The 57,671-nt window shown below is 63.3% G+C and carries 49 protein-coding genes, 1 tRNA gene and 1 riboswitch (2 of these 51 only partly in view); of the genes, 23 read left to right on the forward strand and 27 right to left on the reverse strand.

The window, feature by feature from the left end:
* Positions 1-932, forward strand: partial view of a DNA topoisomerase (ATP-hydrolyzing) subunit B gene (gyrB, locus tag B9A11_RS09285; RefSeq protein ID WP_058248115.1) — the 3' end only. 1,504 nt of this gene lie to the left of the window's left edge; the window shows 932 of its 2,436 coding nt (coding positions 1,505-2,436); its start codon lies beyond the left edge, outside the window; it ends in the stop codon at positions 930-932.
* Positions 933-970: 38 nt separating this feature from the next.
* Here gyrB and fsa read toward each other — a convergent pair whose 3' ends face one another.
* Positions 971-1,624, reverse strand: a complete 654-nt coding sequence (gene fsa, locus B9A11_RS09290; protein ID WP_058248116.1) for a fructose-6-phosphate aldolase — start codon at positions 1,622-1,624, stop codon at positions 971-973.
* Positions 1,625-1,781: 157 nt separating this feature from the next.
* Between fsa and B9A11_RS09295 the strand changes: the two genes are divergently transcribed.
* The 3 genes from B9A11_RS09295 to derI are packed head-to-tail and all read left to right on the forward strand — an operon-like array spanning position 1,782 to position 3,787.
* Positions 1,782-2,540 carry a DeoR/GlpR family DNA-binding transcription regulator gene (locus tag B9A11_RS09295; protein ID WP_058248117.1) on the forward strand — a complete coding sequence of 253 codons (759 nt, stop codon included), beginning with the start codon at positions 1,782-1,784 and terminating at the stop codon, positions 2,538-2,540.
* 9 nt (positions 2,541-2,549) lie between these two features.
* A complete protein-coding gene (locus B9A11_RS09300; RefSeq protein ID WP_058248118.1) occupies positions 2,550-3,317 on the forward strand; it encodes a triose-phosphate isomerase in 768 nt (255 codons plus the stop codon).
* Positions 3,318-3,328: 11 nt separating this feature from the next.
* On the forward strand, positions 3,329-3,787 hold the full coding sequence (derI, locus tag B9A11_RS09305; protein ID WP_058248119.1) for a D-erythrulose-4-phosphate isomerase: 459 nt from the start codon (positions 3,329-3,331) through the stop codon (positions 3,785-3,787).
* A 33-nt stretch (positions 3,788-3,820) separates the two neighbouring features.
* Here the strand turns inward: derI and B9A11_RS09310 are convergent, their stop codons facing one another.
* The 6 genes from B9A11_RS09310 to B9A11_RS09335 form a co-directional block, all read right to left on the reverse strand.
* On the reverse strand, positions 3,821-4,765 hold the full coding sequence (locus B9A11_RS09310) for a sugar-binding transcriptional regulator (protein WP_058248120.1): 945 nt from the start codon (positions 4,763-4,765) through the stop codon (positions 3,821-3,823).
* A 43-nt stretch (positions 4,766-4,808) separates the two neighbouring features.
* Positions 4,809-5,936, reverse strand: a complete 1,128-nt coding sequence (locus B9A11_RS09315) for an iron-containing alcohol dehydrogenase (protein ID WP_370736538.1) — start codon at positions 5,934-5,936, stop codon at positions 4,809-4,811.
* A gap of 4 nt (positions 5,937-5,940) precedes the next feature.
* Positions 5,941-6,378, reverse strand: a complete 438-nt coding sequence (locus B9A11_RS09320) for a 6,7-dimethyl-8-ribityllumazine synthase (protein WP_058248122.1) — start codon at positions 6,376-6,378, stop codon at positions 5,941-5,943.
* Positions 6,379-6,451: 73 nt separating this feature from the next.
* Positions 6,452-6,584, reverse strand: a riboswitch (FMN riboswitch).
* Between the two features lie 89 nt (positions 6,585-6,673).
* Positions 6,674-7,606 (reverse strand): TIM barrel protein, encoded by a 933-nt coding sequence (locus B9A11_RS09325; protein ID WP_058248123.1) that lies wholly within the window; start codon positions 7,604-7,606, stop codon positions 6,674-6,676.
* A complete protein-coding gene (locus B9A11_RS09330; protein WP_058248124.1) occupies positions 7,607-9,115 on the reverse strand; it encodes a glycerol-3-phosphate dehydrogenase in 1,509 nt (502 codons plus the stop codon).
* Between the two features lie 43 nt (positions 9,116-9,158).
* Positions 9,159-10,736, reverse strand: a complete 1,578-nt coding sequence (locus B9A11_RS09335) for an FGGY-family carbohydrate kinase (protein WP_058248125.1) — start codon at positions 10,734-10,736, stop codon at positions 9,159-9,161.
* A gap of 390 nt (positions 10,737-11,126) precedes the next feature.
* Between B9A11_RS09335 and B9A11_RS09340 the strand changes: the two genes are divergently transcribed.
* The 9 genes from B9A11_RS09340 to cynS all read left to right on the forward strand — a co-directional run bounded on the left by B9A11_RS09340 (position 11,127) and on the right by cynS (position 21,776).
* Complete coding sequence (locus tag B9A11_RS09340) at positions 11,127-11,768, forward strand: DUF2291 family protein (RefSeq protein ID WP_058248225.1); 642 nt, start codon at positions 11,127-11,129, stop codon at positions 11,766-11,768.
* Positions 11,769-13,313: a sugar ABC transporter ATP-binding protein gene (locus B9A11_RS09345; protein ID WP_058248126.1), complete on the forward strand. Its 1,545-nt coding sequence runs from the start codon at positions 11,769-11,771 to the stop codon at positions 13,311-13,313.
* Between the two features lie 16 nt (positions 13,314-13,329).
* Positions 13,330-14,367: an ABC transporter permease gene (locus B9A11_RS09350; RefSeq protein WP_058248127.1), complete on the forward strand. Its 1,038-nt coding sequence runs from the start codon at positions 13,330-13,332 to the stop codon at positions 14,365-14,367.
* Between the two features lie 89 nt (positions 14,368-14,456).
* On the forward strand, positions 14,457-15,404 hold the full coding sequence (locus B9A11_RS09355; protein ID WP_058248128.1) for a D-ribose ABC transporter substrate-binding protein: 948 nt from the start codon (positions 14,457-14,459) through the stop codon (positions 15,402-15,404).
* Positions 15,405-15,849: 445 nt separating this feature from the next.
* Complete coding sequence (nirB, locus tag B9A11_RS09360; protein ID WP_058248129.1) at positions 15,850-18,300, forward strand: nitrite reductase large subunit NirB; 2,451 nt, start codon at positions 15,850-15,852, stop codon at positions 18,298-18,300.
* Complete coding sequence (gene nirD, locus B9A11_RS09365) at positions 18,297-18,635, forward strand: nitrite reductase small subunit NirD (protein ID WP_143595844.1); 339 nt, start codon at positions 18,297-18,299, stop codon at positions 18,633-18,635. Before nirB ends, nirD begins: the two co-directional genes overlap by 4 nt.
* 36 nt (positions 18,636-18,671) lie before the next feature.
* Positions 18,672-19,517: a formate/nitrite transporter family protein gene (locus tag B9A11_RS09370; RefSeq protein WP_058248130.1), complete on the forward strand. Its 846-nt coding sequence runs from the start codon at positions 18,672-18,674 to the stop codon at positions 19,515-19,517.
* Positions 19,518-19,581: 64 nt separating this feature from the next.
* Entirely contained in the window at positions 19,582-21,294 is a 1,713-nt protein-coding gene (locus tag B9A11_RS09375; RefSeq protein ID WP_058248131.1) for a bifunctional protein-serine/threonine kinase/phosphatase, read from the forward strand.
* 14 nt (positions 21,295-21,308) lie between these two features.
* Positions 21,309-21,776 (forward strand): cyanase, encoded by a 468-nt coding sequence (gene cynS, locus B9A11_RS09380; RefSeq protein ID WP_058248132.1) that lies wholly within the window; start codon positions 21,309-21,311, stop codon positions 21,774-21,776.
* A 47-nt stretch (positions 21,777-21,823) separates the two neighbouring features.
* Here the strand turns inward: cynS and B9A11_RS22445 are convergent, their stop codons facing one another.
* The 5 genes from B9A11_RS22445 to B9A11_RS09400 all read right to left on the reverse strand — a co-directional run bounded on the left by B9A11_RS22445 (position 21,824) and on the right by B9A11_RS09400 (position 25,356).
* Entirely contained in the window at positions 21,824-21,946 is a 123-nt protein-coding gene (locus B9A11_RS22445) for a hypothetical protein (RefSeq protein ID WP_268811239.1), read from the reverse strand.
* A gap of 154 nt (positions 21,947-22,100) precedes the next feature.
* Positions 22,101-22,177 (reverse strand) — tRNA-Pro (locus tag B9A11_RS09385).
* Positions 22,178-22,221: 44 nt separating this feature from the next.
* Complete coding sequence (locus B9A11_RS09390; protein ID WP_058248133.1) at positions 22,222-23,169, reverse strand: DMT family transporter; 948 nt, start codon at positions 23,167-23,169, stop codon at positions 22,222-22,224.
* A 126-nt stretch (positions 23,170-23,295) separates the two neighbouring features.
* Positions 23,296-24,399 (reverse strand): 3-isopropylmalate dehydrogenase, encoded by a 1,104-nt coding sequence (leuB, locus tag B9A11_RS09395; RefSeq protein WP_058248134.1) that lies wholly within the window; start codon positions 24,397-24,399, stop codon positions 23,296-23,298.
* A 60-nt stretch (positions 24,400-24,459) separates the two neighbouring features.
* Positions 24,460-25,356 carry a LysR family transcriptional regulator gene (locus B9A11_RS09400; protein WP_058248135.1) on the reverse strand — a complete coding sequence of 299 codons (897 nt, stop codon included), beginning with the start codon at positions 25,354-25,356 and terminating at the stop codon, positions 24,460-24,462.
* Between the two features lie 92 nt (positions 25,357-25,448).
* Between B9A11_RS09400 and B9A11_RS09405 the strand changes: the two genes are divergently transcribed.
* The gene (locus B9A11_RS09405; protein WP_058248136.1) at positions 25,449-26,372 is read left to right on the forward strand and encodes a Rossmann-fold NAD(P)-binding domain-containing protein; all 924 of its coding nucleotides are present in this window, start codon (positions 25,449-25,451) and stop codon (positions 26,370-26,372) included.
* On the opposite strand, the gene B9A11_RS09410 is transcribed toward B9A11_RS09405, so the two are convergent.
* From B9A11_RS09410 to leuC, 5 genes are all read right to left on the reverse strand, one after another.
* Positions 26,257-27,189 (reverse strand): endonuclease/exonuclease/phosphatase family protein, encoded by a 933-nt coding sequence (locus B9A11_RS09410; protein ID WP_234988786.1) that lies wholly within the window; start codon positions 27,187-27,189, stop codon positions 26,257-26,259. The two genes, B9A11_RS09405 and B9A11_RS09410, sit on opposite strands and share 116 nt — an antisense overlap.
* 44 nt (positions 27,190-27,233) lie before the next feature.
* Positions 27,234-28,064, reverse strand: coding sequence for a hypothetical protein (locus B9A11_RS09415; protein WP_058248138.1), 831 nt, complete (start codon positions 28,062-28,064; stop codon positions 27,234-27,236).
* A gap of 366 nt (positions 28,065-28,430) precedes the next feature.
* Positions 28,431-29,036, reverse strand: a complete 606-nt coding sequence (leuD, locus tag B9A11_RS09420; RefSeq protein ID WP_058248139.1) for a 3-isopropylmalate dehydratase small subunit — start codon at positions 29,034-29,036, stop codon at positions 28,431-28,433.
* 26 nt (positions 29,037-29,062) lie between these two features.
* Positions 29,063-29,884, reverse strand: a complete 822-nt coding sequence (locus tag B9A11_RS09425; protein WP_058248140.1) for a glycosyltransferase family 32 protein — start codon at positions 29,882-29,884, stop codon at positions 29,063-29,065.
* Positions 29,884-31,287 (reverse strand): 3-isopropylmalate dehydratase large subunit, encoded by a 1,404-nt coding sequence (gene leuC / locus B9A11_RS09430; RefSeq protein ID WP_058248141.1) that lies wholly within the window; start codon positions 31,285-31,287, stop codon positions 29,884-29,886. Before leuC ends, B9A11_RS09425 begins: the two co-directional genes overlap by 1 nt.
* Positions 31,288-31,545: 258 nt before the next feature.
* On the opposite strand from leuC, the gene B9A11_RS09435 reads away from it, so the two are divergent.
* The gene (locus tag B9A11_RS09435; RefSeq protein ID WP_058248142.1) at positions 31,546-32,886 is read left to right on the forward strand and encodes a mechanosensitive ion channel family protein; all 1,341 of its coding nucleotides are present in this window, start codon (positions 31,546-31,548) and stop codon (positions 32,884-32,886) included.
* A 352-nt stretch (positions 32,887-33,238) separates the two neighbouring features.
* Entirely contained in the window at positions 33,239-34,408 is a 1,170-nt protein-coding gene (locus B9A11_RS09440; protein ID WP_058248227.1) for an acetyl-CoA C-acyltransferase family protein, read from the forward strand.
* A gap of 101 nt (positions 34,409-34,509) precedes the next feature.
* On the opposite strand, the gene pbpC is transcribed toward B9A11_RS09440, so the two are convergent.
* The gene (pbpC, locus tag B9A11_RS09445) at positions 34,510-36,519 is read right to left on the reverse strand and encodes a penicillin-binding protein 1C (RefSeq protein WP_058248143.1); all 2,010 of its coding nucleotides are present in this window, start codon (positions 36,517-36,519) and stop codon (positions 34,510-34,512) included.
* Complete coding sequence (locus tag B9A11_RS09450) at positions 36,516-41,933, reverse strand: alpha-2-macroglobulin family protein (protein ID WP_058248144.1); 5,418 nt, start codon at positions 41,931-41,933, stop codon at positions 36,516-36,518. The genes pbpC and B9A11_RS09450 overlap by 4 nt, the downstream gene beginning before the upstream one ends.
* 169 nt (positions 41,934-42,102) lie before the next feature.
* On the opposite strand from B9A11_RS09450, the gene B9A11_RS09455 reads away from it, so the two are divergent.
* On the forward strand, positions 42,103-44,631 hold the full coding sequence (locus B9A11_RS09455; RefSeq protein WP_058248145.1) for a response regulator: 2,529 nt from the start codon (positions 42,103-42,105) through the stop codon (positions 44,629-44,631).
* On the opposite strand, the gene yaaA is transcribed toward B9A11_RS09455, so the two are convergent.
* From yaaA to B9A11_RS09470, 3 genes are all read right to left on the reverse strand, one after another.
* Positions 44,628-45,395 carry a peroxide stress protein YaaA gene (gene yaaA / locus B9A11_RS09460; protein WP_058248146.1) on the reverse strand — a complete coding sequence of 256 codons (768 nt, stop codon included), beginning with the start codon at positions 45,393-45,395 and terminating at the stop codon, positions 44,628-44,630. The genes B9A11_RS09455 and yaaA overlap by 4 nt on opposite strands.
* A gap of 27 nt (positions 45,396-45,422) precedes the next feature.
* Positions 45,423-47,480 carry a DNA helicase RecQ gene (gene recQ, locus B9A11_RS09465; protein ID WP_058248147.1) on the reverse strand — a complete coding sequence of 686 codons (2,058 nt, stop codon included), beginning with the start codon at positions 47,478-47,480 and terminating at the stop codon, positions 45,423-45,425.
* A 92-nt stretch (positions 47,481-47,572) separates the two neighbouring features.
* Complete coding sequence (locus B9A11_RS09470; RefSeq protein WP_058248148.1) at positions 47,573-47,866, reverse strand: YggT family protein; 294 nt, start codon at positions 47,864-47,866, stop codon at positions 47,573-47,575.
* A 128-nt stretch (positions 47,867-47,994) separates the two neighbouring features.
* On the opposite strand from B9A11_RS09470, the gene B9A11_RS09475 reads away from it, so the two are divergent.
* The 6 genes from B9A11_RS09475 (at position 47,995) to arfB (ending at position 53,210) form a co-directional block, all read left to right on the forward strand.
* Positions 47,995-48,534 (forward strand): acyl-CoA thioesterase, encoded by a 540-nt coding sequence (locus B9A11_RS09475; RefSeq protein ID WP_058248149.1) that lies wholly within the window; start codon positions 47,995-47,997, stop codon positions 48,532-48,534.
* 70 nt (positions 48,535-48,604) lie between these two features.
* Positions 48,605-49,969 (forward strand): MFS transporter, encoded by a 1,365-nt coding sequence (locus tag B9A11_RS09480; RefSeq protein WP_058248150.1) that lies wholly within the window; start codon positions 48,605-48,607, stop codon positions 49,967-49,969.
* Positions 49,966-50,892: a penicillin-insensitive murein endopeptidase gene (mepA, locus tag B9A11_RS09485; protein ID WP_058248151.1), complete on the forward strand. Its 927-nt coding sequence runs from the start codon at positions 49,966-49,968 to the stop codon at positions 50,890-50,892. Before B9A11_RS09480 ends, mepA begins: the two co-directional genes overlap by 4 nt.
* A 9-nt stretch (positions 50,893-50,901) precedes the next feature.
* Positions 50,902-51,774, forward strand: a complete 873-nt coding sequence (locus B9A11_RS09490) for an esterase-like activity of phytase family protein (protein WP_083499877.1) — start codon at positions 50,902-50,904, stop codon at positions 51,772-51,774.
* 101 nt (positions 51,775-51,875) lie between these two features.
* Positions 51,876-52,526 (forward strand): queuosine precursor transporter, encoded by a 651-nt coding sequence (locus B9A11_RS09495; protein WP_058248152.1) that lies wholly within the window; start codon positions 51,876-51,878, stop codon positions 52,524-52,526.
* A gap of 264 nt (positions 52,527-52,790) precedes the next feature.
* Positions 52,791-53,210, forward strand: a complete 420-nt coding sequence (gene arfB, locus B9A11_RS09500) for an alternative ribosome rescue aminoacyl-tRNA hydrolase ArfB (RefSeq protein ID WP_058248153.1) — start codon at positions 52,791-52,793, stop codon at positions 53,208-53,210.
* Here arfB and B9A11_RS09505 read toward each other — a convergent pair.
* The 5 genes from B9A11_RS09505 to argH form a co-directional block, all read right to left on the reverse strand.
* On the reverse strand, positions 53,207-55,780 hold the full coding sequence (locus B9A11_RS09505) for a DUF4175 domain-containing protein (RefSeq protein ID WP_058248154.1): 2,574 nt from the start codon (positions 55,778-55,780) through the stop codon (positions 53,207-53,209). The genes arfB and B9A11_RS09505 overlap by 4 nt on opposite strands.
* Positions 55,781-55,816: 36 nt before the next feature.
* Positions 55,817-57,082: a diaminopimelate decarboxylase gene (gene lysA / locus B9A11_RS09510; RefSeq protein WP_058248155.1), complete on the reverse strand. Its 1,266-nt coding sequence runs from the start codon at positions 57,080-57,082 to the stop codon at positions 55,817-55,819.
* A gap of 66 nt (positions 57,083-57,148) precedes the next feature.
* A complete protein-coding gene (locus B9A11_RS09515; protein WP_058248156.1) occupies positions 57,149-57,457 on the reverse strand; it encodes a DUF2834 domain-containing protein in 309 nt (102 codons plus the stop codon).
* Complete coding sequence (locus tag B9A11_RS22450; RefSeq protein ID WP_268811240.1) at positions 57,457-57,588, reverse strand: hypothetical protein; 132 nt, start codon at positions 57,586-57,588, stop codon at positions 57,457-57,459. Before B9A11_RS22450 ends, B9A11_RS09515 begins: the two co-directional genes overlap by 1 nt.
* A protein-coding gene (argH, locus tag B9A11_RS09520) for an argininosuccinate lyase (protein WP_058248157.1) crosses the window boundary here: on the reverse strand, positions 57,585-57,671 show its final stretch. It continues 1,305 nt past the right edge of the window; the window shows 87 of its 1,392 coding nt (coding positions 1,306-1,392); the start codon falls outside the window, past its right edge; its stop codon occupies positions 57,585-57,587. Before argH ends, B9A11_RS22450 begins: the two co-directional genes overlap by 4 nt.

Genomic DNA, 57,671 nt, shown 5'->3' on the forward strand with positions numbered 1-57,671 from the left:
TGCGCTATCACAAGATCATTTTGATGACCGATGCGGACGTCGACGGCGCGCACATTCGCACGCTGCTTTTGACGTTCTTCTACCGTCAGATGCCCGAGTTGATCGAAGGGGGGTATCTCTACATCGCGCAGCCGCCGCTGTACAAAGTGGCGCGTGGGAAATCCGAAGTGTATCTCAAGGATCAGACCGCGCTCGAGGATTACTTGATCGAGCAAGGCACTGATAATGCTCAGCTAAAATTGGGTCATGGCGAGGTCATCGCGGGCCAGGATTTGATCCGCGTGATCGAGGAAGCGCGCCAGCTCAAGCGCGTGCTTGAGGCATTCCCGACCCACTATCCGCGCCACATTCTGGAACAAGCCGCCATCGCTGGCGCCTTTGTGCCCGGCGCAGTGGACAGCGATTTGCAGGGGGTTGCGGACAAGGTCGCGGCGCGGTTGGACCTGATCGCCTTGGAATATGAGCGTGGCTGGCAAGGGCGCATCACGCAGGATAAGGGCATTCGGCTGGCTCGGATTCTGCGCGGCGTCGAAGAAGTTCGCACGCTGGATGGCCCGATGCTGCGGTCCGGTGAAGCCCGCAAAAGCGGCAGCTTTACCGAAAGTTTGCAAAACGTTTACAACACGCCGGCCGTGCTAGAGCGCAAGGATCGCCGCCAGATCATTCACGGGCCGCTGGAATTGCTGCGCGCGATCCTGGACGAAGGTGAAAAAGGTCTTAGCCTTCAACGTTATAAGGGCTTGGGCGAGATGAACCCCGGCCAGTTGTGGGAAACGACGTTGGATCCCGATGCGCGGACGCTGTTGCAGGTCACCGTGGACGACATGGCCGAAGCGGACGATCTGTTTACCAAGTTGATGGGTGATGTGGTGGAGCCGCGCCGAGAGTTTATTCAGCAAAATGCGCTGAGCGTCGAAAATCTCGACTTTTAACGAAAACGCCCGGGGCATGACCTCGGGCGTTTCTCTTTTTAAAGGATGCTTTGACCGGTCTCCGCCCAGTCTTTTGCGAATTGTTCCAAGCCCTTGTCAGTCAACACGTGGTTTGCCAGCCCTTTGATGACTGCGGCGGGTACGGTCGCCACATCAGCGCCCGCGATGGCCACATCCTTAACGTGGTTCGCGGTCCGGACTGAGGCCGCAAGGATCTGAGTTTCAAATCCGAAATTATCGTAAATGGTCCGGATGTCTTGGATAAGATCCAGTCCATCAAGGTTAAGATCGTCCAAACGCCCAACGAACGGCGAGATGTAGGTCGCCCCAGCTTTTGCGGCGAGCAACGCTTGGTTCGCGGAAAAGCACAGCGTCACGTTGGTCTTGATGTTGTTTTGGTTAAAGTGGCGGCAGGCTTTGAGCCCTTCTAGCGTCAATGGCAGCTTGATCACCACGTTGTCCGCGATTTCCGCCAAATGCTCACCTTCGGCAATCATGCCTGGAAAATCCATCGCGGCCACTTCGGCGGAGACGGGTCCATCCACGACCGAGCAAATTTCCGCGATGACTTCTTTGAAGTCTCTGCCCGACTTGGCAATCAGGGTCGGATTGGTGGTCACCCCGTCTAACAGACCGTAATCATTAAGGTCTTTGATGTCTTCGATCACAGCAGTGTCAGCGAAAAACTTCATTCTTGGTCCTTTCTGTAAAGTGGTAGCGCAATGTGATGCACCGGAGAAGCTACGGGTCCAATACGCCGATGTTTGATTCGTCACAATATAAATAACAAAATAACATTATTTACGTGTGTTTTGTGTGATGATATGTTCTGAATCAGAGGAGAACAGAGTGAAACGAGACGAACGCCAGCAGGCTATCATGGACCGTTTGGTCGAGAGCGGTGCCGTTAATTTGGATGACTTGGCGCAGCGATTTTCCGTGTCCAAAATGACCATCCACCGTGATCTCGACGAACTTGAAAGCGACGGACTTTTGCGGAAAATCCGCGGGGGCGCCACGATCGAAGCCGGTACACGTTTTGAATCCGATTTCCGATTTCGAGAAATGCAGGGCGGGGAAGCCAAGCGCTGCATCGCGCAGGCGGCCCTTGATTTGGTCGAGCCGGGCATGACGGTCATGATTAACGACGGCTCCACGGCAGCGATCCTTGGCCGGGGATTGCTTGAAAAACGCCCTTTGACGGTCATCACGAACAACGCCGCGATCATTGACGCGTTACGGGACGAAACGGGTTTGACCCTCATCGCTTTGGGTGGCGTTTTTTCTCCAAAATTCAATGCCTTCTTTGGCAAAGTGACCGAAGATGCTCTGGCTGGATTGCGCGCGGATATCGCGTTTATTTCGACGCCCGCCATGGCCGGAACCGAGGTTTTTCACCAAGAGGAAACCGTCATGCGCAGCAAACGCGCAATGATGAAATCCGGGGCGCAGACCTGTCTCTTGGTCAACCATGCACGCTTTGGCCACACCGCTTTGCACAAGCTGGCCGACTTAACCGAATTTAACAGTTTGATAACGGATCAAGCGCCTCCTCCCGAGGTGCAGGCTCAATTGCAAGAGATCAAACTGCCCGTCATCTACAGATAGGACCATATCATGACGACGCCGAAATTCTGGATTGGCACCAGTTGGAAAATGAACAAGACCTTGGTCGAGGCGCAGGTTTTCGCCAAAGAGCTGGCCAAAGCAGATGCGGATCGCGATCCGGCGATTCAACGTTTTGTGATCCCTTCCTTTACCAATGTTCGCGAAGTCAAAGCGCTTTTGGCCGACACTTCGGTCAAAGTTGGCGCGCAAAACATGCACTGGGCGGATCAAGGCGCTTGGACGGGAGAGGTCTCTCCTTTGATGCTGAACGATTGCAATCTCGACATCGTCGAACTGGGCCATTCGGAGCGACGGGAACACTTTGGCGAAACCGATGAAACCGTGGGGCTCAAGACCGAAGCCGCCGTGCGGCACGGCCTTATCCCGCTGATTTGCATTGGCGAAACGCTGGAAGAGCGAGAGTCTGGCCGCGCCAAAGAGGTGCTGGAAACGCAGGTGCGCGGCGCCTTGGAAAAACTGAGCGAGACTCAAAAGCAAGCCCCGATCCTGTTGGCCTACGAACCCGTCTGGGCTATTGGCGTCAACGGGATCCCGGCGACCTCTGACTATGCCGACGCGCGTCAGGCCGAGATTATCGCCGTCGCCGAGGCTGTCACCGGACGCCGCATTCCCTGCCTCTACGGCGGATCGGTTAACCCCGAAAATTGCCAAGAACTTATCCGATGCCCGCATATCGACGGGCTGTTTATCGGGCGCAGCGCTTGGAACGTCGAAGGGTATCTCGACATTCTGGCCAAGTGCTCTGCCGTAATTTGAAAGGACCACACATGAAAATTGCAGTTGCAGGCGACAGCGCGGGCGAAGGTCTGGCCAAGGTCATCGCCGACTATCTTGGTGAAAACGACGCCTACACCGTTAACGAAATCAGCCGTACCGACGCGGGGCCGGATGCTTTCTACGCCAATCTCTCTGATCGGGTTGCCAGCGCGGTGATGGACGGCACCTACGACAAGGCGATTTTGATCTGCGGCACCGGCATTGGCGTGCAAATCGCTGCCAACAAGGTGCCGGGCATCCGCGCGGCGCAGTGTCACGACACCTATTCGGCGGGCAAGGCGGCGACCTCGAACAACGCGCAGATCATCACCATGGGCGCGCGCGTCATCGGGGCTGAGCTGGCCAAGGATATCGTGGATGCGTTCCTGACCAGCGCGTTCGACGAAAACGGTCGTTCGGCTGGAAACGTGCAGGCGATCAACGACGTGGACGCCAAGTACAACAAGTAATCAGTCGGCCCGGAGGATTCGTCTGTCCGGGCCTTATGCCTCTAGCAGTGCGCGAGCCGTGACTTCATCGGTGATCAGACCGGACAGCAGACCGGAGCGCAGAACCGATTGAATAGGCTTTACTTTTTCAACGCCGCCCGCCAGCGCAACGATCCGATGGTCGGACCAGTCGCCAAAGGATACGGCCAGCGTCCGAGAGGTTAACGGCGTTTCCAGACTGCGCCCGTCGGCATCAAAAAAGTGCCCCAGCATCTCGCCAGCCGCACCGGCGCTGCGGATCGCCTCGATCTCGGCGGGCTCGATCATGCCAGAGGTCACCAGCTGCGTATCGGCCTCGACCGTACCGATTCCGACGATCTTGAGCGGCGCGGTTTCGGCCATCTCGAACACTTCACGCACCCCATTTTGCGATAGCAACACGGCGCGATCCTCGGTCGTGTTGGCGAAAAACGGAACGGGCATGACGTAGGCTTGCGCGCCGGTCTTTTCGGCGATCAGGTGCATGACGTCATGCGGGTTGGCCGAGAAATTACGCGTCAGCCCCCCCAGCAACGACACAAATCGCAGCCCACTGGTGTTCAGGTGGGGCAATTGCCGGACGGCGGCGGCAAGGGTGCGCCCGTGGCCGATCCCGATGGTGGTTTCCTCGCCGGATTCCAGCCAGCGCCGCAACCGCGCCGACCCGGCAAGGGCCAATGTGCGGATCGGTAGCCCCTCTTCGCCAAGGTCGGGTGCGACGTCGCAGCTGTCCAAACCATAGCGTTCGCAGATCGCCTCTTCGAGCGCGATACATTCGACAATATCGCCGTCGATCGTCACTTTGACCGCACCCTCGGCGACCGCTTTGGCGATCAAACGGTGCGCTTTGACGGAAGGAACGCCCAGCTTTTTGGCCACTTTTGCCTGGGTCAAGCCGCCCACGTAATGCAGCCAAGCGGCGCGGATCGCAAGACTGTGCTCTGCGTCGGCTTTAGACATCTTCCCTCCCTTGCGAGCTTGAGGCCCGTCTTTTTGACCCGATCTAGCGGGCCGCAGACATTAAATCTACCATATCTTGGGGCGTCAAGGACGCCGGATTCGCCTTCATCGACGAAGAGCTTGCCGCTGCCTTGGCCGCGTCCAAACGGTTTTGTTCCGAAATGCCCTGCGCGTCCAAGCCCGGCAGTCCCGCATCGCATGCCCACCTGTGCAAGGTTGCAAAGGCGTTCGCCATGTCGCCCCCCAACGCGCCCGCAATCCAGCCGCGGATTTCGTCAATGCGCTCAAGAGATGCACGATTTTCGACGCGCGACGCGTTCATCGCCAGCCCGTGCGGCAGCAAAGCGCCACAAATCGCGCCGTGGGAGGCGCCGGACAACCCACCCAGCGGCCCCGCAAGGCCGTGGATCACCCCAAGCCCCGCGTTCGCCAAAGCCAGACCGCCGCACAGGCTAACCCACGCCATTCGATCGCGTGCTTGCGCGTCTTCGCCGATCATCAATTGGGGCAGCGCGCGCAGGCCCATGGGGATCGCATCGCGGCACAGCGCATCGGTCAGCGGGTTGGCGCGGGTGCAGATGTAGGGTTCGATGACTTGCGTGATCGCGTCCAGACCCGACGCCAATGTCACGCCATGCGGGCAACGATCGGTCAATGACGGGTCGACAATCGCCAAATCGGGCAGCATCCGCGCGTCGCGCAGGGATACTTTGCGCCGGTGCGAAGGCACGGAAATCACGGCGTTTTTCGTGACTTCGGCCCCGGTGCCCGCGGTGGTCGGGATCGCCACAAAGGGCAGGGGGGCGTTGTCCAGAGGCAAGCCCTGACCGACCACTTCGAGGTGGTCCAGCATCGGACGGGTGGCGGGGATCAATGCGGCAATCGCCTTGCCCGCGTCGATCGCGGCACCGCCACCGACGGCGACAACGGCCTGAGCGCTAAAGGCGCGGGCCGACGCCACGGCGGTCTCGATCATACCCACGTCAGGCTCGTCAGAGATTGTGATCAGGAACACGTCGTTCAGCGCGTCTGTCAGCCAGTCAGCGCGCGCCGGGGTGCGTCCCGTGACCAGGCAAATCCGGCCAAGGGCGCGTATTTCGGGAATGGCCCGCGCCGCCTCTCCCCGACCAAAACGGATCGTCCCGGCGGTGGAAAAAGCAAACGCGGGCAGCATCTTAGACCTCCAGCTTGGCGACCATCAGAACCGCATCGGCGGCTTCGGCACCCTTTTTGACAAAGTGGTCGGTGTAAAAGCTGATGTGCTCTTCGGTCGGCTGGAAGTGGTGCGGGGTCAGCGAAACCGAATAGGTCGGCACGCCCGTTTCCATCTGCGCCTGCATCAGGCCATCCACCACCGCGGCGGCAACGAAATCATGACGGTAAATGCCGCCATCGACGACCAGCGCGGCGCAAACCACGGCGTCATACTTGCCCGAAGCGCCCAGCTTTTTCGCCAGCAGCGGCATTTCGAACGCGCCCGGCACGTCAAAGCTGTCGATCTGGTGGGGGGTACCCTCTTGGGTCATGCGCTCCTGAAAGCCGACCAAAGCTTGGTCTACGATTTCGGAGTGCCAGCGTGCCTTGATGAAGGCGATTTTCAAAGTGTCAGACATGGAACCATCCTTTGCGTTTGCTCAAGTGGTCCCAAGGCGCAGCCCACAACGCCCGAGGTCACCCCCGTGCGCACGTGGTTCTCTTTCATCCGGACTATGACCGTCGGCCCCGGAATTTCACCGGATCTGCTGACCCCTTGCCGAAACAAGGGCGCTCGCGGGCTATCACCGCCGGTGGGGAATTTCACCCCGCCCTGAGAACGATCCAAGGTGTGGCGGCTGGCGCGCGAAAAGGCAAGCCCGACCAAGGCATCCCATGTGTCAAAGACGACTTTTTCGCGCAGGTTACGCATGGTCAGACCTTCAGATCCGCCGCGCCGCTGTCGATATGCGGCGCCCAAAAGGCGATGCTTTCGGCGATTTGCGGGATCACCTGACGGTCGTTCGGCTCGCGTTCCTTGAACGACAGCTCAAGGCAGATCTCGTTGTCCTGCGCGCCCCCTTCGGCGAGCGCTTGTAGCAGCGGTTCTGGCTGGATCGCCCCCTTGGCGTTGTACTCGGCGGTAAAGGGGCGGTGACCGGATTTGTCCATCATCGACTGTTTGATGTGGATGATCGGCGAGACCTTGGGTACCGCGCGTGCCCAGGCGTAAGGGTTTGTATCGTCAGGGTTATCCGAGGTGACATCGCCGTGGTCGATGTCGGCCATCATCCACATCGGCACAGTCATATTGGCGGCGGTCAGACGGTCCTGAAGGGCCATACATTCGGCAATGGTCTCGCCAAATTCACGGCCCACGGACATCGGTTCCCAATAGACATAGCTCAGCCCGGCGGCCTTGGCGTGCTCGGCGACCTCGGCCCAGCAGTCGATGGCGATCTGGATCAGCTCTTCGCGGCGGGCCACGTCGTCGTAATCCTGAAAGGTAAAGATCGCGAACTGTGTGCCGACGGAAGTGCCGCCCAAATCGCCGATGATGTCCGCGAAGGTCTTGAACCAATCGACGTAGTAACGGCGCACGTCGCGGTCCGGGTGGCCAAAGTGGTTCAGCCGCCCATACGGCCCGGTCATCCCCGACGTGCAGCGCACTCCGGTCCGCTGGCAGGCGCGATCCATCTCGCGCGTGAGGCGGCGGATGACCGGGGCGGGCCAGCTGGGGTTGATGAATTCATGGGTCAGTTGAAGGTCGCGAATCCGCAGATCGCGCGCCGTGGTTTCGATCAAATCCGCCGGATCGGCGAAACGGTTCACCAGCGGGTTGGTGTTCAGGCTGAGCGTCAAGGGCATTTAAGCGGCCTCCGCGCGGGCGGCGAACCAATCGGCAAAGGCGGCCTGTTCGGCGTCGGTTAGATGCAGGCGATGCTTGGTGCGGCGCCACAGGATATCCTCGGCGGTCTGCGCCCATTCGTTCTGGATCAGATAGGTCACCTCTGCTTCATAAAGGTTACCTCCGAAGTGTTTACCAAGCCCGTCCAGCGACGTCGCCGCGCCGACGATCTGCGCCACGCGCGTCCCGTACAGCCGCCCGTAATGCTGGCGCAGGGCGCGGGGCATCCACGGGTAATCCGCCTTCATCTTGTTGCGGAACAGCTCATAGTCGGCGGCCTGCATATCGCCGCCGGGCAAGGGGGCGTCTTCGGTCCAATCGCCGCCCATCTGCGGAAAGAAATGCGCGATCCGTTGCAAGCCGCGCTCGGCCAATTCGCGGAAGGTGGTGATCTTGCCGCCAAAGATGTTCAGCAAGGGCGCGCCGCCCGTCTCGTCCAGATCAAAGACATAGTCGCGCGTGACCGCAGACGGGTTGCCCTGCCCGTCGTCGAACAGCGGGCGCACGCCGGAAAAGCTGGTGAGCACATCGTCGGGGGTCAGCTGTTCCTTGAAGTATTTGTTCACCGCATCAATGAGATACTGGATTTCGCTGTCATCCGCCGTGACGTCTTCGGCGCGGCCATCATAGGCGATGTCGGTGGTGCCGATCAGCGCTTTGTCACGCTCATACGGGTTGATAAAGATCACGCGTTTGTCGTGGTTTTGCACCAGATAGGCCTGCTCGCCCTTCCAGAATTTCGGCACAATGATGTGGCTGCCTTTGACCAGACGCACATTGCGCGCGCTGTTGGATCCGGCCACGCGGGTCAGCACGTCGGTGACCCAGGGACCGGCGGCGTTGACCAGCATCTTGGCCTCGTATTCGCGCTGCTCACCGGTGACAGAGTTGGTCGTGGTCACCCGCCAGACGCCATTTTCGCGCCGCGCAGAGGTGCAGGGAGAGCGGGTCAGAACCGTTGCGCCACGCTCGGCGGCGTCCACCGCGTTCAGCACCACGAGGCGGGCATCATCCACCCAGCAATCGGAATATTCGAACCCACGGGTGTAATCATCCTTAATAGGCGCGCCTTCGGGGTCACGTTTCAGGTTCAACGTCCGCGTCCCCGGTAGCTTTTTGCGCCCGCCTAGGTGGTCATACAGGAACAGCCCCAGACGGACGAGCCACGCGGGCCGATCTTGCGGCGAATGCGGCAGCACAAAGCGCATGGGCCAGATGATGTGCGGCGCGGCGTTCATCAGGACTTCGCGTTCGATCAGCGCCTCGCGCACCAGCCGGAACTCGTAATATTCGAGGTAACGCAAGCCGCCATGCACCAGCTTGCCCGACCGCGAAGAGGTGCCCTCGGCCAGGTCGTCCTTTTCGCAAAGCACCACGCTTAGGCCGCGCCCGGCGGCGTCCCGCGCGATGCCCGCGCCGTTGATACCGCCGCCAATCACAAAAAGGTCGACCTTGGGGATATCTGTCATCTGTATGCTCCTCGAGCTGGTGGGGCCAGGTGCCCCGGCATCGTTATGTGTCTGACCGCAGGTGTGTCGCGCGGTGGCCCGCAAGCCCGGTCCACACCGGGGCGAGCGCCTGCCGCGACTGGCGGTAAGAGGTGAAAAGACTGTCGTATACGGGGGTTAGCTCTGGGTCGGGCTGCTCTGCCGCGCCCAGCAGGGGCGTTGTCCATTCGGCAATGCAGGCGTCCATGTCGGGGTAGGCGCCGATCGCCACGGCGGCCATCATGGCGCAGCCCGCCGCGCCCGCCTCTTCGCGCGAGGACACGCGGACGGGGGTGTTCAGCGACGCGGCCAAGACCCGGCGCAAGGCGTTCGATCGCGCCGCGCCCCCGGTCAGGCGCAGCTCGGTCGGCATCTCGCCCATGGCGGCATAGCAATCGCGGGCGGCCATCCCTAACCCTTCGATTACCGCGCGAATCACGTCGGCAAAGCGGTGGGTGGCGGTCAGGCCGATCAGGCTGGCGCGAGCGTCCGCTTCGACAAAGGGGCCGCGCTCGCCCGCCTCGGAGATATAAGGATGGTAAACCAGCGCGCCGGGGCGGGATTTGGCCATCCAGTTGTCGATCATGCCCACCAGCTGCGCGTGGGTCGGGCGGGGGCAGAACTCGGCCACCAAATCAGCGGCCATGTCCAAGGCCCAGTCGATGTTCAGCGTGGCGGCCATGTTGGTCTGCACCTGCGTCACCAGATCGGGGCTGGGCAGGCAGATCACATAGCCGGTGCCTGCGTCATTCAGATGCACATCGACGGAGAGCACCGCACGGGTGTGCACGCCGGTGGAGCCAACGGTGGAGCAGGCCGCGCCCGCGTCCCCAGTGTGCACGCCAGCGCCCAGCGCGGTCATCACCATGTCGACGTAGCCCAGCGAAACGGGGGTGCCCTCGGGCAGGCCGGTGGCCTCGGCGGCGGCGCGGGTCAGGGGGCGCGTTTTCTGCGCGCCGTCCATGATCGGCGGCAGCAAGTGACGGCGATGGGACAGGCCCAGCGCCTCGATCACCACGTCGCTGTAGGCGCGCGTGCGAAAGTCGCCAAAGGTAAAGCTCGCCTCGGACGGATCGGTGGCGCGCACGCCCGTCAGGTTCAGAAACAGCCAGTCCTTGCAATGAAGGGCGACGTCGGCGCGGTCCAAAAGCTCTGGGAAATGCGCATCCATATGCGCCATCTGCGCGCCCTGCTGGCAGGTATTGAGGCCCGTGCCGGTGGCTTCGAACCGGGCGCGGTTCAGTGGTCCGGCGGCCAGTCGCGACACGGTGGGTGCGGCGCGCGCATCAAGCCACAGCCACGCGTCCCCAACCGCGTTGTTGTCCGCATCGGCCAGCCAAGTGCCATCGCCCTGACCGGTCACGGCCACGGCGGCCACGCGCGCGGAAAGGTCGTCGATCTCGCGCCCGAGCCCGCGCAGGGCGCTCGCGCAATCTTTCCAAGTCTGCGGCAGCGATTGCGTGGCCGATCCATCGGCCCCCATGACATAAGTGTTGCGCACCGAAGACGCGCCCAGCTGGGTGCCCGACAGATCAAAGGCCACGGCCTTGATCACGGATGTGCCCGCGTCGATGCCGACGATAATGTCCCGTTTCCCGGTCACGCGATGTCCTCCCTTTGCGCCGGAGGGCCGTGGTCTTGCCTCTTTAAGTCGCTGATTCGCATTGCAGATTTGCCATGCGGTGGCGGGAAGTGGGCAGGATCCAAGCGGCACAAGGCGCTCTTTGCTTGCACACAGATGTAGCACAGAAATTTTCAGAGTGTGAATTTTTTTGCAGACAGAGAATTTTTTTTCACATAAGGTCGTGTCATCCGGTCGCACCAACTGGCGCAGATTGGCTCGATGGACAGGACCCCCGCGAGGAGAATCGGGGGCCGTGCATCACACAAGGGGAGGAGGACGAGATGCGCTGGCACAGGCGCATCAACGCTTTCCCGCATGACGACTCACGACCCGCACAGGGTACACTGATAAGGGAAAGACCGCATGGCCATGACCGACACGACAAAGCGAAAGCCGCAAAAGAGCCGGATGGGTCTTTATGCGGGGTTGGTGGCCGCGGCGGTTCTGGGCGCGATTGCCATCGACACCACCGTCGTCACCATCGGGTCTGAACAGGACGCTCGGGTGCAGGCCTTTAACCCGGATCGGTTTGGCGAGGCGCAGTTCCCGCGCATCCGTGATTTGGTGCTGGAAAAGGCCCCCGACGCGGTGACCCTGTCGACTGCGATCAAGGCAGATAAAAAGGGCGCGGTGGCCGAGTATGGCACGCCCGCCGGGGCCTTTGCGGTGCTGCCGGTCAAGGCGACGGGCACCGTGGGCGAGGGCAAATCCGGCATTTACCAACTGACGGTGGACGGGCTTGAGGGCGTCAAGGTCCGGGTCCAGACCGGCCCGGCGATCAACGGCACAGAGCTGCGCGACATCCCCGGCGACATCGTCTTTGGCGATTTCAAGAACCAGATTGAATATCAGGACGCGGGCGCTGGCCTCAATCGCGCAATGGCGGCGGACACGCTGGACGGGCTCGACCGCGACGCGCTGCCCGGAAAGACCATCACTGTCACCGGCGTTTTCACGTTAATCAGTGCTAAGAACTGGTTGATCACCCCGGTCGCGCTGGAGGTTCAGTAAATGACCGAAGGCACCGAGATCCCGAACAGCACCCCCGACACCGCCGAAGTCGTCCTCGCGGCGCGCAACGTGGCCAAGTCCTTTGGCGCGGTGCAGGCGCTGAAAGGCGTTCACTTTGACGTGCATCGCGGGCAGGTCACCACGCTGTTCGGCGAGAATGGCGCGGGCAAATCCACCCTGATGAAGATCCTCTCTGGCGTGCATCTGCCCACCAGCGGCGAGTTGATCCTTGATGGTACGCCCGTGCAGATCGGCTCGACCGTCGAGGCGCGGGACTTGGGCATCTCGATCATCCACCAGGAACTGTCGCTCGCGCCGAACATGACCGTGCGCGACAACATCTTTATGGGCCGCGAGATCATGGGGCCGTTCGGTGTGAACTACGCCGAAGAGGAACGCCAGTGCCGCGAGCTGATGCGCGAGCTGGAAGAAGACATTGACCCGCTGACCCCGGTCGAGGATCTGCGCCTTGGCCAGCAGCAGATCGTGGAAATCGCCCGCGCGCTGTCGGTGAACTCGCGCATCCTGATCATGGACGAGCCGACCAGCGCGCTGTCTGCCTCGGAGGTCGAGGTGCTGTTCAAGGTCATTCACGACCTCAAGGCCAAGGGTGTCAGCATCGTCTACATCTCGCACCATCTCGAAGAGGCGCTGACCATCACCGATCACGCCGTGGTGCTGCGTGACGGGGTGATGACCGCCTATGCGCCGCGCGCCGAGATCGACCTGGAATGGATCGTGCGCAACATGGTGGGCGAAAACTTTGACCTTGGCTCGCCGCCCGACAGTACCTTTGGCGCGCCCGCGCTGGAGCTGAAAGGGCTGTCCGTCGCCTCTCACACCGGGGCGGGTCTGGCCGTGGACAAGCTGGACCTGACCGTCCGCAAAGGCGAGATCGTCTGTATCTATGGCCTCATGGGCGCGGGCCGTACCGAGATGATGGAGACCGTCGCCGGGCGCTTGCAACCCGTGGCAGGGGACATCCTGCTGAACGGCGAAAGCGTCCAAGGGCTGACCATCGCGCAGCGCATCGACACCGGCCTTGTGCTGGTCCCCGAGGATCGCCAGCGCGACGGCTTGGTCCAGACCATGACCGTGGGGCGCAACCTGTCGCTGTCCTCGATTGCCAGCTTTACCAAGGGCTTGTTCACCAACCTGCGCGAAGAGGCCCGCATCATCGAGGATTCGATCAAGGAGGTGACGGTGAAAACCGACGGCCCCGGCGCGCCCATCGGATCGCTGTCCGGGGGCAACCAGCAAAAGGTCGTGATCGGCAAGATGCTGGTCACCCACCCCGACGTGATCTTGCTGGACGAGCCGAGCCGCGGCATCGACATCGGCGCCAAGGCCGAGGTGTTCCGCATCCTCGCCGAGCACGCAAAGAAGGGCATGGCCGTGGTCTATTCGACCTCTGAAGTCGGCGAATGCCTGTCCATCGCACACCGCATTATCGTCATGCGCCGCGGCAAGATCGCCGCCGAGTTCACGCATGAGACCACAAAAGAAGCGATCATGGCCGCCTCTGGCGAGAGCCTCGTCGCCTGATCAGGGAGAGAGAAACATGTCGGACACCACCGCAGGCACCGCATCCAAAAAGAGCAGCTTCAACATCGTGCAGCTGCTGCTGGAGGGCCGCGCCTTTTTCGCCCTGATCGCGATTATCGTGATCTTTTCGATCCTGTCGCCGAACTATGCGACCGTGTCGAACTTTCTCATCATGGCCAACCACGTGGCGATCTTTGGCCTGCTGGCGATCGGCATGATGCTGGTGATCCTCAACGGCGGGATCGATCTGTCGGTGGGGTCTGTGCTGGGGCTGACCGGCGTGTTCGCGGGGTTCCTCATGCAAGGGGTCGAGATCGAATCCGCAGGCGTGATCCTGTACCCTCCCGTCTGGGCAGTGGTTGTGCTGACGCTGGCCTTGGGTGCCTTTGTCGGGTTCTGCAACGGCGCGCTGGTCGCCTGGTTCAAGGTGCCTGCCTTTGTGGCGACGCTTGGCTCGCTCTATGTGGCGCGCGGCGTGGCGCTGCTGATGACCAACGGTCTGACCTACAACAACCTGTCGGGCAGCGCCGATCTGGGGAACACCGGCTTTGACTGGCTGGGCTTTAACCGCATCGCCGGTGTGCCGGTGGGCGTGATCATCCTTGCCGTGGTCGCCATTGCCGCCGGGCTGCTGCTGGCGCGCACCGCCTTTGGCCGCTGGCTGTATTCCTCTGGCGGGAACGAGCGCGCCGCCGAGCTGTCCGGCGTTCCGGTCAAGCGCGTGCAGATCACCGTTTACATGCTGTCCGGCGTCTGTGCCGCCATCGCGGGCCTCGTGCTGTCGTCGCAGCTGACTTCGGCGGGCCCCACCGCGGGCACCACCTACGAACTGACGGCCATCGCCGCGGTTGTGGTCGGCGGCGCAAGCCTGATGGGCGGGCGCGGCACGGTGCGCGGCACGCTCCTGGGGGCCTTTGTCATCGGCTTTCTGTCCGACGGCCTCGTGATCATCGGCGTGTCGTCCTACTGGCAGACCGTCTTTACCGGCGCGGTCATCGTGCTCGCCGTGATGCTCAACTCCATCCAATACGGGGGCAAGGGCAAGCGCACCTGACCCCAACCATTCGCGACGTCTGGGGCGAGGAGACCCCACGCGGACACCGCCGGCCCACCCGGCAACCATATCAAAAGGGAGACTACCAAATGATGAAAATGACCAAGCGCGCCCTGCTCGCCGCCGTTGCTACCCTGCCGCTGATGGCCGGTAGCGCCTGGGCCGAAGGCCTGATCTCGATCATCGTCAACGACCCGGCGAACCCCTACTGGTTCACCGAAGGCGAAGTCGCCAAGGCCACCGCAGAAGAGCTGGGCTATGACGCCACCGTCGCAGCGCACAAGGGGGACACCAACGTCGAATCCAACCTGATCGACGCCGCCATCACCAACGGTGCCAAGGCGATCATCCTTGACCCGGCGAACGCAGACGGTTCGGTCGGCGTGGTCCGCAAGGCAACCGACGCGGGTATCCCCGTCTTCCTCGTGAACGCGGAAATCAACGAATCCGGCATCGCCATCGCGCAGCTGGTGTCCAACAACGCCCAAGGCGCAGCGCTGGGCGCGGTCGCTTGGCAGGAAATCGTCGGCGAAGAAGGCAAGTTCGTCGAATTCTTCGGCAACCCGTCCGACAACAATGCCGCGACCCGTTCCAACGGCTACAACACCGTGCTGTCGCAGTACGGCGACCTGGAAAAAGTCGCTCAGGAAGTGGCCAACTGGGACCGTACGCAGGGCTACAACAAGATGCAGTCGATCATTCAGGCGAACCCTGAAATCAACGCTGTGATCTCTGGCAACGACGAGATGGCGCTGGGCGCAATTGCCGCTCTGAAAGAAGCCGGCAAGCTCGAAGGCACCGTGGTTGGCGGTTTCGACGGCTCGCCCGACGCGGTCGAAGCGGTGAAAGCGGGCGAAATGGCCTACACCGTGCTTCAGCCGGTCGCTGTTTTTGCCGAAGAAGCCGTGCGTCAGGCCGACCACTACATCAAGAACGGCTCGCCCGCCGTTGCCGAGGAAAAGCAGCTGTTCGACTGCCTGCTGATCACCCCGGAAAACGTCGCGAACTACACCGCGCCGTTCGTGCTGTCCGAGTAATTCCACTCACATCGGACAAGGAAAGGCGTCGCCCCGTGCGGCGCCTTTTCTCATTTTCGGGCGGCGATTCCATCTTTGGCTGCTTATTTGTCCGCTCAAAGCCCGCCCAAATCCCAGCGTGAATCGCCCAAAATTCAGGCGTTTCTGCAAAGCAGCATTTTTTACAGGCCAAAGCGTCGCGCTTTTCTAGAAAACCGTTGCGGCAATCCCAACGGCTTTTTACGTTAAATTTAGAGACGGTGGGACGACCCACCACACAGCCGCAACGGCGCGGCAATTTCCGTCATTCGCCCCGAACGAGGGCACGCAGCAAAGGCGCTGCTTCGCTGCTCTGATCGTCAGAGCAAAGGGAGGCCATGCGCCGTAATGCCTTGCTTTCCAGACAGAAATCGCCGCGGCCCGGTCAGACCTCCGGTTCCGCACCAGCAGATCACACGGAGTCCCCATGACCAAGCAACGTCTTGTCATCATTGGTAACGGTATGGCCCCCGGCCGGATGCTAGAGCACCTGTTCGAGACCAGCACCGACTATGACGTCACCATTTTCAACGCCGAACCGCGCGTGAACTACGACCGCATCATGCTGTCGCCGGTTCTGTCGGGCGAAAAAACCTACGAAGACATCATCATCCATGGCGATGCCTGGTACGAGGATCACGGCATCACGCTGCATCGCGGCGAAAAGGTGACGCATATTGACCGCGAAGCCAAGACCGTGACCTCCGAAGGCGGGATCACCGCGCCCTATGACAAGCTGGTCATCGCCACCGGCTCCAACCCCTTTATCATTCCCTGCCCCGGCCACGATCTGCCGGGCGTGCTGGCCTACCGCGATCTGAACGACGTCGACGGGATGCTGGCCGCAGCCGAAAAGGGTGGCCGCGCGGTGGTCATCGGCGGCGGTCTGCTGGGGCTCGAAGCCGCAGCGGGTCTGAAGATGCGTGGCATGGACGTGACCGTGCTGCACCTGATGCCGACCCTGATGGAACGCCAGCTGGACCCGGCGGCGGGCTACTTGCTGCAAAAGGAACTGGAAGCGCGCGGCATCGACATCCGCTGCGGTGCGAATACCAAGGCGATCCACGGCAAAGATGCGGTCGAGGCGATCGAACTCGACGACGGCACCATGATCGACGCGACGCTGGTCGTCATGGCGGTGGGCATCCGCCCCAACGTCGCCGTCGCCCAAGAGGCCGGCCTGACCGTCAACCGGGGCATCGTGGCCGACGCGTCGCTGCGCACCTCTGACCCCGACATCTTTACCGTTGGCGAATGCGCCGAGGTCGATGGCCGCGTCTATGGTCTGGTCGCGCCGCTCTACCAGATGGCGCGCGTGGCCGCTTCGCACCTCTGTGGCACCTGCGACAAGGAATTCATGCACTCGGAAACGCCGACCAAGCTCAAGGTCACCGGCGTTAACCTCTATTCCGTGGGTGAGTTTGGCGACGGCCCCGGCATGGAAGACGTGGTGCTGCGCGACGCGGCCAAGGGCACCTACCGCCGCGTGATCCTGCGCGACAACAAGGTCATCGGCGCGGTGCTGTATGGCGATACCGCCGACGGCGCGTGGTACAACGAGATGCTGAAATCCGGTCAGGATGTCAGCGAGATGCGCGAGACGCTGATCTTTGGTCAGAACTACCAGGGCGGCGGCGCGGTCAATCCGCTGGCGGCAGTGGCGAACCTTGCGGACGACGCCGAGATCTGCGGCTGCAACGGCATCTGCAAGGGCGACATCGTGAACGCCATCACCGCTAAGGGTTTGACTTCGCTCGGAGACGTCCGCGCCCACACCAAGGCCAGCGCCTCTTGCGGGACCTGCACGGGGCTGGTGGAAAACCTCATGGCGCTGACGCTGGGCGATGCCATGTCCAAGGCGCCCGAAGGCATGTGCGGCTGCACCACGCTGGGCCACGGCGACGTGCGCCGCCTGATCAAGGCGAAGGGTCTGAAATCCATCCCCGCCATCATGCAAGAGCTGGAGTGGACCACCGCCGAGGGCTGCGCCAAGTGCCGCCCCGCGCTGAACTACTACCTCGTGGCGGACTGGCCGGGCGAGTACAAGGACGACCAGCAGAGCCGTTTCATTAACGAACGCGTGCACGCCAACATCCAAAAAGACGGCACCTACAGCGTCGTCCCGCGCATGTTTGGCGGCATGACAACCCCCGATGAGCTGCGCGCCATCGCCGACGTGGCGGACAAATACGACATTCCCAGCGTCAAGGTGACCGGCGGCCAGCGCATCGACCTGCTGGGCGTCAAAAAAGAAGACCTCATCCCCGTTTGGGCAGACCTGAACAAGGCGGGCATGATCTCTGGCGCGGCCTACTCCAAGGGTCTGCGGACCGTCAAAACCTGCGTCGGGACGGACTGGTGCCGCTTTGGCACGCAGGATTCGACCGGGCTTGGGATCAAACTGGAAAAATACCTCTGGGGCTCTTGGGCACCTGCGAAACTCAAGCTTGCCGTCACCGGCTGCCCGCGCAACTGCGCCGAGGCGACCTGCAAGGACATCGGCGTGATCTGCGTCGATAGCGGTTACGAAATCGTCTACGGCGGCGCGGCGGGCCTGCACATCCAGGGCACCACGATGCTAGGCAAGGTCGCCACCGAAGAAGAGGTCATCGAGACCATCGGCGCGCTGACCCAGTACTACCGCGAGACGGGCTTCTACCTTGAACGGATCTACAAGTGGGCGGACCGGATTGGCTACGACCACATCCGCGACGTGATCTTTGACGATCTGGACGCGCGCAAAGCCTTTGCCGACCGCTTTGCCTATTCGCAGACCTTCGCGCAGATCGACCCCTGGGCCGAGCGTGTCGCAGGCGCAGAATCCCATGAATTCAAACCGATGGCTGTCCTCGACGCCGCATTGGAGGCCGCAGAATGAACGTTGCATTGGCTGAAACCGACCTGACCTGGCGCCACGTTGGCACCATCGACGACATCCCCCGCCAAGGCGCGCGCTGCGTCAAGAACGCCGAGATGACCATCGCGGTGTTCCGCACCAGCGACGACCGCGTTTTCGCGCTGGAAGACAAGTGCCCCCACAAGGCTGGCCCGCTGTCCAACGGCATCGTGCACGGTGGCTGCGTCACCTGCCCGCTGCACAACTGGGTGATCTCGCTCGAAGATGGCACCGCCCAGGGCGCCGACGAGGGGGCCACCGCCTCTTTCCCGGTCCGTCTTGAGGGCCGCGACATCTACCTCAATCTCTCGGCCTGATCGGCTAAAATCTCCCTACGAAAGGACCAAAAGACAATGTCTTATATCCAACCAAAGGAATTTGCGGCCAAGATGGTCGACGCCGGAGAATCCAAGATTTTCATGGCAACCAAAGACACCCTGATCCGCTCTTATATGGCGGGGGCGATCCTCGCGCTGGCAGCGGCCTTTGCGGTGACCATCGCGGTGCAGACCGGCAACTTCCTCGTGGCGTCGCTGCTGTTCCCCGTTGGCTTCTGCACGCTGTACCTGCTGGGTTTTGACCTGCTGACGGGTGTGTTCACGCTGGCCCCGCTGGCGGTGATCGCCAAGCGCCCCGGCTGCACGTGGAAAGGCGTTTTCCGCAACTGGGGTCTGGTGTTCTGCGGCAACTTTGCCGGTGCCATGACCACGGCTGTGCTGATGGCGATCATCTTTACCATGGGCTTTAGCCAGGAACCCAACGCTGTCGGCCAAAAGATCGGCACCATCGGCGAGGCGCGGACCTTGGGCTATGCGGCCGCTGGCGGCGCAGGCCTGCTGACCGTGTTCGTCCGTGCGATCCTGTGCAACTGGATGGTGTCCACCGGCGTCGTCGCCGCGATGATGTCGAACAGCGTCTCGGGCAAGATCATGGCCATGTGGATGCCGATCATCGTCTTCTTCTACCTCGGGTTTGAGCACTCGATCGTCAACATGTTCCTGTTCCCCTCGGGTATCATGCTGGGCGGTGAGTTCACCTGGTTCGACTACCTCGCCTACAACGAAATCCCGGTGGTTCTGGGCAACCTCGTGGGCGGTCTGACCTTTGTCGGCGCGATGATCTACGCCACGCACTTCCGCGAAAGCCCCAAGCGCAACGCAGAGCGCAACGACGACACCTCGGCGATGCCGGCGGAATAAATCGCTCCCTCTCCGGTCCCGCTCCTCACGGCGGGGCCGGTTTTTTTCTTTTGGGATCAGCCCGATGCCCCGCGATACTGGTGATCAAGCGCAGTTGACCGTGTCCATCGGGGCCTATAGCGCCGCAGGGCGCAAGCCGTTGAACCAAGATTTTCACGGCGCGCTGATTCCCGGCGGTGAGGCCCTGACCCACAAAGGGATCGTGCTGGCGGTGGCCGATGGCATCAGCTCCAGCGCCACCAGCCGCGAGGCCGCAGAGACCAGCGTCAAGGCGCTGCTGACCGATTACTACGCCACCTCCGACGCCTGGACCGTGCGCAATGCCGCGACACAGGTGATCCGCGCCACAAACGCTTGGCTGCACGGGCAGAACCGTTCGGTAACAGACATTAACGCAGGCCGCGTCTGTACCCTGTCCGCGCTGATCCTCAAGGGGCGCACGGGGCACGTCCTGCACGTCGGTGACAGCCGAGTGGCGCGTCTGACGGGCGACAGCCTTGAGCCGCTGACCCTTGATCACCGTGTGACCCTGTCCGCCACCGAAAGCTATCTGGGCCGCGGCATGGGGATAGAGCCGCATCTGGACGTGGATTATCGCAAGGTCGATCTGCGCCCCGGCGATGTGTTCCTGCTGACCACCGACGGCGTGCATGATTTCATCGACACCGCCACCGTCCGCGCCGCCTTGCTGGCGCCCGATCTGGATGCCGCCGCGCAGCAGATCGCCGAGCACGCTTTGGCCATTGGCTCTGACGACAACCTGACCGTTCAGATCGTGCGGATCGAGGCTTTGCCCGACAGTGGCGATGCGCTGGCCGAGCTGGACAGCCTGCCCTTGCCGCCGCTGCCGAACGCCGGGGATATGCTGGATGACTACCGAATTATCCGCCCCATTCACGCCAGCGCCCGCAGCCACGTTTACCTTGCTGCCGGGCCGGATGGGACGCAAGTCGCTCTCAAAATTCCGGCAAGCGAGACAGCCGAGGACGGCACTTACCTCAAGCGCTTTATGCTGGAGGAGTGGATCGCGCGGCGGGTCAAATCCCCGCATGTGGTGAAAGTCCCCCCCCAGCGCGCGCGGACCTCGCTATATATTGTGTCGGAATACGTGCAGGGCGTGACCCTGCGGGAATGGATGGCCGACCACCCCGGCGCGCCTCTGACCGAGGTGCGCGGGATCATCGACCAGATCGCCATGGGCCTGCGCGCGCTGCATCGGCGCGAGATGATTCACCAAGATCTCCGCCCCGAGAACGTCATGATCGACGCCGATGGCACCGCCAAGATCATCGACCTTGGCTCTGTCGCCGTGGCCGGTGTCGAAGAGGCCGCGCCGGGGCTGCTGGGGCAAATGCCCGGCACGTATCAGTACACGGCGCCCGAGTACCTGACCGGCGACGCGGCGTCTTGGCGGTCGGACCAATACGCGCTGGCCTGCATCGCCTATGAAATGCTGACGGGGCGTCTGCCCTATGGCACCCGCGTGGCGCAGATCACCTCGCGCCGGGATGCCGCGCGCCTGACCTACACGCCCGCCCATGACGAAACCAACGCCGTCCCGCTGTGGGTCGATGCCGCGCTGAAACGTGCGCTGCACCCCGATCCGCTGCGCCGCTACAACGCGCTGTCCGAGTTCCAATCCGACCTGCACTTGCCCGGTGCGCAAGCCCTGCGGCCCGTGCCGCTTATGGCGCGGAGCCCGCTTCGGTTCTGGCAAAGCCTGTCCGCCGCGCTGGCGCTGCTTTGCCTTTTTCTCATCCTTCAACTGGCCACCTAACAGGGAGCAAGACCATGAAAGACACCATTATATCAGAGCTTTACACCAAGGAAGACGCCACCGCCGCGATCCTCGTCGCGAAAAAGCAGATGGGTCTGAAATGGGAAGAAATCGCCGAAAAGATCGGCATGAACCCGGTCTGGACGCACAGCGCCTGTATGGGGATGAACGCCTTTCCGCAGGACAAGGCAGAGGCGATTGCCACGCTGCTGGATCTGCCCGCCGACACGGTGGACGCGCTGACCGAAAGCCCGACCAAGATCTGGTCGCAGACCGTGCCCACCGACCCGTGCATCTATCGTTTCTACGAGATCGTCGGCGTCTATGGCCCGACGCTCAAGGCGCTGATCCACGAAGAATTCGGCGACGGCATCATGTCGGCCATCGACTTTGATATGTCCGTCACCCGCGTGCCGGACGAAAAGGGCGACCGGGTCAAGGTCGAGATGTCCGGCAAATACTTGTCCTACAACGCTTGGTAAGCGTTAACGATCGGCGGGGGCGGTAAACCCCCGTTCATTCAAGTAAATTAAAGCTCGTAAAGCTTGGGCGGCTCGCCCCGAACCCACCGCATTGCCTGACGCAGTGCGGTGTTTTCGCTGCGGCCAAACATGCAGGCCAGCACAAAGCGTAGCGGATCAATCTGAGTCATCTTTCCATCCCCCAATGGTTCGAATCAGTCCCACTGAAACATGAAACCTGACTACGCCGGGCTTGTCTCTGATTTATGACAGATCGGGGGGAAACCACGGGCCGATCGGCAGGCTTTCGCCGTGCTGATTTGGTAGATGCCGCTGTAAGGTAATTGGTCGGGCTGAGAGGATTCGAACCTCCGACCCCCTGCTCCCGAAGCAGGTGCGCTACCAGGCTGCGCTACAGCCCGACCGTGAGGCGCGGATTACAAGCTCTGCGCGGCAATGGCAAGGCTCATTTCACCGCTTTTCGCGATCTTAGGAAGGGAGAGATGCGAAAACTTGCGCCATACCCCCGCGAACGGGTCCGCAGGACCGGCGTTTGCGAATCCCCCTTCGCGCTTTCGCGGGACACGATATAGACGCCAGAGCCGATGATGATCGCCGACCCAATCAAGGTAAACGTGTCCACCGTCTCGTTAAACAAAAAGAACCCATAGGCCGAGGCCCAGATGATCTGGCTGTACTGCATGGGGGCGACGATGGCGGCCTCGCCCGCTTTGTACGCCATGATCAAGAACAGCCCGGCAATGAAACCCAGCAAGGAAATCAAAGCCGTACCACCCAGATGCGGCAGCGGCATGGGCTTGTAGACGGTCAGCATCAGCGCGCCAACCACGACAAAGTTCGCCGCCATCGGATACAGCAGCAACACGACAGAGCGTTCTTCGCGCCCCACTTTGCGCACGATGATCGAGGCGACCGCGCCGAACACCGCAGAGCCCATGGCCGCCAGATGCCCCATGGACAGCTCGGTCGAGCCGGGCCGCAGCACCACCAGAACCCCCAGCAGACCAACGCCCACGGCAACAAGACGCCGCCAGCCGACCTTTTCCCCGAGCAATGGGATCGAAATCAGCGTGATCAGCAAGGGCGAGGCAAAGAGAATCGCATAGGTCTGTGCCAGCGGCAGCACCGAAAAGGCATAGAACGCGCACATCCCGTTCAGCATCGCGCAGGTGGTGCGGATTGCCGTCCACCACGGATGCACGGGCCGCAAATTGCCGTGAGTCGTGTCGTTCATCAGCATAAAGCTGACCAACGGGAAGGACATCAGCGTCGAGAAAAAGATCACCTGAAACGGTGAATAGGTGCCCCCAAGGAACTTGATGACCACGTCATGCGTGGCGAAAATACCAAAGGCGATAAGCGCATAGATCGCGCCTTGTGCGTTCGAAGACATGGGGGAAGCCTGTTTTTGCGTGCTAACCCGACGCTAGCAACAGGCCGCGCCGGGATGCAAGGCGCTTAAACGCAAATGCGCCCCGACCACCGGGCCGAGGCGCACATCTCCGCGAGAAGCGGGAATTTACAGCGAGGCGTCCAGCGCCGCGACGATGGCATCACCCATCTCAGAGGTGGACACGGGCTGTTTGCCCTCTTCGCCCAGCAGGTCGGCGGTGCGATAGCCGTCGGCCAGAACCTTTTCGATGGCTTGCTCGAGGCGAGTCGCTTCGTCGCCCTGATCGAACGAGTACCGCAGCGCCATGGCAAAGCTCAGCACACAAGCGATCGGGTTCGCCTTGCCCTGGCCCGCGATGTCGGGGGCAGAGCCGTGCACGGGCTCGTACAGCGCCTTGGGGCGACCGTTCGCCATGGGCGCGCCCAGCGACGCGGACGGCAGCATACCCAGAGAGCCGGTCAGCATCGCGGCGGCGTCGGACAAGAGGTCACCGAACAGGTTGTCGGTCACGATCACGTCGAACTGCTTGGGCCAGCGGCACAGCTGCATCGCGCCGGCGTCGGCGTACATGTGCGACAGCTCGACCTCCGGGTAGTCCTTGGCCACCTCGGTCACGACTTCGCGCCACAGGACGCCGGATTCCATGACGTTGGCCTTTTCCATCGAGCACAGTTTCTTGTCGCGGCGCATCGCCAGTTCAAACGCGCTGCGCGCCACGCGGTCGATTTCCGACTCGGTGTAACGCTGGGTGTTGATGCCCACACGCTCGTTGCCCTCTTCGATGATGCCGCGCGGCTCGCCAAAGTAGATGCCCGAGGTCAGCTCGCGCACGATCATGATGTCCAGACCGGCGACAACGTCCTTTTTCAACGACGAGAAATCCGCCAGCGCGTCAAAGCACTGGGCCGGGCGCAGGTTGGCGTACAAGTCCATTTCCTTGCGCAGGCGCAGCAGGCCGCGCTCGGGCTTAACGCTAAAATCAAGGGTGTCGTACTTGGGGCCACCGACGGCGCCCAGCAGAACCGCGTCGACTTCTTGCGCCTTGGCCATGGTGTCGTCGTGCAGCGGCGTGCCGTGCTTGTCATAGGCGCAACCGCCCACGAGATCCTCGCTCACGTCGAATTTCAGGTCGCGCTTGGCACCGAACCAGTCGATGACCTTGCGGACTTCGGTCATGACTTCGGGGCCGATGCCGTCACCGGCCAGGATAAGGAGCGAGGGATTGGTCATTTCGGGCAGTCCTTCAGGTTTCATGGATTGCCGCTCGGGTAGCCTCTGGGGGGCGTAAGGTCAAGAAACGAAGGGCATGAGCCCCTCTTCGAGCAGGTCCCAGACCCGCCGGATGCGCGGCGTGGTGCGCACCGCTTCGTGTGCGGCCAGCCACAGCGGCAGGCCCGGCACGGGTAGGTCCGGCAGCAGTTGCTCGAGATCGGAAAAGCGCTGCGCCACGTTGTTCTGCGCAAAGCCGATGCCACAGCCCGCGCGGATCAGTTCAAGGTAAACGCCGTGGTCATCGGTGCGCGTGGCGAACCAGTCGCGCTGGGCATCGACGCCGAATTCGCGCAGCCCTCGCAGCAACCGGTCCGAGCGGTCAAAGCCCACCAGATCGTGCTGGAGCAGTTCGGCCATGCTGGTGGGGCGTCCGCGTCTTTGCACATAGGATTGCGCGGCGTAGACCCCAAGGCTGAGATCACCCAAGTGTTTGGTGACAATATCTAATTGTTCGGTTCGGTACATGCGCACGGCAATGTCCGCCTCGCGGTAGAGTAGGTTTTCCGAGGCGTCCGAAGGCACCAGATCAATGCTGATATCCGGCTCGGCCTCGCGGATGCGCGCGATGATCGGCGGCAAGTGGTGATGCGCGGTAAAGACGCTGGCGGTGATCCTGACCGGCCCGCTCAGCCGGTGCGAATGGCCCGCCGCGCTCAGGTGCAGGGCGCGCATTGCCTCGGCCATTGTCCGCGCGTGGGGCAGCAGGCTCGCGCCGCAGGGCGTGATGGCAAAGCCGCGCGCTTGGCGGTGAAACAGGGTGACGTCCAGAACCTCTTCGGCCTTTTGGATTTGCCGCCCCACGGTGGGCTGCGACAGGCCCAATTGCCGCGCGGCCTCTGACAGCGAACCGGTTTCGGCCACGGTCAAAATGGTCTGCACCAGCGACCAGTCCAGCGAAGAGAGCGATTTGTCCATTCATCTATGAATACATGACCTGCGACATTTGCCAATTCACGAATGCAGGTGAATAGCGGAACCTGCCTTTGGTTGAGACACAGGAGCGTGCCATGGTTGGACGAGTTCTTATTCTGGGCGGTAGCGGGCGCTTTGGGCGCAACATGGCCGAGGCGTTCTGGAATGCCGGGTGGAGCGTGACGCTGCATGATCGCAAACGCGGCGACCTGACGGCGGATGCCGAAGGCGTCGATGTGATCGTGCATGGCTGGAACCCGCCCTACGACCAATGGGAAGGGCAGGTGGCCGAGCAGATGCAGCGTGTAATCGCGGCGGCCAAGGCATCAAGGGCGACGATCCTATATCCCGGCAACGTCTATGTTTTTGGCGCCGATGCCGCGCCTGATTTCGGCCCGCATCAGCCTCATGGCGCGACCAATCCCATGGGGCAAATCCGCATCAATGCCGAGCGTGCCCTGCGAGACAGTGGCTGCCGGGTGATCCTGTTGCGTGCCGGCGATTTTCTGGACACCCAAGCGTCGGGTAATTGGTTCGACATGCAGATGGCCAAGACACTGAAAAAGGGCGTGCTGACCTACCCGGGCGACCCCGATGTACCGCACGCTTGGGCGTTTCTGCCGGATATGGCACGGGCTGCGGTCAAGCTGGTCGAGCGTCGGGACAGCCTGCCGACTTTCGCCGACATCGCCTTTCCGGGCTACACACTGACCGGGCGCGCGTTGGCAGAGCTTTGCGCGCAGGCGATCCAAAAACCGGTACAGGTCAAGCGCATGTCTTGGTTGCCCTTGCAGGTGCTGCGGCCCTTTTGGGGTATGGCGCGGCGGCTGCTGGAAATGCGCTATTTGTGGGACAAGCCACACTTCCTGACCGAGGACAGCCTTGCAGAGGCGTTGCCAGATTTCACCGCGACGGACCCGGCCGAGGCGGTGGCCGCGGCGGTTGCGCCTGTGTTGGGGCAAGGTCCAGATCAACCCAAACAAGGCGATGCGGCCCGGCGTCCGGCGCGGGCGGTGTGACGCCTGCGTCCAAGACAGGCAAAGCCCGGTCGGGCAGGACATAGCTTAGCCGCAGCTCGCCCAGATCGTCCCACGCGGCGGTGGGCTGTCCGGGCAAAGGGTCGGTCCAGCGCGGATCGGCCAAAACCGCGCGGGCGGCCTCGTGCCGTCCGTCGCCGCGCATTGGGTCAATATTGAACTTGCCCGCGATGACCCACGGCGCGGGCGGCGCTGTTGCGGGATTGCTTAACCGATTGGGCCAAAACAACACTTCGTCCCGCCCTCGCCGCCCATTGCGATCCTCTGGACCGTCGAAAACCGGCGGGGTGGCGGCGAGCGTCAGCAGGGTAAAGGGCGTGGGCGCGTCGATCCTGAGTGCCCAAAATCCAGAGCTGGCAAGGCGTTGGATGTCGTGACCGGTGTCCTCTGGCACCATGGCGGTGCTGGGTACGTCTCGCCAAAGGATCGCGCTGTTGTCAGAAATCAATTCAACGGGATAGCGTGACAGTACGGCCATCCCTGATTGCCCGGAAAACCACCCAAACCCTTGGGCGTCCCCCGGCCCACCCAGACGGCCATCCCCGTCCAGATCCAGTCCTGTCGGGCGCCCGGTATTTGGCCTTTGCGCAAAAAGATGGGGGTAGCCGCCTGCTTGGTCCGCCAACAGCCGCAAGGCCACAAGCCCCGCGTCATAGTCCAAATCCGTAAGCAGCAGGACGTCGGGCGACGCCTCGGCGATCACATCGACGCCGGGGACAGGATCGCCAGAGGCCAGTTCCTTGACCAATATGCCGGGGTGTTTGCGGCTGAACTTGCCATCCCAAGTGGCCACACGCACGGTGTCCGCCAAGGCGGGGCCGCAAAGCAGCAAAAGCAATAGGATCAGGCGACCTGCAATTCCGCCTGCGCATAGGCGCGGCGGCGCTTTTCCTCGATCAGGTCGGCGATGCGCATCAACGCCACGCCGCGCATAATCAAACTCGCCGGAAGAAAGGCCCATGCGCTCATCATCCAGATCAGGGACTGCGGATCGGTCAGGTCGACCGGAGTCCCATAGACCGAGGCGGCCTTGAGCACCGCCGGGATCAAGAATGGCAGAAGGAACCCTAAGGCGACGTTAACGTGGCTGTCCCGCTTGAGTCGGCGCAGCACGTCGCCCCCGGCGGTGGGGTCAAACAGCGGCAGGTTCACCCAGAAATTAAACGCGCCCTTGCGGATCGGCCAATCCAGAAGGCGCACCAGCGCAACAAAGCACAGCAGCGACGCCAGCGAGATCAGATAGGCCAGCCCGGCGTGTGTGCGGATCATCTGCATGTGCGGCTCGTCCAGCCCCTCGGGCGCGAGCAGCACCATCAGGCGCACCGGCGAAAAGGGGAAATCCATCGCTTGGCCCACATGCAGCCCCGCGTAGGTCAACCATTGCGACAGGCCCGTTGGCGCAACCTGCCCGCGGCTGATCAGGGTCAGCAAAAGCACGGTCAAGAACAACGCGATAAAGCGCATCCGATTGAACGGTGGCGCGTTGCGAAATTCGATAAGGGACGGATATTCCGCGAAATATTCGACAAACGTCAGAACAGAAGCAACCAGGGCCAGCAGCGCGACCATCTGCGCCGCATCATGCCGGACCCCCGGCAAGATCAGCGCGGGCAATGCAATCAGCAAAGCCACAAGAATAGCTCTAGCGGCGGCTGCCACCATCCGTTTGATCACAGGTCTGCCCTTCCGTTCCGGACGGTCGCGATACGATGCCGCGCCCTTGCTCCATCCCGATCCCGCCATTTGTGGCGGTTTGCCTCATTCTTGCCCAAGTTTTGCCTCTTTTGACGAATGGCGACAATAGCTGGAATGACCCTTCGCCTTATTTGAGGCGATTTAACGGAGCAGATGGTGCGGGATTGCATCAATCGCGCGGCAACTTTGTGCAAGCCTCGCGTGGGCGCACAATATGCTGTGTTCGTCGGAAAAACCCTCACAACCGGGGGGTTTGCATGGGGTCAAGCATTAAGGACAGCGGACCCCAAACGCAACAAGGCCCGCGCGTGGCGGGCCCTGTCCTATACCAAAGAGAGCGCTGGATCAGACCCAGGGGCGTTCCTGCGCGGCCTTGGATTCGAAGGTGTCGATGGCCGACGCTTTTTCCATGGTCAGGCCGATGTCATCGAGACCGTTCATCAGGCAGTGCTTTTTGAACGCGTCCACTTCGAAGGCAAAGCTTTCGCCGTCCGACGTGGTGATGGTCTGGTTTTCCAGATCGACGGTCATGCGCGCGTTTGCGCCCTTTTCCGCGTCCTTCATCAGCACGTCGACCACGTCCTGCGGCATGACGATCGGCAGGATGCCGTTCTTGAAGCAGTTGTTGTAGAAGATGTCGGCAAAAGAGGTCGAGACGATGGCTTTGATCCCGAAATCCTTGATCGCCCACGGCGCGTGTTCGCGCGACGAGCCGCAGCCAAAGTTGTCACCGGCGATCAGGATCTCTGCGTCGCGGTACTGCGGCATGTTCAGCACGAAATCGGGGATCTCAGAGCCGTCGCGGTTGTAACGCATCTCGTCGAACAGGCTGACACCAAAGCCGGTGCGCTTGATCGATTTCAAAAAGCGTTTGGGGATGATCATGTCGGTGTCGATGTTGACCAGCGGCATGGGGGCCGCGATCCCGGTGAGTTTTTCGAATTTGTCCATGAGGACTCTCCTTGTTCTGGTGCCGCTCAGACGGCGATATCGAACCCGATTTCTCGGGCGTATTGGGCAATAAAGCTGCTCTTGGCGGGCATATGCTTGGTGTGGAACGGGCGGATCATCGACGCGTAAAGGTGCACGGTCAGCGTATCGAACGACAGGCTTTCCTCGGCGCCACCATGCGGGTTGAAAAAGACGTCCGAATAGACACCGCGCACCGGGTAATAGACCTCGGGGCGGCGCAGGTGGTTGTCTTCTTTCATCGCGCGGATGGTGTGGCGCAGCGCACGCGGCCCCACCGCCGGACGCACCAGCCGGAACGCAGTTTCAAGCCGGTTGCCGGGCTCTGCCGCGTCGACCTTGGCCTGTTGCGCGTCGTTCAGCCAGTGCGGCACGAAATGCGGGTCCTCGAACCAGTCGATCAACTGGTTCAGCGTCGCGGACTCGGGCGGAAGCCGCAGCACCGCGCCGTTGACCATCCCGCCATGTTCCTTACCGATGTGAAACGGATCATCCGGCAGGGGCTGGACACACAGCACGTCGCAGTCGACCCACATCATCGGGGTCTGCTTCAGCAAATACAGCCGAAACAGGTCTGAAACCATCGAGGCAGGCGCCTTGCCGTGGCCATGCGCCTTGCGGTCCCAGACCTCTGCGGCGGGGACGGTGTCCACGCCATCGGGGACCACCGGGGCCACGTCGGTGCCGTCGTAAAAGACGGTCACCTTGTGGCCATGGTGGACAAAGCTGGCGAGGCACAGTTGGTGCAGCCAATCCAGCTCTTTCCCGATCCAGAGGCTGGCCACCTCAAGGCGCGCGTGCGCCGAAGCGGTGGCCGATCCGTTGGTCATTACATCAGCTCCCGCACGTCGGTCAGGTGACCGGTCAGCGCCGCAGCGGCGGCCATGGCAGGCGACACAAGGTGCGTACGGCCCTTAAAGCCCTGACGCCCTTCGAAGTTGCGGTTCGAGGTCGAGGCGCAGCGCTCGTTCTCGGACAGCTGGTCGGGGTTCATCGCCAGACACATGGAGCAACCCGCCATACGCCATTCAAAACCGGCGTCGGTAAAGATCTTGTCCAGACCTTCTTCCTCGGCCTGCGCACGCACGAGGCCAGAGCCCGGCACGACCATGGCACGGCCCACCTTGATCTTCTTGCCTTCGACGATGGCTGCGGCGGCGCGCAGGTCTTCGATGCGGCCGTTGGTGCAGGACCCGATAAAGACGGTGTCGATCTCGATGTCGGTCAGCTTCTGGCCAGCTGTCAGGCCCATGTACTCGATCGAGCGGCGGGCCGCGTCGACCTTGCCGCCCTTGAAGGACTCGGGCGCAGGCACAACCGAAGAGATCGGCAGCACGTCCTCGGGCGAGGTGCCCCAGGTCACAACCGGCTCAATTTCTTCGCCTTTCAGCGTGACGACCTTGTCGAAATGCGCGCCTTCGTCGGTGAAGAGGGTCTTCCACCATGCCAGCGCGGCCTCGAACTGCGCGCCCTTGGGGGCGTGCGGGCGGCCTTTGACATACTCAAAGGTCTTCTCGTCGGGCGCGATCAGGCCAGCGCGGGCGCCGCCTTCGATGGCCATGTTGCAGACGGTCATGCGGCCTTCCATGGACAGATCGCGGATCGCCTCGCCACAGTATTCGATGACGTAGCCGGTGCCGCCGCCGGTGCCGGTCGCGCCGATCACAGCCAGGGTGATGTCCTTGGCGGTCACACCGGGGCGCAGCTTGCCGGTGATCTCGACCTTCATGTTCTTGGACTTCTTCTGGATCAGCGTCTGGGTGGCCAGAACGTGCTCGACCTCAGAGGTGCCGATGCCATGCGCCAGAGCGCCGAACGCGCCGTGGGTCGCGGTGTGGCTGTCGCCGCACACCACGGTCATGCCGGGCAGGGTCCAGCCTTGCTCGGGGCCGACGATGTGCACGATGCCCTGACGGACGTCGGTCACCGGGTAGTAGTGGATGCCGAATTCCTTGGCGTTGGTGTCCAGCGCGGCCACCTGAATGCGGCTGTCCTCGGGCATCTGGTCGGGGTTTTCACGGCCCAGCGTGGTCGGCACGTTGTGGTCCGGCACGGCGATGGTCTTTTCCGGTGCGCGCACGGTGCGGCCGGTCATACGCAGACCTTCGAAAGCCTGCGGCGAGGTCACTTCGTGCACGAGGTGACGGTCGATATACAGCAAGCAGGTGCCATCGGCGTCTTCGGATACGACGTGCGCATCCCAGATTTTATCATAGAGCGTCTTGGGGGACATGGGTCCTCTCCCGTAGTTTGTATGTGGGTATCAGGCGAATGGGGGCGCCCGCATATGGGGCGCGCAACGTCATAGACGGGCGAGCACCGTGAAGGTCGCGCCGTAAAAGCGTTCGCGCAGACGGGCGCGATCACCGACATTGAGAAACTTGGCCATGCGCAGCAGATACAGGCTGTGTGTGAGTCTATCAAGGGTTTCGCGCGTCTTGCCTTGGGGCGCGAATGGCTCATTATCTACTCAAAGTGGATAAAGGTGCCGATGGACCAGACTGACCCGCAGAACGTGTCGCTGCAAACCTTGCAGCAAGTTGTCGATTTCCTGACGGCAGAGGCGCTGGCGCTTTGGGCCGAGGCGCTGCGACCGTGGACCACCTATCAGATCCTGATCGCGCTGGGCGTCTTTGCGGTGGCGTGGCTGGGGGCCGCGGTGCTGGGCCCGCGTCTGAACGACTGGCTGCGCAGCCATGAAAACGCGCCGCGCTGGCGGTTGCGCGTCGGGCTGATGGTGCAGCGCCGGATGCGGATGATCCTTTTCGTGGTGCTGATCTGGATCACCTATCTGGTGATGAAAGAGTTCACCTGGGCGTCGCGGTCGTTCCTGTTGCGCGTGCTCGCAAACCTGACAACCGCGTGGCTGTTCATCGCCTTTGCCACCCGGCTGATTCAGAACCCGTTGCTGCGGTTCATTGCCCGCTACGGCGCGTGGACTTGGGCCACGCTGTCGGTGCTGGGCTGGACCGAAGAGGTGCAGGTCTGGCTGGATGCGGTGGCCTTTACCATGGGCGAGACGCGCTATTCCCTGTGGCTGCTGGTCAAGGCGGTGGTCATGCTGATGGTCATGCTGGGGGCCGCGCGGCTGCTGGCCGGAGCCTCGGCGGCCAGCATCAAGCGCAACGAAGACATCAGCCCCTCCATGCAGGTGCTGGCGGTCAAGGTGCTGCAAGTCATCCTGTTCGGCACGGCGTTCTTTGTGGCTGTACGGTCGGTCGGTGTCGATCTGACGGGGCTTGCGGTGCTGTCGGGGGCGATTGGCGTTGGCCTTGGCTTTGGCCTGCAAAAGGTCGTGTCCAACCTCGTGTCGGGGATCATCATCCTGCTGGACAAGTCGATCAAGCCCGGTGACGTCATCAGCCTTGGCGCGACGTTTGGCTGGATCAACGCGCTGGGCGCGCGCTATGTCAGCGTGGTGACGCGGGACGGCAAGGAATACCTGATCCCGAACGAAGACCTGATCACCGGCCAAGTGGTCAATTGGTCCCATTCGAACGAGTTTGTGCGGCTGGATATCCATTTCGGGACGGCCTATGGCGACGACCCCCACAAGGTGCGCAAGATCGCGGTTGAGGCGGCCAAGAGCGTGGACCGCGTGCTGACCTTTAAACCGCCGGTGTGTCACATCACGGGGTTCGGCGATTCTTCGGTGGATTACATCCTGCGATTCTGGATCCGGGATCCGACGCAGGGGCTGACCAACATTCGCGGGAACGTGTTCTTGGCGTTGTGGGACGCCTTTCAGGAGAATGGAATTTCCATTCCTTTCCCGCAGCGCGAAGTCACAATGCTGCAAGGCTCGGAATTGATGACAAAAGCGTTGGATTGAAAGCATTGGGGTGAATTTTAACCCGATGTTAGGAGCCATGGCGCCACCCTGCGGCCATGTCTCGTTCCGACGATAAATGGCGCCACGCCCCGTACCGTGTCGATGACGACGGTGTGCGGCCGCATGTGCCGCCCCGGGGGTTGTCCTCTCAGGGTAAAGACTCTCTCTGGAAGGGCTTGGTGCGGCTTGTGGGGTGGAAACGCCCCCACAAGCCGCCCAGCCCGCCCCAGATATATCGTCGGGGCTAAAGGGTTTCCTGTTGGGCGGCCAAAGGTTGCCGTGACGGAACGTATCGGCTGACAAAGGGGGTGGTCCCGCGCATAGTCCCTGCAATCACAGATTGGAGGGGACCATGGACGATATCTATATTCTTGGCGGGGCGCGCACGGCGATTGGCACCTTTGGCGGCAGCCTGTCTGGCGTTGCGCCGATTGATCTGGCCACGGCGGCCAGCAAGGCGGCACTAGAGCGGTCCGGCGTGGTGGGCGATCAGGTGGGGACGGTGGTCTTTGGCCACGTCATCAACACCGAGCCGCGCGATATGTACCTGTCGCGTGTGGCCGCGATGCAGGCCGGGGTGCCCGATACGGTGCCCGCGATGAACGTGAACCGGCTGTGCGGGTCGGGCGCGCAGGCGATTGTGTCTGCGGTGCAGGCATTGGCGCTGGGTGATGCTGACATTGCCTTGGCCGGTGGGGCCGAGTGTATGTCGCGCAGCCCATATATTGTGCAGGACCAGCGTTGGGGCGCGAAGATGGGCGATATTCGCACCTTGGACATGATGCTTGGCGCGCTGAACTGTCCGTTTGGCACGGGCCATATGGGCATCACCGCCGAGAACGTGGCCGCCGAGCATGACATCACCCGCGCGGCGCAGGACACCTTTGCGCTGGAAAGCCAGCGGCGCGCGGCGGCGGCCATCGAGGCGGGCTATTTCGACGAGCAGATCGTGCCGGTCGAGGTCAAGCAGCGCCGCGAGGTGTTGCAATTTGCCCGCGATGAGCACCCCAAGGCGACCACCGCCGAAGCGCTGGCCGGTCTGCGCCCTGCCTTCCAAAAGGATGGGACGGTGACGGCTGGGAATGCTTCGGGGATCAACGACGGGGCGGCGGCCTTGGTCTTGGCGCGTGGGGATGCGCTGGGCGGGCGGACGCCGCGCGCGCGGATCATCGGCTATGCCCACGCGGGCGTGCGCCCTGAGGTGATGGGCATTGGGCCTGTCCCTGCTGTCGAAGCGCTCTTGGCGCGCACCGGGATGAAGGCGTCTGATTTTGACGTGATCGAGTCGAACGAGGCCTTTGCCGCGCAGGCTTTGGCGGTGAACAAGGGCTTGGGGCTGGACCCGGCCAAGGTGAACCCGAATGGTGGCGCGATTGCTTTGGGTCACCCGGTGGGCGCGACAGGCGCGATCATCACCGTCAAGGCGATGTACGAGCTGGAGCGCACCGGCGGGTCCAAGGCTTTGATCACCATGTGCATTGGCGGCGGTCAGGGGATCGCCTTGGCCATCGAGCGCGTCTGATCCAGCGGTGCGCTGAAGCGCGCAGGTTTAGCGCTTGCGCGCCAGGGGGGAGGGCGCTGCCCTCCCCAAACCCCACCCGGGATATTTTTAAAGAGAAGAAGTCAGTTGAGTTCGATGGTGACGCGGCTGGCTTGGCCCTTGGCGTCGATGATGGCGAGGGTTGTGAAGCCTTTGGCCGTTAGGGGCGCGGTGAATTCGGGGCGGCGCAGGCCGGTTTGCAGGACGGTGTCGTTGGCGATGAGCGTGTAGGGTGCGCGACCGCCGCGCAGTTTGACGGGGACGCCTGCTGGACTGGTTTGAAGGGTGGCACCGTCGGGCGGGAAGCTGATTTTAAGCGTTTGCGTGGGTTCGCGCGGGCCGAAACGTTGCAGCGGCTCGGGGAGTTGGGCGTTGCTGAGCAGGAGCGTTTCCGGAGGTGGGGCGGGCAGCGGCGTGTGTTTGACGCGGGAGAGGGCTTGGAACAGGAGTGGGGCGGCGAGGTCGCCGCCAAACGCGCCGGGGACGGGGGTGCCGTCGGGGCGACCGATCCAGACGGTGGCAACGTAGCGGCCATCCCAGCCGATGGCCCAAGCGTCGCGGTGCCCGTAGGAGGTGCCGGTTTTATAGGCCACTTTGCCGGGTGGGCCAGCGGAGGCGGGGGGCGCGAGACCGGCGAGGATGTGGCCCACTTGCCAAGCGGCGGCGGGGCCGAGGATCGTGTTCTTGGCGTTGGTTTTGTCGGCTTTGCGCCACGTCAGCGGGGTTGTTTGGCCTCCGTTGGCGAGCGCGGCGTATAGCTGCGTCATTTCGGCGGGGGTTACACCGACACCGCCGAGGCTGAGCGCAAGGCCAGGAGCGCCGCCGGGAAGGCCCGGTTTGACGCCGGCTTTTTGCAGGGCGGTCATGAGGTGGGCGGGGCCGAGGGCTTCGGTCAGGCGCACCACGGGGATGTTCAGCGACAGCTGCAAGGCGCGGCGGACGGGCAGCTCGCCCCGGTACTGACCGTCGAAATTCTGCGGTGCGTAGTTGCCGAACTGCGCAGGGGCGTCGAGGATCAGCGTTTCGGGGTGGGCAAGCCCTCGGTCGAAGGCCAGCCCGTAGACCAGCGGTTTCAGGGTCGAGCCGGGGGACCGTTGCGCCTGCGTCATGTCGACAAAGCCTTGGCCCGCCTTGTTGGTGTAATCGGGCGAGCCGACGGAGGCGAGGATTTCCCCGGTTTGGTGATCGGCGAGGATGACAGCGGCGGACAGCCTGTCGGAGCGGCCCGTCATGTAGCGCGTCACCAGCGTCTCGAGGCTGGTTTGCACGGCGCGGTCCAGTGTCAGGTCGTGCCGCCCCGGACCAGAGGCGACGGCGCGGTCGGCCATATGCGGGGCAAGCTGCGGCATAGGGTGGCGTCCCAGCGGCGCGGGGTCCAGCTGGTCCGAGCGCGCCGCAGCCATGGGGATCACCCCGTCGCGGGCCATACGCAGCAGCACGCGGTTGCGGGCGGTGCGGGCGGCATCGGGGTGGCGGTCGGGGCGACGGCTCTCGGGCGCTTGGGGGAGCGCGACGAGCAAGGCGGCCTCGGCAGGTGTCAGGCGCGCAGGCTCCTTGCCCAGCCAGATCAGCGCAGCGGCGCGCAGGCCTTCGACGTTGCCGCCATAGGGCGCAAGGCCGAGGTAGAGCGACAGGATCTGCTTCTTGGTCAGGCGGCGTTCCAGCGCCAAGGCCAGCCGCATTTGCGCCAACTTGCCCTGCCATTGCCCGGTTGTGCCGTCGGTCAGCAGCCGCGCCACCTGCATCGTCAGGGTCGACGCGCCAGAGATCACCCGCCCGTTGCGCAGCACCTGCCACGCGGCGCGCGACGTGGCGATCAGGTCGATGCCGTGGTGGTGGTAAAACCGCTTGTCCTCGTAGGCGATCAGCATCTCGAAGAACAGCGGATCGACTTGGTCCAAGGCCACCTCCATCCTCCACAGCCCGCCGTCCACGGTGTAGGCGCGCAAGAGGTCGCCGTTGCGGTCGCGCACCTCGGGCGAGGTGGCGTGGATCAGCGGCGGAATCGGCGCGCTGTCCACCCAAGCGTCCAGCCGGTCGCGCGCAAACGCCACCAGCCAGAGCGCAAGGGCAAGGGTCAGCAGGCGCTTCACGGCAGCACGGTCACTTGGCCCGAGGCGGTCGTGGCGCGGTAGTCGGGGCGGTACATGTCCTCGACCAGCGCGGCGGGGTGGTGGAACGTGCCGGGCGACACCGCGCGCAGGATATAAGCCAGCCGGATCGGCTTGGTCCCGCCGTAGTCCAGCGCGGCGATAAAGCGGTCGCTACGGAACTCGGCGTGCTCGGCGCTAAAGGTATCCAGCCAGTCCAGCGCTCGCACATCGCCCGAGCGCAGCAGCGACGGGTTGTCGATCTCGAACCCGGCGGGCAGCGCGTCATCGACGATCAGCCGCGCGCGGGTCTTCTCGGCGGGGTGGATCGTGAGGACGGCGACCAGCCGCGTGCCTGCCTCAACCGGACCGCTGATCTTTTGCCCGTCCAGCGTGTAGTAGTCGCGGCTCAGCGCGTAGCCATAGCCGGTCGCGTCGGTCGCCACATCGGGCACGCCGAGGGTGGTCAGGGTCACGTCCGCCGGCTGGTTGCTGGTGTTTGTCAGCGCCATCGGCTCTAGCGTTTCGCCGTCCAGACGCCGCACAAACGGCCCGGCCAAGGGTGCGCCGTTCAGCGCCAGCCCCGAGACGGTGGGATCGGTCACCATGGCGTGCGCCGCCAGCAGCGCCCAGCTTTGCTCTTGGGTCGACAGGGCGCGATCGACGCTGCTGATCCGCAGGGCCAACGCGTCGCGGTCGACCGCCTCGGACCGGGCCTCGACCGCCAGCGACAGCACGCCTGCCGCGTCGCGCACGGTGCTGCCATAGTCGGCGCGGTACACAGACGCGCCGCTGCGGGTGCCAGCGATGCGGGCGGCGGCCTTGGCGAACATACGGTCGGCGCGCGGCTGATCGCCATAGCTCGCCAGTGCGGCCCCCAGCTGGGCCTGCGCCAGCGGCGTGGCAAAGGCATCGGCGCGCTCGTCGGCATAGTAGCGCAGATCGCCCATGGCCGCCGCGCCTTCGCGCGCCAGAACCATCAGCGCATAGGCGATGTCCTCCCCGCCGTCGTCGAAATCGGCGGCATAGGCGATGCGGGTCTTGAGGTTGTCCAAAGCGTTGCGGAAGGCCAAATCCGGCACCTCATGCCCCGCCGCACGCGCGCGGCTGAGGAAGTCGGTCACATAGGCATCCAGCCACGCATCGCCCGAGTACGCGCCCCACAGGCCAAAGGCACCGTTCGGGGCTTGGCGCGTCAGAACCTTGGTGATCGACTGGGCGATGCGCAGGTCCATGCGGTCCTTGTCGCCCAGCCCCAGCGGCTCGGCAATCGACGACATATAGAGCAGCGGCAAGGCCTTAGACGTTACCTGCTCGGTGCAGCCATAGGGGTAGCGATCCAAGGACGCCAGCAGCCCCGGCGCATCGAACCGCGCCAGCGGACCGGCGGACACCATGGCGCTGGACCCGGCCAGCCGCAGCCCGGCAAAGACTTCGCGGTCAAGGGTCAGCGTCTGCCCCGGCGCAAGGCTAAAGCGGCGCGTCGCCCCCACGGCGGGGTCATTGGCGCGCACGCCGAGGGTGAGTTTCTTGGTCAGCAGCGCGCCTTGCGGCGTTTGCAGCGTCACGTCGATGGTGTGGTCACCGATCAGGGCCGCGGCCAGCGCCACCTCGACCGAGGTTTTCCCCTGCTCGGGCAGCGTCACGCGCCGCGAAAGGGCGATCCCAAGGCCATCAGAGGTGACGGACAAAGGCATCTCGCCCGCGCCCCCTTTGGTGTGGGTGAACTCCAGCAGCAGGCGGCTGGTATCCCCGGGCGCAAGGAAGCGCGGCAGGGACGCGGCGATCACCACCGGATCACGCACCAGCACGTCCTGTTCGGCCTGCCCCACGGCGGTGTCGGTCCACGCCACGGCCATCAGCCGCACGGTGCCGTTGAAATCCGGCAGGTCAAAGCTGACCTCGGCCACGCCATCGCGCACGGTCACCGGACCAGAGAAAAAGGCCACGACGGCTTCGGTCGGAGGTGGGCTTTGCATCCGCATCGCAGCGCCAGCATCGCCGCCCGAGCGGATCGTGCCCATGGCGCCGTTCATCCCGTCGATCAGACGGCCATAGATGTCGCGGATTTCCACGCCCAGACGGCGCTGGCCAAAGTAATGCCCCGCAGGGTTGGGCGATCGAAAGCCCGTCAGGTTGAGAATCCCCAGATCGACGGCGGCGACGGTGACAAAGGCCTCGCCATCGGGGGCATCGACCTTGACTCGCGCGGTCAGCGGCGCACGCGGCGCGGCCTCAAGCGGCGCGTCAAAAGCGACGTTCAGCTTGCGCGCGCCGGGATCGACGGCGGCATGGGCCAGACCCAAAGCGCGGGCCGGGTTTTGCCCGGCGGTCACATCCATCGGGCGGATCACCTGCGCGGTGACATAGACGCCCGCGCCCCACTCATCCGTCACAGGCAGAGCCAGCGTGTTTTCGCCTTCGGTCACGTCCACCGCCTGCATGGAAATCACCCGATCCGCCAGCACGGTGACCAAGGCTTTGCCCGCATAGCGCGGCACCATCCGCAGGGTTGCGGTGTCTCCGGCCTGATAGGCGGGGGCGTCCAGCGACAGCTCGAGCATATCGGGCGTGTCGCGGGCGGTCGCAGGCGCGTACCAGCCCGCGGAAAAGCCCATGGACGCCGCCAGATAGGGGCCATCGGTGCGCTCGACCACCACTTCGTACTGGCCCCAGTCCACGTCCCCGGCGATGCTCAAGGGCTGATCGCCCAGCGCGCCGCTGCCCTTGGCGACGGTTTCGCGCGTGGTAATCGGCTCCCAATCCCAAGAGCCATAGCGCTGGTACCACTGGTAGCGCGTGCGCACGCGGTTGATCTGCCAGTCTACCTGCATCTGGGTCGGTTGCAGATCGGGGCCAAGGGCGATCACGTCGAAACGCGCCTCGGACCCTTCGGGCAGGTCGTCGTCAAAGGCGGGCCGGATGCCGATCATCGGCGTCGGCGGCGTCACATCGCGGGTGATGCGGCGTTCCACCGGACGGCCAGAGGCTTCGGCCAGACGCAGGGTGATGCGCGCGCTCATGGGGCGGCCCTGCGCGTCGATCTCGGGGATCGGCAGGGTCAGCGCGGCCTTGCCGTTCGCGTCGGTCACCAGATCGGCGTCAAAGCTGTTGGTGCGGTAGGCGGCGCTGTCGTCGTGGCGGCCAAAGCGATAGCGGTCAAAGCCGTCCAGCGTGGTGGCGGTGCTCAGACGCAGTTCGCCCTCGATGGTCAGATCGGCCCCCGGCGCGCCGAACAGATAGCGCGCGTCGACGTCCAGTTTCGGCGGCGACAGCGGGTTGATGGGGCCTTCGGGCAGGCTCAGGTCAAAGTCGATGCGCTCGGGGACGAAGTCTTCGACCAGCAGCGCAGTGCTGGCCAGAGCGTCCGCCTTTGGGTCGGCGTGGATCGCCAGTTGCCACGTGCCGCGCGGGGCGGAGGCTGCCAGAGGCAGGTCGAACACATGCCCGCCCGCCGTGCCACCGTCCGAGACGTGGCGCGAATATTCCACACCATCGGGGCGCGTCAGGATCGCGGTCAGCGGCACGCCGTCGATGGCCGCCGCGCGGGCGTCGCGCAGCAGGGCGGTGGCGTGGATCACTTCGGCGGTGCGATAGACGCCGCGGTCGGTGGTCAGGAATAGGTCCATGTCGCCCGCAGGGGCGCGGCCTTCGACGCCGCGGTCGGACAGGTCAAAAGCTGGGTCGGTCAGCGACAGGAACGCGAGGTCTTCGTCGCCTCGGCGCGCCATTACCAGCGCGGGGGATGCCCCCCCGGTGCCGCGCAGCAGCCCCGGCGCAAAGCGCGCGATGCCGTTTGTGTCGGTCACGGCGGTGTCCAGCACGCGGTTGGCACTGGCCAGCAGCTGCACTTCGACACCCGCCAGCGCCGAGGCATCGCCCAGATCGCGGGCAAAGACGGTCAGCCCGTCATTCCCCTGCATTGTCGTCAGGCCGATGTCGGACAGGATGAACCACTGCGTTGCGCGGGCGCGGTCTCTGCCGTCGCCCGGCTCTACGGCAGTCAGCGCATAGACCCCGGCGGGCAGATTGCCCAAGGCCTCGCCCATGGGCAGTCGCGTCAGCATCTGGGTGTTCAGCTCGTTGCCAACCTCGCCCTCGCCGGTCCAGATCACCTCGGCCAGATCGTCGGCGAAATACTCCTCGTCGTAGCGCCCCAGCGGCAGGCCAAAGTAGCGATCCTTGATGGCGCGCAAGAGGTTACGGTCAGACAGCCGATAGAGATTAAGGTTAATCGACGAGAGGTTAACAGTCTCGATGGGCAGACCTGCGTCCGCCGTGCGCGGCAGCACATAGGCGCGCCCCGGAAAGCTGATCGCTGGCGAGCGGTCGCGCACATAGGCGGTGATTGGCACGTCGCGCAGCAGCGTCTCGCCCGACGCAGCAGGCAGCCCGGCGCGCAGGGTCAGCGTATAGCGCTGGCCGTGTTCCACGCCGGTCACGCAAAGGCGCTGATCGTCCGAGGTGACCGCCAGACGCGGATCGGGCAGGCGCACGAAGGGGGCGTAGTCCTGCCCCACGCGCACCAGAGGTTCCGAGAATTCGGCGCAGATCTGCGGCGCGGCATTGTCCGCCTCGACGCTATGCTCGACCACGCGAAAACCGTACTTGCCAATCGCCTTGTCCAGCGCCTCGGAAATGTCGGCGCGGGGCGACAGATCAGCGGCCATGCGCAGCGGTTCCATTGAGGCCCGCCCGCGCCGCGCCTCTTGCAGACCCAAGGCCACGCCATAAAGCGCATCCGCCATCAGCGCGTCGTCATCGCTGCGCAGGTAGGCGTTGAGCGCGGCATACAAGGCGCGCTCAAAATACTTACGTTTGTCAGCGCCTTGGGTGTTCGCGGCATAGTCGCGCGACCAGTTCGCGTATTGCAGCCAATGCGCGGGGTCATCCGATTGCGCCAAGGCCGCGCCGGTCCAGTTGATGGCGTCGACCATGTTGCCCGCCGCGCGCGCTTGGGTCGCCGCATCCATCAGCGCGCTGACGGTCCACTGCCCGCCGGAATGGCGCAGGGCGAGCGCCGAGGCTTCGTTCCACGCGCGGGAAAAGTCGCTGTCTGTCAAAAAGTGAAGCTCGGCCCGGCGCAGGGCGGCGCGGGCGGTGGCCTCTTGGGATACGGCAACGACGCGCCCCGAGATCGCCCCATCATAGCTGAGCCGGTCTGACACGTCCGATTTCGGGAAACAGGCGTTTGTGCGCGTGTTAAAGGTAAAGGCGATGCAGGCCGGGTTGGCCAGACAGGTCCGTTCGCACGCATTGTAAGAGGTGTCGAACAGCTGCTGCAAATCGGACCCTGCATAGTCGATGTCCCGCGTGACGACGACGCGGCGATCGGGGATCGCCTCTTGGGCATTGACCGTTGGCGCCATGGAAAAACCGAACAAACCGAACACAAGGGCGCGCGTGAATGGACGCATGGAAAGCTCCTTTTCTCGATCAATGACCGTAAAATATGGCCCAAGCCTAACACCGGGACGCAGATTCGCAGCGTCCGGCATTCCATACCCGCCTGTCCTTGATCTGATCGCTTTAAGTGGTTCTTCACGACAATCGTTCAAAAGGAAGTGGAATCTCGGAGGGTTTCGGATGGATCTGGCCGCTCAGTTGGCCAAGGAACGACGCGCGCGGCTGGCGGCGGAACGGTTGCTTGAACTCAAGCAGGCCGAGTTGGTCGAGGCCAACCGGCGGCTGGGCAAGCACGCCCTCAAGCTAAGCAACGAAATCCGCGAGACCCGCACGCTGGTCGCCGAAACCCAGAGCGAAAACATCCGCGTCAAGAATGAGCTGGGCGTGGTCACGCATCAGTTCAACGTGGTGACGGAACAGCTGTGGGCGGCGCTGGAAACGATCCGCGACGGCTTTGCCATGTACGACGCCGATCACAAGATGGAGCTGGCCAACCCCGCCTATCTTGCCACTTTTGAAGGGTTGGAAAACATCACGCCCGGCGTGCCCTATGCCGACTTGCTTGATACCCTGTGCGACGAGGGGCTGGTCGACCTTCAGGGAGAGAGCCCCGCTGACTGGAAACAGCGAATGCTGGATCGCTGGAACGTGACGCCGATCCCGGTGGAAACCCTGCGCCTTTGGAACGGCCAGTTCATCAAGGTGCAGGATCGCAGGCTTCCCGATGGCGGGATTGTTTCCCTGTGTGTGAATATGACAGAGATCATGCGCCTGTGGTCCGCCATGCAGGAACTGCCCGACGGCTTTGTCATCTACGACGCAGAGGACCGTCTGCTGATGTGCAACCAGCCCTACCGCGAGATGTACAAGGCGTCCGCCCCCGCCATCGTGCCCGGTGCGACGTTCGAGGAAATCCTGCGTTACGGTCTGGAATGCGGCCAATACGCCGAGGCGGCGGGCCGCGAGGAAGAGTGGCTCGAAGAGCGGCTCGACATGCACAGACGCGCCGAAACCGAGATGGAACAGCAGCTGGACGATGGGCGCTGGCTGCGCATTTACGAACGCGAAACCTCTGACGGGGGACGCGTTGGGCTGCGCATCGACATCACCCAGATCAAAGAGGATCAAAAGCGTCTAAAAGAGGCGACCAACCGCGCCGAGGCGGCGAACCGCGCCAAATCCGCCTTCCTCGCCAATATGTCCCACGAGATTCGCACGCCAATGAATGGGGTCGTGGGCATGGCCGATCTGCTGATGGACACCACGCTGGACGACGAGCAAGAGTTGTACATTGAGACGATCCGCAGCTCTGGCGAGGCGCTGTTGGTCATCATCAACGACATTCTTGATTATTCGAAAATCGAGGCGGAAAAGCTGCAACTGCACCCCGAACCCTTTGATCTGGAACGGGCCATCCATGAGGTTGTCATGCTGCTGCAACCCACAGCCCGAGACAAGGACATCTCGCTGTTGGTGGACTACGACATGTTCCTGCCCACGCGCTTTATCGGGGATGCCGGCCGCATCCGGCAGATCATGACCAACCTTTTGGGCAACGCGGTGAAATTCACCGTCGAAGGGCATGTTCTGGTGCGGGTGGTCGGCTTTGCCGAGGATGACGGGCGCGCCGCGATCCATCTGACCATCGAGGACACCGGGATCGGCATCCCCGCCGACAAGGTCGAGCACGTCTTCGGCGAGTTCAACCAGGTCGAGGATGAGCGCAACCGCCAGTTCGAGGGCACCGGACTGGGGCTGGCGATCACCCGCCGCTTGGTCGAGCTGATGGGCGGTGAGGTCTGGGTCGAATCCGAACTCGGCAAGGGCAGTTGCTTTGGCCTGCGGATCATTCTGCCCACCGAAGAGCCGATGGTCTATCAATCCGCGCAGCTTCCCGCCCATCTCAAGCGCGTTCTGGTGGTGGATTCGCACACCGCCAATCGGATGATCCTCTTGAAACAGCTCGATATTCTGGGGCTGACGACCGACTATTGCACCACCGGATCCGAGGCGATCGACCAGATGTCCAACCCGCCGGATCTGTTGGTGATTGACCAGGAATTGCCGGACATGGAGGGGATGGAATTGGTGGCGCAACTGACCCACACGGGCCATCGCATCCCGGTGATCCTGCTGTCGGACACCCCCGGTCAGATCCAAGCCGTGGACGGGGCCGAGGTGCAGGCAATCTTGCAAAAACCGGCCCCGCGCCGTGCCCTGTTCGAGGCGCTGGCGCAGGTGGAACCGGCCTTTGTCCCGCCTGGCGAGACCGAAGACGTCACCGCTGCCCCGCAAGGTGAAACGCGGCTCAATGTCTTGGTGGCCGAGGACAACAAGACGAACCAGCTGGTTTTCTCTAAGATGATCAAGGGCTTCGACGTAGAGCTACGCTTTGCCAACAATGGGGTCGAGGCGGTCGAAGCCTTTCAGGATCATCGCCCCGACATCATTTTCATGGACATTTCCATGCCCCGGATGGACGGCAAACAAGCCACCCGCGAAATCCGCCGTCTCGAAGGGGGCGGGCCGCGCGTGCCGATCATTGCGGTGACGGCGCACGCTATGGCCGGTGACCGCGAAGGCATCCTTGAGGCGGGTTTGGACGACTACCTGACAAAGCCGCTGCGCAAGGCGGCGTTGGCGGACAAACTGGCCACCTACACCCAACCCAAGGATGACGCGCACAAGGATGGCAAGATGGTGTCTTAGCTATCCGCGCGCAAGAATGCGGGCTTGTCCGGCGTGGACAGGTCGGGCTGATAGGCGTAGCCACCGCTGTCAAACTCCAGCAAGGCGTCAGGGTCGGTCAGGCGGCGCTGGATCACGTAGCGCGCCATCGCGCCGCGCGCCTTTTTCGCATAGAACGACACGATTTTGGGGCCGCCGGGCTTGTCCTCGTAGAATTGCGGCGTGACCACGCGCAGGTTCAGCGCCTTTAGGTCCACCGCGCCGAAATACTCTTGGCTTGCGCAATTCACCAAGGTCTGCGTCCCAAGCTCGGCCCCGCGCGCGTTCAATTCCTGCGCGATCTGGTCGCCCCAATAGTCGTACAGGTTTTTGCCGCGCGGGTTTTTCAGCCGCGAGCCCATTTCCAGACGGTAGGCCTGCATCGCGTCCAAGGGGCGCAACACCCCGTAAAGACCGGACAAAATCCGCAAGTGATCCTGCGCCCAGGCCATTTCTTCGGCGTCCAGAGACCCGGCCTCGAGCCCCTGATAGGTGTCGCCGGCAAAGGCCAGCGCGGCGGGGCGCAGCGCGTCACCTTCGGGCGTATCGGAATAGGCGCGGAACCGGTCGACGTTCAGCTTGGCCAGATCGTCGGACAGGTGCATCAGTTTCTTCAGCTCGGGCTGGGTCAGCGCGGCGGCGACCTCGGCCAAGGCGTCGGCGTCCGGTTTGAAAACCGGCTCGGTCATTTCGGTGTCGCGGGCGTCCCAATTCAGCTTTTTCGCCGGGGAAATCACAACCAGCATCGCATTCCTCCTGTGTTGGGGGTGGACCTAGTCCGCCTGACGCAGAACGTCCAGAAAGGCGGGGCCGAAACGTTCCGTCCGTTTGTCGCCCAAAATGCGTTCGATTTTATCCAACCCGTCCGGGCGAAGTTCGGCCAGCTTGGCCAGCAAGGACGCCGAGCAGGACAGCGGTTTGTCGGTGCCATCGGGTCCGCGCGTCAATTCGGACTGCGCGGCCAACAGGGCGTCGTAAATCTCGCCCGCCCCGCGCGAGGCCAGCTTGCGCCGCTGCGGGTGGACCTCTTCGGCGGCGCCGTTCAGCACCTCAAGGAAAGCGGCGCCATAGCGTTCCAGTTTCTTGGCCCCGATGCCGGAAATCCGTGCCATCTGATCAAGGTTTGCGGGACGCTTTTCTGCCATTTCGATCAAGGTCTTATCGGGAAAGATCACATAGGCGGGGGCGCGGGCGGCCTCTGCCAGGGCGCGGCGTTTGGCCTTGAGCGCGCTTAGCATCGGGGCGTCTTCGTCGGACACCAAAGCCTTGACCGCGGGCCGCCGCTCGGACGCCTTGGCGAGGATGTCCTTGCGCAGCTGGATCGTCTCTTCGCCGCGCAGGATCGGGCGGGCGCGGTCGGTCATGACCAACGCGCCATGGCGTTCCGCGTCGGGGCGCATCAGGTCGTGCCCCATCATCTGACGGAACACGGCCTGCCATTGGCCGCGCGACAGGTCCTTGCCGATGCCAAAGGTCGGCAGGCTGTCATGGCCGCGCTGTTTGACCTTATCCGTGTCCTTGCCCAGCAAAATGTCGATCAAATGCCCGGCACCAAAGCTTTCGCCAGTGCGCAGGGCCGCCGAGAGCCCCTTGCGCACCGCCTCGGTGGCGTCGAACAGCTCGGGCGGGCGGTCGCACAGATCGCAGTTGCCGCAGGTATCGCCGGCCTCTTCGCCGAAATACGCCAAAAGCGCTTTACGCCGACAGCCCAGAGCCTCGGCCAGCCCGAGCAAGGCGTTCAACCGCCCATGATCGGCGGCGCGGCGCTCGGGGGGCGCGAGGCCTTCGTCAATTTGCGAACGGCGCAGGCGGATATCTTCGGGACCGTAGAGCGTCATCGTCTCGGCAGGCGCGCCATCGCGGCCCGCGCGGCCAATCTCTTGATAATAGGCCTCAATCGACTTGGGCAGATCGGCGTGGGCGACCCAGCGAATGTCGGGTTTGTCCACGCCCATGCCAAAGGCGACGGTGGCGCAGACGATCAACCCATCCTCGGTGGCAAAGCGTTCCTCGACAGAGCGGCGGTCGTCGGCTTCCATCCCGCCGTGGTAATGACAGGCGCTGTGGCCCTCGTCGCGCAGCGCCTTGGCCAGCCCTTCGGTCTTGGCGCGGGTGCCACAATAGACAATCCCGGCGCGACCCCGGCGCGCGGCGGCAAAGGACAGGATCTGCGCGCGCGGCCCGTCCTTGGGTTGAAACGCAAGGTGAATGTTCGGCCGGTCAAAGCCGCGCAGAAAGGTCGACGGCTGCGCGCCGCCAAATAGCCGCGAGACGATCTCCTGTTGCGTTTCAAGGTCGGCGGTGGCGGTGAAGGCGGCCAGCGGCACCCCCAAAGCGTTCCTCAACTCGCCGATGCGCAGGTAATCGGGGCGGAAATCATGGCCCCATTGGCTGACGCAATGCGCCTCATCGACAGCGATCAGTGACACGCCCGCGGTCTGCAACATCCGCTGCGTGCCGCCGTTCGCCAGCCGTTCAGGCGCGAGATACAGCAGCTTCAGCTCGCCGCGTTGCATCATGTCCCAGACGGCGTCGTTTTCCTCTTCGGTGTTGCCAGAGGTCAGCGCGCCCGCCGCCACGCCCGCCTCGCGCAGGCCGCGCACCTGGTCGCGCATCAAGGCAATCAGCGGGGAAATCACCACGGTGATCCCACCGCGCATCAGCGCAGGCAGTTGGAAACACAGCGATTTCCCGCCCCCCGTGGGCATGATCGCCAGCACATTTTCGCCCTGTGCCACGGCCTCGACAATTTCGCCCTGACCGGGGCGAAAGGCATCGAAACCAAAGATGTCCTTTAACAGCGCCTCGGCGGACGCGGCATCACGGGGCATGGGGTTATCCTGCGAGATGGGCACAATATCTGCTTTGGGCCGCACAATCTCATACTAGGATTCGGTGAATCAACCCCGAACCGGGCCGATCGTCAGAACGAGTAAAAGAACCCGGCGTTGTTCGTCAGCACGATCCGCAGGATCATCAGGCCGATCAAGGCGACCAGCGGCGCAAGGTCCAGACCGCCCATCTGCGGCAAGACACTGCGAATGCGGGAATAAACCGGATCAAGGATGCGGTTCAGGCCGTCCCAGATCTGTGCAACCAGCGGCTGGCGCAGGTTCAGCACCTGAAAGTTGATCAACCAGCTCATGATCACATGCGCGATGATGATGAACCACGCGATGTCGAGAAGAAGCATGATGATCTGAAACAGGGACTGCATGGGCCGGATTTCCTTTTGACAACTGCGCAAGAGGTAAGCGCCAAAGCCCAAAGAAACAAGTCTGCCGCCGCGTCTTGGTTGACGTTGCTGCCGCAGCGCAGCAATCAGGGCGCAAAGGAGACCTGCCGATGTATCCGTTCTTTCGCCTGTTCAAGGACATGGCCCGCGCCCGCAAGATGCCCAAGCTGGGGCTGTATGACACCCATGTGTCCCACCACATCTGTCTGCCGTGGGATCTGGACCTGTGGAACGAGCTAAATAACGGGCGCACGCTGACGATCTACGATCTGGGGCGGATTCCCTTGGCGCAGCGCAGCGGCTTGTTCGATCTGCTCAAGCGCGAGCGTTGGGGGCTGACGATTGCCGGGTCCGTGGTGCGATATCGCCGCCGCGTGCAGATGTTCCACAAGCTGGAAACCCATTCGCGGCTGCTGGGCCGGGATAAACGCTTTCTCTATATCGAGCAGAGCATGTGGAAAACCGATGGCGAGTGTTCCTCGCACGCAGTGTTCCGCGCGGCAATTACGGATCGCAATGGGATTGTGACCACGGATCGGATCTTTGCCGCCCTGCAAACGGATGAGCCCAGCCCCGAGCTGCCCGCATGGGTCCAAAAGTGGAGCGAGGCCGAAGACCTGCGCCCCTGGCCCCCGCAAAAGCATCGCTGACCGGATCGGGGTCTTGCCAGCCCGGGGCGCAATCGGGTCTAACACGGCCATAGGCGTAAGGGGCAAGGTCATGATTTCAACTAAAAAGCGCATCTGGGGGTGGGCTTTCTTCGATTGGGCGCAACAGCCCTATGCGACCCTTGGCCTGACCTTTATTTTTGCGCCTTTCTTTGCCGCCGTGGCGACCGATATGTTCGTCGCCCAAGGCATGTTCGAGAACGATGCCAAAGTACAGGCGCAAACCCTGTGGTCCTCGGCGCAGACCGTCGCGGGCCTTGTCATCGCCTTTACCGCGCCGTTCCTTGGCGCCTGGGCCGATGCGTCGGGGCGCAAACGCCCTTGGATTGCGCTGTTTACCTCGGTTGCGATCCTCTGTGCGGCCTGCCTGTGGTTGCTGCAACCCGACGGCCAGAACCTGATGCTGGCGCTGACGCTGTTCTGGGTCGGCTTTGTGTTTTCCGAGGCTGCCTTTAACCTCAATAACGCTTATCTGCCCGAGTTCGGCACCGACGAGGAAATCGGCAGGATTTCTGGCGGGGCGACGGCGTTTGGCTATTGGGGCGGGGTTGTGGCGCTGTTCATCATGCTGCTGCTCTTTGCCGAGGATGACACCGGGCTCACGCTGATCGACATCAAGCCGATCCTTGGCCTGAACCCGGACGCGCGCGAAGGCACGCGCTTTGTCGGGCCGTTTATCGCCATCTGGTTCGCGGTCTTCCTGATCCCCTTCCTGTTGTGGACGCGCGAAACGCCGGGCCTGCAACGCGCACGCCCCAAGTTTGGCGAAGTGCTGAACGAGCTGTGGGTGGCGGTCTGCCGCGTGGCCAAGCAGCCTTCGACGCGGATGTTCATGCTGGCCTCGCTGTTCTACCGCGACGCTCTGACCGCGCTGTATGCCTATGGCGGTATCTACGCGCGGCAGGTGCTGGACTGGCCGACGGTGCAGATCGGGATGTTCGGGATCATTGCGGCGATCGCGGCGGCGATCCTGTCGTGGGTCGGGGGCATCGCCGATAAACGCATGGGGCCAAAGCCGGTCATCCGCTTTTGCATCTTTGCCCTGATCTTTGTCAGCACGATCATCGTCGGCATGTCGCGCGAACACCTGTTCGGCATTCCGCTGCCGACCGGGTCGATCCTGCCGGATGTCCTGTTCTACATCTGCGGCGCGGTGATTGGCGGTGCGGGCGGCGCGCTCTATAGCGCCTCGCGGTCGCTGATGGTGCGGCACACCGACCCCGACCACCCGGCCGAAGCCTTTGGCCTTTTTGCCTTTGCGGGCAAGGCGACGGCGTTCCTTGCACCCGCGCTGATCACCGCCTTTGGCATCCTGACCAATTCCAACCAACTGGCGTTCTTGCCAGTGATCTTTCTCTTCCTCTTGGGGCTGTTTCTGCTACGCTACGTACATCCAGACGGAGCACGAGCAGCATGATCCGCACCATTGTTTCTTTTGTCCTGATCGCCGCGTTGGCCGCCTGTGGCGGGTCCAGCCGCGACATTTCCGGGGCGCGTGTGCCTGCGCCGCGCATCGACCCGACGTTGTCCTCGAAAAGCGCGAAACAGGTTTTCGGCCACCAACCCGGCGCGTCCACACATGGCGCTGCGCCCTTTGGCTCTTATGCCAAGGGATGCCTTGCGGGCGGCGTGCAACTGCCTGAAACTGGGCCCACGTGGCAGGCCATGCGGCTGTCGCGCAATCGCAACTGGGGCCACCCAGAGCTGATTGATTTCGTTCAGGATTTATCCCGCAAAGCGGCGCAGCAGCCGGGGTGGAACGGCCTTTATCTGGGTGATTTCAGCCAGCCGCGCGGCGGCCCGATGCTGACCGGTCACGCCAGCCACCAGATCGGCCTTGATGCCGATATCTGGATGAAGCCCGCCGACGACCTGACGCTGAGCGTCGCGCAGCGCGAAAAGATTTCGTCGATCTCCACCCGGCGCGCCTCGGGTGCCTATGTGAACGACAACTGGACGCGCGCGCATCACGAGATCCTCAAGGCTGCCGCCAAAGATCCGCGTGTCGCGCGGATTTTCGTCTTTCCCGGTGCCAAGGTGCAGATGTGCAATGACGAAAAGGGTGACCGCGCGTGGTTGCGCAAAATCCGGCCATGGTACGGGCATCACTATCATTTCCATGTCCGCCTCAAGTGTCCCGCCGGGGCGACCGGCTGCGTGGATCAGGCCGCCCCGCCCGCGGGTGACGGCTGCGAGGGCGCGCGTAAATGGGTGAGCGATATCCTCAATCCGCCCCCGCCCAAGCCCGCCGACCCCAACGCGCCCAAGCCCAAACCCAAGCGTGAGCTGACCTTGGGCGACCTGCCGGGCCAATGTGCGGCCGTGGTGGCAGCGAACTAAGGGCCAACCATGCTGAAATGGATTGCCCGCGCAGGGGTGCTGCTGCTGTGCGGTTGCGCCGCGACGGACCGCACGCTGCCTGCCACCCATCTGGGGACTTATATTTGGCCCGTCTCAGAGCATCACTACGGTGGATTCTCGGGGCTGGAGATCGCCGCGGACGGCGCGCGCTTTGTGGCGGTCAGCGACCGGGCTGGCATGGTTTCGGGGCGGTTTATCCGTGAAAATGGTGTGATCACGGGGATCGAGGCCGCCCCCGTCCAGCCTTTGGCTCACCTGCACGGTCGCACGATGCAAGGCAGCAAAGGCGATGCCGAAGGGCTGGCTCTGCGCGACGACGGCCAGATGTTCGTGTCTTTCGAAGGGGTTCACCGCGTCTGGGGCTATCGCGCCCCGGATCAGCCCAGTGATTTGCCGCGCGATCCGCGCTTTGCCCAGATGGAAGGGAACGCCGGGCTAGAGGCCTTGGCCATCGACGGAGCCGGACGGCTTGTGGCCATCCCCGAACGGTCCGGGCAGCTGACCAGCGGCTTTCCGGTCTGGCGGCTGGACGGAACGTGGACGGAAATCTCTACCATCGCGCGTAGCCACGGTTTCCTGCCGGTTGGCGCCGATTTCGGGCCGGATGGGCGGCTATATGTGCTGGAACGGGCCTTTCCCGGCTTTGGCTTTCGCAGCCGGTTGCGGCGGTTCGATCTGACCTCTGACGACACCGAGGGCGAGACCCTGTTCACCTCGGCCACCTGGCAATTCGACAACCTCGAAGGGCTGGCAGTCTGGCAAGACGCGGGCGGCAAGATACGCGCGACCATGGTCTCGGACGACAACTTTCGCCGTCTTCAGCGCACGCAATTCGTGGAATTTCGTATCGACTCGCCGTGACGCGGGGCAGGAATTCCTTGCCAGAATGTGAATACGTCGCTAAAGCGGCGCTGTCCTGACAGGGCCAAGTCTCCCGCAACCTTGCTAAAACGGGTTTATCCATGACCACCAAGTATCTTCCTGGCATCCTTGCCATGGCCGCCATCGTTGTGGCCGCGAATATCGGCGTTCAGTTCCTGCTGTTCGACGGGCTCCTGACATGGGGCGCCTTTACTTATCCGCTGACGTTCCTCGTCACTGACGTGATGAACCGCGTTTACGGTGCCCCCGCCGCGCGCCGCGTGGTGCTTGCCGGCTTTGTCACCGGCGTGATCTGCTCGTTGATCGGCAGCCAGATCATGCTTCAGGGCGACGGCTATGAATATGTCGCCGTGCCGCTGCGCATCGCCGTGGCCTCGGGGTTTGCCTTCCTCGTGGCGCAGCTGACCGACATTTCCGTGTTCAACCGCCTGCGCGGTGGCGCGTGGTGGCGTGCGCCGCTGGTGTCCTCGATCATCGGCTCGGCGTTGGACACGGCGCTGTTCTTTTCCATCGCCTTCGCGGCCAGCATCACGTTTTTCGGCCCCGACACCGACGCCGCGATCAACTGGGCGTGGGAAGCGGTGCCCTTTATGAACGCCGGTGGCCTTGCGCCGCTGTGGGTCACGCTGGCCTTTGCCGACTGGCTGGTCAAACTGACGCTCGCCCTGATCGCGCTGGTGCCCTTCCGCGTGATTATTTCGAAGGCAGTTCCGACACCCGCTTACCGCTGAACTAGAAAAAAGACTTTGTGGAATGCGCAGGTCGTGCCAACATGATCTTGCGTTTTTCAACAGCTGAAAGGAGGTGATCCAGTGTCTATAGAGGTATTGGAGAAAGTGGTCGGAACAGTTCGAGGGGCGAAAACCTAGGGCAATCCTTGGGTGCACATCACTCGAATTGGCATGCCTAACCGGCCCCTGCCTCCTACTCTTTAAAGGGTCGCTCACATCGGGCGGCCCTTTTCGTATGGTGGGTTTCGCATTAGATGGGACGTCATGCGCATTAACGATCAGATCACCATCGAAGACTGGGAATTGACCGAGCAGTTCGTCCGCTCGTCCGGTCCAGGTGGGCAGAACGTCAACAAGGTGTCGACGGCGGTCGAGTTGCGCTTTGAGGCGGATCGCTCGCCCAATCTGCCGGGGGCTGTCAAGGCGCGGCTGCGCAGGCTGGCGGGGCGGCGCTGGACCAAGGAAGGCGCGCTGATCCTTCAGGTCGAGGACACGCGCAGTCAGGCGCGCAACCGCGAGATCGCCCGCGAACGCTTGCGTGAGCTTATCCTCAAGGCCTGCGAAAAACCGAAACGTCGCATCGCCACCAAGCCGACGCTGGGGTCGAAAAAGCGCCGCCTCAAGGCCAAGAAAGAACGCGGAGAGGTCAAGGCCCTGCGCGGCAAGGTCGACCCGAACGCTTAGAACCGGTCCAGCAACCGTTCGAGGTAGTCGCGTTCCGCTTCGGGGCGCTCTGCCTCGCCCGAGCGGCGGCGCAACTCGTCGAGCAGTTCCTCGGCGCGGCGATAGACGTCTTCGCCTTGCAGCAGACCTTCGTCGGTGCCGGTGCGGCCGGTGGTGCCTTGCTCGCGGCCCAGCGGATCGCGCTGTTCCTGCGGATCGCCGCCCTGGGCAAAGCCCTGCTCGCCCGAGCGTTGCTGCTGCGCCTGTTCCTGCATCGCCTCGCCAAGGTTGCGCAGCCCCTCGCGCAGCGCTTCCATCGCTTGCGATTGCTCGTCGATGGCGCGGCCAAGGTTGCCTTCGCGCAGGGCATCTTCGGCGCGGTCCATCGCGCCTTCGGCATCTTCGAGCGAGCGCATGGCCTGCTGACCGCCCTCGGTGCCTTGGGCGGGAAGGTTGCGGCGCTGGCGGCCCAGTTCATCGCGCAAAGCCTGCTGCCGGTCGGCCAGAGTGTCGCCAAGGGATTGGCCGTCCTGCCCGTCGGCACGCTCGCCGTCGCCCTGACCTTGGCCTTGCCCCTGCTGTTGACCGCCTTGCTGGCCGGGCTGTTGCCCCGGTTGCTGGCCTTGCGGCTGGCCGGGTTGCTGGCCCGGCTGTTGTCCCTGTTGCTGACCTTGGTTCAGGTCGCGAAAGGCTTCGTCGGACAGCTCTTGCTGATCGCGCAGCGTCTCGGACAGACCTTCCATGGCTTGCTCGCCGGGGGATTGGCCCTGACCCTGCCCTTGGGTGATCTGCATGTTCTCCATCATTTCCTGGAACTGGCGCATGGCTTCCATGGCCTCTTCCATGCGGCCCTGTTCCATCAGCTCCTGAATGCGATCCATCATGGCCTGAATGTCGTCCTGCGACATTTCCATGGTGTTGTTGGGGTCCTGCGGCTGCGGCGACTGGTCGGCCTGACGCTGCTGTTCGCGGCTGAGCTGGCGCATGTAATCCTGCGTCGCCTCGCGCAATTCCTGCATCAATTCAGCGATTTCCTGATCGGTGGCACCGTTGCGCATCGCCTCTTCGAGACGTTCTTGCGCGCGCTCCATGCGTGCGCGCGCGTCATCCAGATCGCCCTCTTCAAGCTCCAGCGCCAAGTCCCAGAGCGCCTGCGCCAGTTCGGCTTGCTGCGCGTCGGTCATGTCAAAGCGCGACAGCGACTCGACCCGCTCAATAAGGCGTTGCAGCCGCAGCGCTTGGACTTCTTTGCGGAAAAGATCGCCGCCTCGGTTGGAAATCGCCCGCAAAATCAAAGCGATCGCATCGGCGTTGTCGCGATTCCACAACAAGGCTTGGCGTTCCTCGATGATCGCGCGCGCGACGGGGTCGAAAAAGCGCCGACCGGGCAGGGTCATCGCCGTGGGCGCGGTCAAGGCGGTCTGGCCGCGGGCGTCCTCGACCTCGAGCTCGAGCTTGACCGGCAGATTGGCCCACGGATGCAGAGAGAAATTCCCAACCAAAGGCTCGGTGAATGCGCGGCGATCCCCGGCGATGGGCATGGGCAGGGGGACTTCGATCACCTCCTGCGGCTCGGGGTCGATGGTGCGACCATAGCGGCGGTCGACGGCGGCCAGATCCAGCGTGATGCGCGCGGTGCCCGCAACGACGCCGTGGTCATCGCTGGCGGTAAAGGGGATCGAGGCTTGGCCTTCGTAGGTGACCTCGACGTCGCCGTCCAGTTGCACGGTTGGGGCGGCGTCGGGGATCATCGCGATGTTCCAAAGACGCCCGCCGGGGCCTTGAATTTCCAGCGTGCCAGAGCGGGCGACCTGAAAGTCCTGCGCGGTGGATTGCGCCGCCTCGGGGCCAAGCGGCTGGCCAGAGATGTCCTCGGCCACGGTCAGCGCGCCAACCTCGCCATACATGCGCAAAGTGATGTCCGCGCCTTCGGGGGCCATCAGATCCGGGTCGGTAATATCATTGAGGTAAACGGTGGGCAGGCCGGTGTAGGTCGGCGGCTGCATCCAGCCTTCCCAAGCGGGGCCTTGGGCCAGATCGGGGCCGCCCGCGCCCATGGTTGTGACCGACTGCACCCGCAAAAGCGAGCCGAACAGGAAGGCGACCGACAGCATCAACAGCGCCACATAGCGCAGCGCAAAGGGATCGGCGCGGGACACGCGCAGGTCGGGCTGCACCGGGGCGGCCTCGGCCATACGGGCGCGCATCCGTTCCTGATGCGCCTTCCAAACGGCGAGGGACGCCGGGTCAGACGCGCCAATCGCCTGCGTGTCGAGCGCCGCCTGGATCGGGTTGCCCTTGAGTGAGCGGTCCAGCCGCCGCATCGCGTCGCCCTGCGTGGGCATCGCAAAGCGCCGCGCGGCGTAAACCCCTGCAAGCCCGGCCAAAAGCAGCAGCACCGCGCCCGTGAACCACACCCATTCCACCGCGACCAAGTCCTGCACGCCCAGCATCAGCAGCGCCAGCGCGGCAAAGATGACGGACCACAAAGGCCAAAAGGCGCGGGTAACGGCCTCGGCCAGCATACCCAGACGGGTCAGGCGCAGCGGCCACCGGATCGACGACAGAACAGAGGGGTCTTTGGGGGACATATCGTTCCTCGCAGGCTAGGCCACGAGGAGGATACCTCAGAGCCACTCGGGAACGTTATCGCGATTTATCATCTCGTCAAAGGTCGGACGCGGGCGGATGACCGAGAATTGATCGTCTTTGACCAGAACTTCGGGGATCAGCGGGCGGGTGTTGTACTCGGACGCCATCACCGCGCCATAGGCCCCGGCGCTGCGGAAGGCGACCAGATCCCCAGCGGCCAGCGGCGGCATCAGGCGGCCCTTGGCAAAGGTATCGCCCGTCTCGCAGACCGGGCCGACGATGTCGTAGGGGGTCAGCTCGACGCCCGGCTCGGCCTCTTGCACGGGAATGATCTCATGGTGGGCTTCGTACATGGCGGGGCGGATCAGGTCGTTCATCGCGCCGTCGAGGATCAGGAAATCGCGGCCTTCGCCGTTTTTCACGTAGATCACCTTGGACACCATGATGCCAGAGTTGCCCGCGATCAGGCGGCCCGGCTCGATCTCGATCTCGCAGCCCAGATGGCCCAGCGTGTCCTTGACCATCGCGCCGTAATCCGTCGGCAGGGGGGGCGCTTCGTTGCTGCGGGCGTAGGGAATGCCCAGACCGCCGCCCAGATCAAGGCGGGTGATCTCGTGGCCGTCTGCGCGCAGGGCTTCGGTCAGGTCGGCAACCTTTTGGTAAGCTTGCTGAAAGGGCTCCAGCTGCGTCAGCTGGCTGCCGATGTGCACGTCGATGCCCACGACCTTGAGGCCCGGCAGCGCGGCGGCTTCGGCATAGACTTCGCGGGCGCGGGCAATCGGGATGCCGAACTTGTTCTCGGACTTGCCGGTGGCGATCTTGGCGTGAGTCTTGGCGTCCACGTCGGGGTTCACCCGCACGGTGATCGGCGCAACAACGCCCAGCGAGGTCGCCACCTCGGAAATCACCCGCATCTCGGGTTCCGATTCGACGTTGAACTGGCGGATGCCGCCGGTCAGGGCCGCCTTGATTTCCTCGTGAGTCTTGCCGACGCCGGAAAAGACGATGCGCTCGCCGGGGACACCAGCGGCAATCGCGCGGGCATATTCGCCGCCCGAAACCACGTCCATGCCGGCGCCTTCTTGGGCCAGCGTGCGCAGGATCGCCTGGTTGCTGGCCGCCTTCATGGCGTAGCAGACAAGGTGCGGACCCCAGGACAGCGCCTCGTCGAACAGGCGAAAGTGGCGGACCAAGGTCGCGGTGGAGTACAGGTAAAACGGCGTGCCCACCTGCGCCGCGATTTCCGCGACGGGGACGTCTTCGGCGAAAAGGCTGCCGTCTTTGTAAATGAAATGGTCCATCGCGCGGCTCCGTAGGCTGGTTTCGCGCCGATGTAGCCGATTGGCCGATGCGAGGAAAGAGGGCGCTTAGATCGGGCGGGACCGCAGGTACAGGTACAGGGGCAAGCCGCAGCTGACCCCGATGCAGAACGTCGCCGGGATGGCGATCAGCGTCAGCCAGTTGCGCCGCACCGCGACCTCGGCCAGCACCCAGATCGTCAGGGTGATCGCCGCAATGGTCAGATCCCACGTCAGGCCAGTGGTGCTATCGTTAACGTACCACGCGTCGATTAACGCTTGGAAATCCCACCCGGTCGAAATCAGGTGCTGCGAGAAGTAGTACATCGGATGCACCGCCCCCCACAGCGCCAGCGACAGCCACACCAGCCGCAACATCAGCCCGACACCCCGATTTCAGCGGTGCCGGTGATGGTGATGCCGGGTTCGGGCGCATCGGGGCGGACGGGGTCGCCATCCGCGCCGCAGGCGGCAAGCCCGAGCATCGCAAGGATGGCGAGCCGTTTCATGCCAGCACCTCTTTCCAGCGGGCGACCTGTTCGCGCACGCGCGCCGGGGCCGTGCCGCCATAGCTCATGCGCGACGCGACAGA

Origin of the sequence: Tropicibacter naphthalenivorans (genome assembly GCF_900176475.1) — a bacterium.
GTDB classification, from domain to species: domain Bacteria; phylum Pseudomonadota; class Alphaproteobacteria; order Rhodobacterales; family Rhodobacteraceae; genus Tropicibacter; species Tropicibacter naphthalenivorans.

Excerpts from the sequence above, each read along its gene's own strand:
- fsa (WP_058248116.1), bottom strand. The coding sequence starts at position 1,624 with ATGAAGTTTTTCGCTGACACTGCTGTGATCGAAGACATCAAAGACCTT.
- B9A11_RS09300 (WP_058248118.1), top strand. The coding sequence starts at position 2,550 with ATGACGACGCCGAAATTCTGGATTGGCACCAGTTGGAAAATGAACAAG.
- derI (WP_058248119.1), top strand. The coding sequence starts at position 3,329 with ATGAAAATTGCAGTTGCAGGCGACAGCGCGGGCGAAGGTCTGGCCAAG.
- B9A11_RS09310 (WP_058248120.1), bottom strand. The coding sequence starts at position 4,765 with ATGTCTAAAGCCGACGCAGAGCACAGTCTTGCGATCCGCGCCGCTTGG.
- B9A11_RS09320 (WP_058248122.1), bottom strand. The coding sequence starts at position 6,378 with ATGTCTGACACTTTGAAAATCGCCTTCATCAAGGCACGCTGGCACTCC.
- B9A11_RS09325 (WP_058248123.1), bottom strand. The coding sequence starts at position 7,606 with ATGCCCTTGACGCTCAGCCTGAACACCAACCCGCTGGTGAACCGTTTC.
- B9A11_RS09330 (WP_058248124.1), bottom strand. The coding sequence starts at position 9,115 with ATGACAGATATCCCCAAGGTCGACCTTTTTGTGATTGGCGGCGGTATC.
- B9A11_RS09340 (WP_058248225.1), top strand. The coding sequence starts at position 11,127 with ATGACCGACACGACAAAGCGAAAGCCGCAAAAGAGCCGGATGGGTCTT.
- B9A11_RS09345 (WP_058248126.1), top strand. The coding sequence starts at position 11,769 with ATGACCGAAGGCACCGAGATCCCGAACAGCACCCCCGACACCGCCGAA.
- B9A11_RS09350 (WP_058248127.1), top strand. The coding sequence starts at position 13,330 with ATGTCGGACACCACCGCAGGCACCGCATCCAAAAAGAGCAGCTTCAAC.
- B9A11_RS09355 (WP_058248128.1), top strand. The coding sequence starts at position 14,457 with ATGATGAAAATGACCAAGCGCGCCCTGCTCGCCGCCGTTGCTACCCTG.
- nirB (WP_058248129.1), top strand. The coding sequence starts at position 15,850 with ATGACCAAGCAACGTCTTGTCATCATTGGTAACGGTATGGCCCCCGGC.
- nirD (WP_143595844.1), top strand. The coding sequence starts at position 18,297 with ATGAACGTTGCATTGGCTGAAACCGACCTGACCTGGCGCCACGTTGGC.
- B9A11_RS09370 (WP_058248130.1), top strand. The coding sequence starts at position 18,672 with ATGTCTTATATCCAACCAAAGGAATTTGCGGCCAAGATGGTCGACGCC.
- B9A11_RS09375 (WP_058248131.1), top strand. The coding sequence starts at position 19,582 with ATGCCCCGCGATACTGGTGATCAAGCGCAGTTGACCGTGTCCATCGGG.
- cynS (WP_058248132.1), top strand. The coding sequence starts at position 21,309 with ATGAAAGACACCATTATATCAGAGCTTTACACCAAGGAAGACGCCACC.
- B9A11_RS22445 (WP_268811239.1), bottom strand. The coding sequence starts at position 21,946 with ATGACTCAGATTGATCCGCTACGCTTTGTGCTGGCCTGCATGTTTGGC.
- B9A11_RS09390 (WP_058248133.1), bottom strand. The coding sequence starts at position 23,169 with ATGTCTTCGAACGCACAAGGCGCGATCTATGCGCTTATCGCCTTTGGT.
- leuB (WP_058248134.1), bottom strand. The coding sequence starts at position 24,399 with ATGACCAATCCCTCGCTCCTTATCCTGGCCGGTGACGGCATCGGCCCC.
- B9A11_RS09400 (WP_058248135.1), bottom strand. The coding sequence starts at position 25,356 with ATGGACAAATCGCTCTCTTCGCTGGACTGGTCGCTGGTGCAGACCATT.
- B9A11_RS09405 (WP_058248136.1), top strand. The coding sequence starts at position 25,449 with ATGGTTGGACGAGTTCTTATTCTGGGCGGTAGCGGGCGCTTTGGGCGC.
- leuD (WP_058248139.1), bottom strand. The coding sequence starts at position 29,036 with ATGGACAAATTCGAAAAACTCACCGGGATCGCGGCCCCCATGCCGCTG.
- B9A11_RS09425 (WP_058248140.1), bottom strand. The coding sequence starts at position 29,884 with ATGACCAACGGATCGGCCACCGCTTCGGCGCACGCGCGCCTTGAGGTG.
- leuC (WP_058248141.1), bottom strand. The coding sequence starts at position 31,287 with ATGTCCCCCAAGACGCTCTATGATAAAATCTGGGATGCGCACGTCGTA.
- B9A11_RS09435 (WP_058248142.1), top strand. The coding sequence starts at position 31,546 with ATGGACCAGACTGACCCGCAGAACGTGTCGCTGCAAACCTTGCAGCAA.
- B9A11_RS09440 (WP_058248227.1), top strand. The coding sequence starts at position 33,239 with ATGGACGATATCTATATTCTTGGCGGGGCGCGCACGGCGATTGGCACC.
- B9A11_RS09450 (WP_058248144.1), bottom strand. The coding sequence starts at position 41,933 with ATGCGTCCATTCACGCGCGCCCTTGTGTTCGGTTTGTTCGGTTTTTCC.
- B9A11_RS09455 (WP_058248145.1), top strand. The coding sequence starts at position 42,103 with ATGGATCTGGCCGCTCAGTTGGCCAAGGAACGACGCGCGCGGCTGGCG.
- yaaA (WP_058248146.1), bottom strand. The coding sequence starts at position 45,395 with ATGCTGGTTGTGATTTCCCCGGCGAAAAAGCTGAATTGGGACGCCCGC.
- recQ (WP_058248147.1), bottom strand. The coding sequence starts at position 47,480 with ATGCCCCGTGATGCCGCGTCCGCCGAGGCGCTGTTAAAGGACATCTTT.
- B9A11_RS09470 (WP_058248148.1), bottom strand. The coding sequence starts at position 47,866 with ATGCAGTCCCTGTTTCAGATCATCATGCTTCTTCTCGACATCGCGTGG.
- B9A11_RS09475 (WP_058248149.1), top strand. The coding sequence starts at position 47,995 with ATGTATCCGTTCTTTCGCCTGTTCAAGGACATGGCCCGCGCCCGCAAG.
- B9A11_RS09480 (WP_058248150.1), top strand. The coding sequence starts at position 48,605 with ATGATTTCAACTAAAAAGCGCATCTGGGGGTGGGCTTTCTTCGATTGG.
- mepA (WP_058248151.1), top strand. The coding sequence starts at position 49,966 with ATGATCCGCACCATTGTTTCTTTTGTCCTGATCGCCGCGTTGGCCGCC.
- B9A11_RS09490 (WP_083499877.1), top strand. The coding sequence starts at position 50,902 with ATGCTGAAATGGATTGCCCGCGCAGGGGTGCTGCTGCTGTGCGGTTGC.
- B9A11_RS09495 (WP_058248152.1), top strand. The coding sequence starts at position 51,876 with ATGACCACCAAGTATCTTCCTGGCATCCTTGCCATGGCCGCCATCGTT.
- arfB (WP_058248153.1), top strand. The coding sequence starts at position 52,791 with ATGCGCATTAACGATCAGATCACCATCGAAGACTGGGAATTGACCGAG.
- B9A11_RS09505 (WP_058248154.1), bottom strand. The coding sequence starts at position 55,780 with ATGTCCCCCAAAGACCCCTCTGTTCTGTCGTCGATCCGGTGGCCGCTG.
- lysA (WP_058248155.1), bottom strand. The coding sequence starts at position 57,082 with ATGGACCATTTCATTTACAAAGACGGCAGCCTTTTCGCCGAAGACGTC.
- B9A11_RS09515 (WP_058248156.1), bottom strand. The coding sequence starts at position 57,457 with ATGTTGCGGCTGGTGTGGCTGTCGCTGGCGCTGTGGGGGGCGGTGCAT.
- B9A11_RS22450 (WP_268811240.1), bottom strand. The coding sequence starts at position 57,588 with ATGAAACGGCTCGCCATCCTTGCGATGCTCGGGCTTGCCGCCTGCGGC.